Below are 40,457 nucleotides of genomic sequence, written 5' to 3'. Positions count from 1 at the left end.
AAACCTTACCCGTGGTTAAAGGTTCCGCGTGCCATCGCTCGTCGGAAAATCAAGAAACATGGCCACGACTGGAAGCCAAAGTAAGTGCCATTCCACCATGCCCTTCTTGATCAGACTGGCGCGCACCGGGCCAAGGGTGTTGATTTTGGCGTTCAACTTGTCGGCAATATCGCCTGTGCGATGCGGACCCGAGCCCAGTTCTGCCATGGCACGCAAGAATTTTTTCTCGCGCGGTGTCAACCGGTCAAACCGCACCCGGAAAAAATTCTCGTCCAACCGGTGAGATACGGTGGCACTGCTTTCCATCACGGTCTCCAGGCTGATGGGAGAGCGGATCGCGTGGTTCCAAGCCTGATAGCCCCATTCCTGCAAAAAGTAGGGGTAGCCACGTGTCATCCGAAAAATCTCGTGCAGCGCCTCGGGATCAAATGCCTCGCCGGCCACCTGTACTGGCTCTTGCAACGCGCGGGTGGCATCGACCTCGGGCAGCGGCCCCACATCAGGGAAGCTGAACAGCCGTTCTGCGTAAGACTTCGACTCGCCCGCCAATCCCGGCAGGATGGGCAAGCCCGCGCCAACCAGTACCAAAGGAAGTTGGCGCTGTTGCATCTTGTGCATGGCCATGATCAGCGCACTCAACTCTGCCGACTTGAAATACTGAATCTCGTCAATCAGGAGGGCCACGGCCGTCCCGCGCTCCTGCGCCGCTTCGCCCACAGCGGTGAACAGGGTCGGCAGGTCCACCTCTAGGTCCCCACTGTCGGCAGCGCCTTTTTCAGGCTCAATATCGAGCCCGATGTCCAGTTCGCCGACCTTGATCATGACGGCACCGATGAAGCTCTTCAAAACTGAAATTCCACGGCGCACCTTGTTGCCCGCGCCTGCCAGGCGGTCAAGGTCAAACAGCAAACGACGCAGGTGTGGCGCCAGCAAGACGGCAAGGGGCTTGCCCTCATGGGCCTCCACCAAAATCGTGCGGTAGCCGTCACGCTGGGCAATACGCTCGATCTCGTTGAGCAATACGGTTTTGCCTACACCACGCAAGCCGGTCAACAGCAGACTTTTTTCAGGACGACCGGCCTTCACCCGGCCCAATAGCACCCGCGCCTGCTCCAGAATGCCATCGCGACCGGCCAGCTCAGGGGGCGGTGAGCCCGCGCCGGGTGAAAAAGGATTTTTGATTTTGTCCATACGCCCTCGATATCTAATGTTTATACCTATTTATACGACATTGATCGTATAAACGTGAATTATTTTATATAAATATGCCGGACCAGCACGCGGCGCCAGTGCCGCCGAGCATTGGCAGAGCGTCAGCCTCGGCACGCGGCTGACGGGTCTATACCAGCCGAAATCTGAAGAAGGACGCACAGGATTGGGCACGTCGCGTCGAAGATGAAATGGTCCATGGGCTATTCGTGCACAGAGGGCCTTCAGAACGTTTCACATTTGAGAACGCCATCGAGTGCTACTTGGCCGATGTCACACCGACAAGGCTTCCAGAAACCCAGTTTCGTGCAACCATGCGTGCCCCCCCCGCTCGTCAAGTTTTTTTGGCAAACATTCTCTGGCTGGCATCACGCCCGGCTTGGCAGCTCAGTTCCGGGACCTTCGACTTTCCGGTCACAACCGCAAGAGCGCGGACGGCGATCCTGTGACACGGGCTGCGAATAAGCAACAGCCAGAACCGCCTGGCAACGGTCGGCCCCGCAACGTTGCGCGGACATCAGAGAAAATTTATCCACCATCGGACTGGCGCCGCACCATGTCTCAGTAACGCGAATCCGCCGGCTTTTTATCCTTGGGCCAATCCTTCACCTTGTTCGGGAAATCCGGGCGTGGTTGGTGCGTGAAATACTCCGCGACATCGACGGACTCCTGATCCGAAAGCCCCCCTTGTCCCAACGGGAATTTCTCATGGAACCCGATCGGCATGTTGCGCTTGACAAAAGCCGCCGCGGTATAGGTACGCGCCATGCCGGCGCCGATGTTGAATGACTCATCGCCCCAAAGCGGCGGGTAGATGAAGCTGCCGTCAGCCTGCTTCAGGCCTTCGCCGTCCTTGCCGTGGCACACCGCGCACTGCGTCGCGTACACCTGCTTGCCATTTTCCAGGTTGGGCTTGATCGCCATATCCACCTTGCCGACGCCGCGCCCGGCGACCTTGTCCTGCGGTTTCGTTTCCTTCTTCATCCAGTCAAAATAGGCCACCATGGCTTTCATGTCCGCCGAATCGGAAGGCAGCGGTTTGCCGTTCATCGAGCGCAGGAAGCAGCCGTTGATGCGGTCTTCGAGCGTGATGACCCGGCCTGCGCGCGGCGCATAACTGGGGAAGAAGGCCGATATGCCGACAAAGGGCGAACCATCAGCCACCGTGCCGGCGTTCAGATGACAGCTGGTGCAATTCAAGGCATTGCCGACGTTCTGCGGCAACAGGGCCTTGGTCTCAAGATGCAGACGCATGCCGCGAACAAGCTGCACGGCAGTGGGGCTGGCAAGCATGTCCGCCAGACGCGGCGTTTCAAAACTGGACGAATCCGTGGTCTTGGGATCGAGTTGCGCACGCATCTTTTTTACCTGAGACGCGGCAACCGGTTCGGCGCTATTGCCCCAACTGCCGCGCACAAAACTCAGGATTTCGGCGAGTTCCTGATCTGACAGCCGGGCAAAGGCCGGCATGGTGTAGATGCGTGGATGCGCGGCGGTCTCGGCCGTTTTCCAGCCGGTCAGAGCGATATGCATTAGCGTGGCCGGGTCGGCGGCCGTGATGGAGGGGTTGCGCTGCATCGCTGGGAATATCCCCTTGACCCCGGCACCATCCTGGCGATGGCAATCGACACAGAATTGCACATAGCCCAATCCGCCGCGCGTGGTGAACAGATTGGCGGGGACCGTCGCTGCCGCAGCGCGCACCGGCGCCGCAGGCATAGGCAGATCGTCCTCGCCCGGCGGCAGCGACTTCAAGTAGGTGGCGATGGCCGTCAGGTCGGCATCCGTGAAGTGCTGGGTGCTGTTATGAATCACCTCCGCCATATTGCCGGAAACCGTGGCAAAACTATTCTGTCCCGTTTTCAGCAGCAGGGCGGTGTCCTCTACCGTCCACAAATTGCGCAGGCTGAGCGCGCGCCACGATTCAACCGTTTCGCCCGCGAGATAGTGCTTGCCATCGGAACCGGCATCACTCATGGCCTTCTCCTGGAAAGCAATGCCGCGCGGCGTATGGCAGGAACCACAATGTCCCAAGCCTTGTACCAGATAGGCGCCCCGGTTCCAGACGGCATCCTTGCTCGCATCCGGCTTGAAGGGCGCATCCTCCAGAAACGCCCAGTTCCAGAACGACAAGCCCCAACGCATGCTGAAAGGCCAGCGCATCTCTGCCGGCTTGTTAGCCTGACTGACCGGCGCCAAGCCTTTCATCAGAAAAGTGTACAAGGCGCGCATGTCGTCTTCGCTCATCTTGGCGTAGGAGGGATAGGGCATGGCCGGGTACAAGTTGTGCCCGTCCGCGGCCACGCCTTTGCGCATGGCGCGGTCAAATTGCGCAAACGAATAATTGCCGATGCCGCTCGTGGCGTCCGGCGTGATATTGGTCGAATAAATTGTGCCCATTGGCGTCTTGAGTTCAAGGCCGCCGGCCATTGCTGGCCCTTTGGTTGCCGTGTGGCAGGCTACGCAATCGCCCAAGTGCGCCACATACTTGCCGCGCTCAATCAATGCTGCCTCGTTGTCGGGGGGCTTGGGTGCTTGCGCTGCGCCATTTACTGGGGCCGGCGCCGGGTCAGCGGCATTCGCGGCATGTCCAAAAATCAAACACGCACCAAGAACGGCCAGAAGTGATCGGGAGATATTCATTGCACAAATCCTTGAAAAAAAATATTGATGTGGGCTTTCAGTGCGATCCGGTCGGCAGAAAAGGAAAGCGATTCTTGCTAGTTCGCGTCAAGCTGCTTCTTTCTTGGCAGCGTCAATTTTGCCTCCAGCCCGCCCTCGGGTCGCTGCAGCAGCTCGAACGAGCCGCCGAAGCGCTCGGCAATGGCTGCAACGATGGACAAGCCCAGTCCGCTGCCTCGACCCGAACCGCGCCGCCAGAAACGTTGCTTGGCCAGCACCAGCGCCTCGTCACTGAGCCCCGGTCCTCGATCACAGACGCTGAAACGAACCGTGTCCGGCCTGCGGCGGACCTCAAGCCTGATGCTGTTGTTTGCGGGGGAATGACGCAAGGCGTTTTCCAACAAATTACGTAGTGCGGTAACAGCCAGCGCTTGGGGCAGTGCCAGTTCGGCACCACTGGCGTCGCTGTCGAGCTCGATGCGCTCCGGCGCCTCGGGCGCCGCATCGCGCATGGCAAGGAGGGCGACTTCGTTGGCCTCTGCGATGCGCCCATCCTCCCAGGAAACAGTGCCTTCCACTTGTGACAGCGTCAACAACTGTGAGAGCGAGTGCTGCAGCCGCGCCACGCCCTCTTCGGCGTAGTCCATGGCCACTTCGGCCTCCTTGCCGTGCGTGATGCGGGCGACCTGAAGATGGATCTTGATGGCGGTGAGTGGTGTGCGCAACTCATGGGCCGCATCGCTGGTAAAGCGCCGCTCGCGGCTGAATGTCTCGCTCACCCGCGCCAACAGATGATTCAGGGTGTTGACCAAAGGCTGCAAGTCGCGCGCCATGGGCGCGTTTTCAATCGGGGTCAAGGAATCTGGCGTACGGCGGGCCAGGACCTGGCGCAGGCGTTCCAGTGGCCGCAACCCACTGCCAACACCGAACCACAGCACCATCAGACTGCCCAGCAGGGCGACGACAAAGGGCACGACAGCGGCCACCATGACATTGCGCAGCAGGGTGCTGCGCTCGCTCAGACGATCGGACGTGGTGACGCGCAAACCCAGTTTATCCAGGGTGTAGCTGCGCCAGTGTTCACCCCTGATTTCGCGATTGACAAACCCGGGGCCGACGTGATCAATGGCCTGCGGTGCCGCGCCCGGGGTGCTGGCAATCACCTCGCCGCGCAGCGAGACCTGACACGCCAGGCCTTTCACCGTGTCCGGCATGCTCAAGGTGGAAACGCCGGCTTTGCCGCTGCGACCGTTCCACGCAGCCGGGTTCTGCGACATCAGTCCGGCCACCATATGGGCTGACATTTCAAGGCGCTGATCCAGGGTGCGCTGCATTTCCTGCTCCAGGCCGTGCAGCATCCAGATCGCGACCCCACCCCAAAGCAGCAGCATCGAGACGCCGATCATCAGCAGCAAGCGCAGTCGCAGCGTCATGCGCTCGCCCCGCTGAACCGGTAGCCTACGCCACGGACCGTCTCGATGATGTCGGCCCCCAGTTTGCGGCGCAGATGGTGGATATGCACACTGAGTGCATTGCTTTCGATTTCCTCACTGAAATCGTAGAGACTGTCTTTGAGCTGGTCCGGGCTCAGAATGCGGCCACGCGCCTGCAGCAGGGCAATCAGCAGCGCCAGTTCGCGTCGTGACAAATCGATGGCCCGTCCGTGCAGAAAGACTTCACCCCTTGCCGGATCAACGCGCAACGGGCCGTGCTCGATGAGATCCACGCTGCGGCCCGCGGCGCGGCGCAGCAAGGCATGCAGTCGGGCCACCAGTTCGTCCAGATCGAAGGGCTTGAGAAGATAGTCATCGGCGCCGGCACGCAACCCGGCCACGCGGTCTTGCACGGCGTCGCGCGCGGTCAACACCAGCACGGGTAGTGCCATGCCGCCAGCCCGCAAGCGCCGCAGCAAGCTCATGCCATCCTCGTCGGGCAACCCCAGATCGAGTATCACCACATCACAATGCACGGCTGACAACGTGGCCTGCGCCTGCGCCGCCGTAGTCACACCATCGACGGTCAGGCCGTGCGCGCGCAATCCGACCAGGATGCCGTGAGCAATCAGTTCATCGTCTTCAATCAGTAAAACACGCATAGTCGGTCTTGAAGTTCCCGCATCATGTGCAGACGAGGCTCACCGAACGGTACGCGAAGTTGCGCACGAACAAACGCATCAAATAATGCGGCGGGGCAGTGCGCAATGCGCAATGGCCAACGCAACCATTGGGTCGCGCTGGACTAAATAAGTTCCAGCTAATGTCTAAATCTCCAGAAAGTATCGAGATCAGGGCTTTCCTGTGTGTGATCGCACAAGGGACGATCGTATGTGTATGGCGGCAACGGTGCTACAGACCAAGCCGCAGCTGGAGGTGATCATTGCATTTGAATGTCCGCAGTCGGATCAGCCGCTTGCGGGGCCACCGGGCAGCCTCAGCGCGGACCCATGATTTTGACCAGCATCTCTGCCGGTGGCGCGCCCTGCATCTTTTGCAGATTGCCGCTGGCATCCTTGTAGAAGATCGTGGGAGTGGCCGAGGCGCCGAGTTGCTGCATCAACTTGTGGTTGGCGTCGAGTTGGGCACGTACTTTTTCCGACACCTGGCTCAGGGGCTTGACGCCACCACTGGCGTGCTGTTGTTCGTGCTGGGTCAGGGCGGATTGCGCATCCGGTGCCGAGAGCAGAGCCGCCGCCTTGCCCGCGCTGGTGTCCCTCAGGATGGCCACGATGACGTGGCGCAACTGCACTTTGCCCGCACTGACCCAGGGCCGGGCATCATTCCAGAACTTGTTGCAGTAAGGGCAATTCGGGTCGGTGAAAGTGTAGATGACGCGCGGGGCATTCTTGCTGCCATCGGCAATCCAGGTGCTGCTCTCAAGCTGCTTCCAGATCTTCCCGGTCATGGGTTTGCTGACCAGTTTGTCCAACGGTTCCTGGCTCAGGTTGGCCCCTTTGGCGTCCATCATCGGGCCGACTATGGCCTGTTTGCCGTCGGCGGTGAGATAGATGGACAGCGGCTGTTGGTCGACGATGCCTGCATAGCCGGTCAGTCCGCCTGGCGCGGCAAAAGTCCCGATCACCTCAACGCCCTGCGCTTCGAGCGCCTTGATCGGTGCGGGCCACTCTTTCGCCTGCGCCGCCAGGGTGAGGCCGAGCCATGTAAACAAGACTGCAGACACAGCGAGTGATTTCTTAAGCATGGGTGATTTACTCCTAATTTGATAGATTTGAGGGCGAACGGAACTGGTCTAATTTGCTAGCCAGCGAGGCGGCCGATAGGGGGCCCAGATGGGTATCAACCAGCCGTCCGCTGGCGTCGTAGAAAAGGGTGGTTGGCAACGCCCCGGAGCCAACTTCGCGGCCAAGGGCGGTGCCGGGGTCGATCACCACGTTGGCGAGATCAAGTCCGGCGCCAGTGAGATAGCGCTGGACCTTCGCTGCATCCTCGCCCTGGTTGACAAAGACAAAGCGCACGCCGGTTTCCTGCTTTTGCGCGGCGGCGAGCACCGGCATTTCACGCCGGCAAGGGGGGCACCAACTGGCCCACAAATTGACAACCATGGGCTTGCCCTGCGCCAACGCGGCAAGGTTCGTCGGATCACCGCCAAGCGTCGTCACAGATGCTTGGGGCACAGTCGTATTTTCCATCATGCGTATCGCACCAAACAGCCCGCCCCAGGCGACCGCCCCAGCCGCCAGGCCGAAGGCCAGTGGTCGGCGCAACGCCGGGCGGCGCCAGGCCCGCCAGAACGCCACCAGCAGAGCCGCCATCATCCCGGCCCAGGGTGTAAACCCGCCGTCACGGATATCGAGCATGGACCAGGGTGCGTTGCGGTAAGTGTCAAACCAGATGGAAACAAAAGCGATGCGCGCCACCAGCACAGCGGCGACCAGCATATCGATTGCGATATTGCCGACGCTGGTGCGCTGACTGCCTCCGACCAGGCGGCCTACGCCCGCCGCAACCAGCAAAGCCACCAGCATCAGAAAAAGGGTGATCGGCAATGCCAGCGGGCCGATATTCAATGTCAGCATGTTTAACCTTTCTATCTCGCACGCGCCAGGCGGGCGAGAAATTCGTCCGCACTGAGTTCGCCGATGATGCGCTCGGAACGGCGCTCTTTCCCATCGGGGCCGATCAGCAGCATGGTGGGCGGGCCGAGAATCTGGTGGGTGCGCATCAGGGCCTGGTCATCGGCATTGTTGGCCGTGACGTCCGGGCGCAGCAACTGCATGTCGCGCAAGGCTTGCTGCACGCGCGGGTCGCCAAACACCTCGCGTTCGATCACAGCGCACGACACGCACCAGTCGGCGTAGAAATCCACCAGCGTCCACTGGCCGCGCTGGCCCGCCTCGGCAACCAGCACTTCAAGCGCTTGCGCTGTCTTGACCGGTCCGAAGCGGCTCATGAAACTATTCTTGACGGAGGGCGACGCGAGCGGGCTGGCACTGGCGCCAATGTTCAGCGGCTGCAGGGGGTCATGGGCGCCGCCGGCTGCACCAATCACCATGGAGCCACCCCACAGGCCCAGCAGCAAGGCCAGAAAGCGCGAGACCAAGCGCCCCCTGTCGGTGCCGAGCTTGTGCACCAATGACAGCAAACTGAGCGCGATGGCCAGCAACCAGGCGCCCCACAGGCCCAGCGTCAATGCCGCAGGCAAGACACGCGCCACAAAAAAGATGCCGGTTCCCAGCAGGATAAATCCGAACAATGCCTTGACCCGGTTCATCCAGTCGCCAGGGCGCGGCAGCAGCCGGGCCCCGAGGGTTCCGACCAACAACAGGGGCACCCCCATGCCGAGCCCCATGGCGAAAAGGACCAGGGCGCCGGTCAACACATCACCGGTATTGCCGATGTAAAGCAGGGCGCCGGCCAGTGGCGCGGTCATGCAGGGGCCGACCAGCAGCGCCGACAGCACGCCCATCGTCGCGGCGCCTGTCATGGTGCCGCCGCGCTGGCCCTGGCTGGCGTCGTTCACACGGTTGCGCAGCACGGCCGGCAGTTGCAGCTCATAAAAACCAAACATGGACAGTGCCAGTACGACAAATAGCAGACCGAAGCTGCCGAGCACCCAGGGGTTCTGCAACACGGCTTGCAGATTGGCGCCCGCCAGCGCCGCCGCTGCGCCGACTCCGGCATAAACAAGCGCCATCGGCAGCACGAAGGCCAACGACAGCACAAAGCCGCGCTTGGCACTCGCGCCGCTACCCGCGACCAGGCTGGAGAGAATCGGCACCATCGGCAAGACACAGGGTGTGAACGTCATCAGCAAGCCCAGTCCGAAGAACACCAGCAGCATCCAGCCCAGGTTCAGGCGTGACAGACGGTCGGCCAGGTCCTGATCCGCGCCGAGTGCGCCCGACGCCGTCCGACTCACGCTGGCAGCCGCCACGGCCGGGCTGGCGGACTGCGCTGCGGCGACATCGGCCAAATTCACGCGCCGGGTTTGCGGCGGGTAGCAAAGACCCGCATCGGCACAACCCTGCCAGCCAATCGTCAGTGCCTGGGCATCAGGCGCCGTGAGGAGTACCGTGACCTTGTCGTGGTAGACCTCGCTTTCGCCGTAGGTCTCATCGGTCTTGCGGGTGCCAGCTGGCCATTCCACCTTGAGCGCACTGCCGACGGGGTCCACTTCGACCTTCATCTGCTGGCGATAGAGGTAATAGCCTGGGCTGATGTCCCAGTTCAGGCGCAGCTGACCATCGGCTTGCTTGCTGACGCTCAGACGAAAAGCCTGTTCTGGCTGCAAAAAATCTTGTTGGGCGTGCGCCGGCAGTGCCCACGACATTGCTAACAACACGACCGACCACAACAAACGCAGCATTAGTGCTCCTATATCAAATGGAGCACGCATCATTGCGTGGCTAGATTAAGGCTACGTTAACGTTGAGAAAATTTAAACCACGAGTCGGCCTTCTGCATCTAGCGTGGCCTATGACCCCGCCACAATTCCAATATGCCAACACTCAGGCACCGACTCCGAGCTAACCGGTTAAGCGAGCTGACAGCGTCGATTTTTTGTTAACCTCCCCCCATGACCCTGACCCGAAACAAACGCACCAACAATCAATCCAACAAGGACTTGCCCCGGGTTAACCTCGCGCTCCAGGGCGGCGGATCGCATGGCGCCTTCACCTGGGGCGTGCTCGACGCGCTGCTCGAAGATGGCCGCATTGCCCTGGAAGGCATCAGCGGCACCAGCGCTGGCGCGATGAACGCAGTGGCGCTGGCGCATGGCTTTGCCCAGGCCAATGGCAACGTGAAGGCCGACCCACGCGAGGCGGCGCGCGAGGCACTGGCCAGTTTCTGGAACGGCATTGTTCAAATGGGCGCGCTGTCGGAGGCGCAGCGGGCGCCCTTTGACCTGTTGTTTGGCCGGATGGGTGGCGACAACTCGTCCGCGGCCGTGTGGGCCAATGCCATGACCAGCTTCTGGTCCAACGCCATGTCGCCCTACCAGAACAACCCCTTTGACCTCAACCCTTTGCGCAAGTTTTTGCAGAGCCAGATTGATTTTGACGGCCTGGCCCGCCTGCAAACGCTCAAGGTCTTTGTGGTCGCCACGCGCGTCTCAACCGGCAAGGCCGAGGTGTTCTCGGGCAAGCGCTTGAGCGCCGACGCGGTCATGGCCTCGGCTTGCCTGCCGATGGCGTTCAAGGCCGTTGAAATTGACGGTGACCACTTTTGGGATGGCGGCTACTCGGGCAACCCGGCCATGCATCCCCTGATCTATGAGTGCAGCAGCCGCGATATCGTGCTGGTGCAGATCAATCCGATCAAGCGCGACAAGTTACCCACCAGCAGTGCCCAAATCCTGGACCGCGTGAACGAGATCACTTTTAACGCCGGACTGATCGCCGAGATGCGCGCCATAGATTTCGTCAAGCGCTTGCTGGCCGAAGGCAAACTCGATCCGACGCATTACAAAGACGTGTTGATGCACCGCATCGACGGCGGCGAAGCGCTGGAGGAGTTTTCGGCTTCCACCAAAACATCGACCAGTGCGAGCCTGATCCACTCGTTGCGCGACCTGGGCCAAGCCAATGCGCGCGCTTGGCTGACCCAGCACTACACGTCGCTGGGCACGAAGTGCACGGTGAACATTCAGCAGGATTATCTGGACGACATGCGCGTGCCCGTGACGCCCAGGGCAGCAACCTAGCCACCCTGCGCGAGACCCTGATGCCGCGCTTGATGGTCAAGCGCATCCTGCGCAAGTACAAGTACCCGCCGGATTTGCAGGACCCGGCGGTGGAGCTGGTGTTGCAGCAGGCGCAGGTGATGGGGGAAAGTTGGACCGCAGCGTAGGCGCTGCCAAGCAAGAGGCCATGGCCGAGCCGAAGGCTCAGAACACTTCGGTCTCGGCGTCCCTGTTGCCTTGGGCGTTGTAGCGGCTGCCGGCCACGGTGCTTTGATTGATCAAGGCATCGAGTCTCTTCAATGTCGCAGCGCTCAAGCTGACAGTCACCGCACCCAGGTTGTCTGCCAGATGTTCAAGCCGGGTGGTACCAGGAATGGGAATGATGTACTCGCCCTGGTGCAAGAGCCAGGCCAGTGCCAATTGGGCCGGGGAGCAACCCACCTCAGCGGCGATGGCGTGGTAGGCGGGCAGCAGTGACAGGTTGGCCGACCAGTTGGCGGGCTCAAAGCGCGGCATGCTGCGGCGAAAGTCATTGGCGTCAAACGTGGCCGGGCTCAAAGGCTCACCCCCCAGAGAACCGCGACCCACCGGACTAAAGGCCACAAAACTCACGCCCAGTTCCCGGCAGGCCTGCAGCACGGCGATCTCGGGGTTGCGCGTCCACAATGAGTATTCGGTTTGCATGGCGGCAATCGGGTGCACGGCATGGGCACGGCGCAAGGTGGCCGCCGACATTTCGGACAGGCCAATGGCGCGGATATGCCCCCGGCGCACCAGATCGCTCAAGGCGCCCACGCTGTCCTCAATCGGCACGCCTGGGTCCAGCCGGTGCAGGTAATACAGGTCAATCACATCGGTTTGCAGGCGGCGCAGGCTGTCTTCACAGGTTTGGCGCAGGGTCTCGGGGCGGCCGTCGATCACACGCACCAGCTTGCCGTCGCCGTGCTGGTCAATCCCCAGCAGGCCACATTTGCTGGCCAGCGTGAATTTCTGACGGTGGCCTTTGAGCGCTTGTCCCAACAGGGTTTCGTTGGCACCAAAGCCATACAGGGCCGCGGTGTCAAACAGGGTGACGCCCGCATCGAGCGCCGCTAGCAGCACCCGCTCACCCTGCTGCGCCGAGATGGGCGCGCCATAACCCTGGCTGAGGTTCATGCAGCCCAAGCCAATGGCTGAGACAGTGAACGGGCCTAGTTTTCGTGTGTGCATGGGTGAAGTCAGAAGTGGGCTGTCGATCCCATTGTGCCGCCTCAAGATTTCAGCTGCTGCTCCAGTTCATGCAACACCTGGTAGCACGGCAGCACGCTGGCGATACTGCTATTGGGCTGCCGACCTTCGCGAATAGCCGTAAAAAACTCCCGGTCTTGCAGCTCGATGCCGTTCATGCTGACGGCCACGTTGGACACGTCAATCTTTTCCTCTTTGCCGTTGAACAGGTCGTCGTAGCGGGCAATGTAGGTGGCGCTGTCGCCGATGTACCTGAAAAAGGTGCCCAGCGGGCCATCGTTGTTGAAGCTCAGACTCAGCGTGCAAATCGCGCCATTGGCGGCCTTGAGCTGGATGCTCATGTCCATGGCGATGCCCAACGTGCGGTGAATCGGGCCCTGAATGGCGTTGGCTTTCACGATGGGGCTACCGCACTGGTAGGCAAACAAATCCACCGTGTGCGCGGCATGGTGCCACAGCAGGTGGTCGGTCCAAGAGCGCGGCTGGCCCAGCGCGTTCATGTTGCTGCGGCGGAAAAAGTAGGTCTGCACATCCATCTGCTGGATGTTGAACCGGCCCGCCGCAATTTGCTGGTGCACATACTGGTGGCTGGGGTTGAAGCGCCGGGTGTGGCCGCACATGGCCACCAGGCCGGTCTGCTCCTGCGTGGCCGCCACTTCCAGGGCACCGCGCAAGGTGTCGGCCAGTGGAATCTCCACTTGCACGTGCTTGCCGGCGTTCATGCAGGCAATGCTTTGCGCCGCGTGCATTTGGGTCGGGGTGCACAGAATGACAGCGTCCACTTCGGGCAATGCCAGACTGTCAGCCAGCTCGGTGCTGACGTGCCTGATGCCATAGTGGGCGGCGACTTCTTTTGTCTTCTCCAGATCGCGGCTGACCAGCGAGACGACTTCAACGCCCTCAATATGCTTGATGCCGTCCAGGTGTTTGATGCCAAAAGCACCGGCGCCCGCCAGGGCGACTTTGATGGTTTTCGTCATTTATGAGTTCTCCAAGATAAGGTGTCCCACCGCCGTGTTGGATGCGGGTACATGATAAAAACGGTGTCTGACCCGCACGCTGCTTGCTTTGTCGGCTATGTCTTTCATAGCGCCTCGGGCGATCAGCCACATCACCAGCTCAATGCCTTCGCTGCCCGCCTCGCGCACATAGTCAATGTGCGGTACTTTGGCACACGCCACCGGATCGGCAATCATCTGATCGAGCCAGGCGTTGTCCCAGGCACGGTTGATCAAACCGGCGCGTGGCCCCTGCAGCTGATGGCTCATGCCGCCGGTGCCCCAGATGTGCACGTTCAGGTCGTCGTCGTAACTCTCGACCGCACGGCGAATGGCCTGCCCCAACTGGAAGCAACGCTGCCCTGACGGCACCGGGTACTGCACCACGTTGACGGCAAACGGAATCACCGGGCAGGGCCAGTGAAACGCATCGACGGGCGGTTGACCGCACATCAGCGAGAGCGGCACGCTCAAGCCATGGTCCACCGGCATCTTGTTGACGATGGTCAGGTCAAAGTCCTGCTGAATGACCGACTGCGCAATGTGCGCGGCCAGCTCCGGGTGGCCCACCACCGGCGGCACCGGGCGCGGGCCCCAGCCTTCATCGGCAATCGGAAAACTCGCCGCCGTGCCAATGGCAAACGTCGGGATCATGTCCAGGCTAAAGGCCGTGGCGTGGTCGTTGTAGACCAGAAAGATCACGTCGGGCTTGTTGTCTTTCATCCACTGCTTGGAAAAGTCGTAACCGGCGAAGACCGGCTGCCAGTAGGGCTCCTTGTCTTTGCCCAAATCCAGCGCCGCGCCAATGGCGGGCACATGCGAGGTGTAAACGGATGCGGTGATACGTGCCATCTCAGGCCTGCACTTTCTGGCCAGCGCGGCCTTGAGGTTGATGCTGGGCTTGGGCGTCGCCGTCTTCGCCAGTAAAGCGGTTGCCTTCAATCGAGCGGCCACCTTGGATCATCATGTCGCGGTACTCGGACTCCGACATGCCGGTCATGGAACCGGCCATTTGCTGAAAGCTCAGCCCGTCGGTGGCACCGATGCGGGCCAAGAAGTAGATGTTGCCGCCCAGCGCCATGCAGCGGTTCAGGTCGCGTGCCAGCACCGCCAGCTTCTGGTCTTCGGTCATCGGCCATTCGTCCAGGTAGGCGCGCTCGTCGCGCTTGAAGCGTTCGCGGTTGGCGGCTTGCATCAGCGAGACGCAAAACTGGTTCAGGTGGTAGCCCTTGCGGCTTTGCTCGGCATCAAAAATGAGGGTGCCGGGGACGTCAAGGTAGGGTTTCTCAAGTGCCATGGTGGCTCCATTCAGCGTAGGGTTCAGGTTAAGAAATATATAAGAAATCAGGCTCTAGCCCTTATCCAATAAGCGTGAGACGCTATGAATTCCAGTACAAACGATTCGGGTTGTCGACCAGCAGCTGGCGCTGCAGCTCGGGTGTGGGCGCAATGTGCGGGATGAAATCGACCAGCAGGCCGTCGTCGGGCATGTGGTCCTTCAGGTTCGGGTGCGGCCAGTCGGTGCCCCACAGCACGCGATCTGGGAACTCTTCGACGATCGCGCGGGCAAACGGAATTACGTCGCGGTAGGCGCCACCTTCCAAGTCCTTCTCGCCGCGCAAGGCCTTCGGACCGGCGACGCTCAGGCGCTCCGGGCAGCTCACCTTGCTCCAGACGTTGGGGTGCTGGCGCATGAACTTCTGGAACAGCGCAAACTGCGGCCCGTCCACCGGCAGCGACACGTCCGGGCGGCCCATGTGGTCCACCACCACGGTGGTCGGCAAGGCCGTGAAAAAGTCCCATAGCTCGGGCAAATCCACGGCTTCAAAATAGATCACCACATGCCAGCCCAGCGGCTTGATGCGCGCGGCGATTTCCATCAGCTCGTCCTTGGGCGTGAAGTCCACCAGGCGTTTGACAAAGTTGAAGCGCACGCCGCGCACACCGGCATCACTCATGGCTTGCAGCTCCTGGTCAGTGACGCCGCGTTTCACCGTCGCCACACCGCGGGCCTTGCCCTTGGAATGAAGCAGCGCATCGACCAGCGCGCGGTTGTCGGCGCCGTGGCAGGTGGCTTGCACGATCACGTTCTTCTCAAAGCCCAGGTGGTCGCGCAGCGCAAACAACTGGGCTTTGGACGCATCGCACGGCGTGTATTTGCGCTCGGGGGCAAAGGGGAACTCAAGCCCTGGGCCGAACACGTGGCAATGCGCATCCACCGCGCCTGCAGGCAGTTTGAAGCTGGGTTTGGACGGGCCGGCGTACCAGTCCAGCCAGCCGGGGGTTTTGGTGAAGGCTTCGCTTGGGGTGAAGTCGCCCGTTGCGGGCTTGTTCATGGGTATGTCCATGGAGCTGCTCACTGTTTAGTCTTTCTTGCTGACCTGGGCCAGCATGCGGTCGGCTTCGATGCGCCAGTCGGCGCTGCGGGCAAATTCGGGGCTTCTCTTTTCACCAAACCAGCCAGCATCGGCGCCGTCGGCGACCCAGGCTTGCCTCTCGGCGGTGCCGGATGTGCTCCAGGGCGTCAGTCCCGCATCACGCACGGTCTCGGTCACTTCACGCACTTCTTCACTGCGGCGGCGGCCGTGTTCGATCACGCGCTGGAAGAAGTAGGCGGCCTGCTTTTCCCAGTCAATGCCCGGAAAGGTCTCGTACAGACTGGCGACCACCGCGTCTTCCACGCCGTAATGGCGGGCCGTTGTGAAGCTCTCGATCACCATGGCCTCCAGCCCCTTGATCATCACACTGCGGCACATCTTGGTGGCCGATGCCACACCCAACTTGTGGCTCGCCACTTTGGCCGCAAAACCCAGGCTGTTGATGAGCGGCGCCAGCTCAAGCGCAAACGCGCCGCCCAGCAGCAGCGGCACCTTGATGCGGTACGGCGGCACGCTGGTCATGACCGCGCCTTCCACATAGCGGCCCCCGGCACTGTCGATCAGGCTGGCTGCGCGCTGCTTGGCGCCGGGTGAGGCCGAGTTGACGTCCAGAAAGAACGCGCCTTTTTGAATGGCTGGCGCACAGGCTTGCGCCACCGGCACCGTCTGGCTGGCGGTGACCGCGCTGACGATGAAGTCAGCGCCCGCGGCCAGTTCGGCGCTGGATGCGGCCAATTGCACGCCGTGCTGCGCCGCATGCGCCTGCAGCGGGCCGGCAGTGGCGGCACTGTCCAGCTTGAGGTCATAGGCACTCACGACCACGCCTTGCGCACGCAGGTCTTCGGCCAGGATGCGGCCGACTTCGCCGTAGCCGACCAGGCCCACTTTCCAGGTTCTTGGGTTATTCATGATGATTGGGTGCTCCAGCCCTTGTGCGGATTGCGCTGCGTGCTTCAATCTATGTAGCGAAGTCCGGCTTTCTCCAGGCCCTCACGCATCTTGTAATAGTCCAGGCCGAGCACGCCCGAGGCAAAAATGGCGCGTTTGGCGCCTTCATTGGCTTCGCGTGCTTCTGCGGCATCGGCCACCTTCTGGGCAACGGCGGCAGGCACCACCACGACACCGTCGATGTCGGCAATCACCACATCACCGGGGTTGACCTGGGCGCCCGCACACACCACCGGGATATTCACCGAACCCAGCGTGGCCTTGATGGTGCCTTTGGCGTGGATGGCTTTGCTGAAGACGGGAAAGTTCATCTCGGTGAGGTCCTTCACGTCGCGCACACCGCCGTCAATGACCAGGCCGACCGCGCCGCGCGCCTTGAACGACGTGGCCAGCAGATCACCAAAAAAACCGTCGGCATTGTCGGTGGTGCAGGCCGCCACCACCACGTCACCGGGCTGCAACTGCTCGGCGGCCACGTGCATCATCCAGTTGTCGCCGGGCTGCAGCAACACGGTGACCACCGTGCCGCACATCCTGGCCTCGTTATAGATCGGTCGCAGGTAGGGCTTCATGAGGCCGACGCGGCCCATGGCCTCGTGGATGGTGGCCACGCCGAAGCGTGAGAGTTTTTCTACCGCCGCCTTGTCGGCGCGGCTGATGTTTCTTTTCACAATGCCCAGGTTGTTCATGGTGCGTCTCCAGTTCAGGGGGTCGATTCAGTGATGCAGAGGCGGGTCAAGTCGGCGACGCTGCCACCGACACATGCCGCATGTGCAGGCTCAGGCCCAGCGCCGCCATGTGGTTGCTGTTGCGGCTCAGGATGGTTTCGCACAAGGGCAAGAACTCGGCTTCTTCAAAAGCCGCGTGGGCGCGGTAGTCACGCACCAGCAGTTCAATCGCGGCGGCGTCCAGCGCGCAGGCCTGGCCCTTCGCCATCTTCTTCAACTGAGGCTCCAGCTTGGCAAACTGGGCTTCGACTTGCCGGTGCTCCCGCGTGAGCCGGGCCGTGATGGCCGTGACGCGCGCCAATTCATCGCCGGGCGTGGCGCTGGCCAGCACGGCTTCAAACAGTGCGCGTTCTTCTTCCTGGTGGTGCTCGTAAACCACCTCGCGAAAGAAGCTGCGGGTGCTCTCCGCCCAAGTTCTGGCGCGCTCGGCGGCTAAGGCCAAGGCGGGCAGTTCGCCCATCTTGCTCAACTGACTCAGAATGCCTTCGTGGCAATGTGAGAAGTTGGTGATCGGTGCGTTGCTGGATTCGTCAGAAGTTGAATTGCGGGTGATGACCATGGATGCCTACCTGAAAATTTTGAGAAATGCGGCCAGACGGGAGCCACCCCACTAGCTGGCTGCCCTGCTTTTCAACAGGGCGTCCAGCCGCGGAAACACGCGCCGGGCGTTGCCCTCGTAAATCTGCTGACGGTCTGCCGCACTGAGGATCTTTGAGGCTTCGATGTAGAGCTTGGTGTCGTCAAAATAGTGGCCGGTCTCGGGGTCGATGCCACGCACGGCACCGATCATTTCACTGGCAAACAGCACGTTCTTGACGGGAATCACGGTGTTGAGCAGGTCAATACCGGGCTGGTGGTAGACGCAGGTGTCAAAGAAAATGTTGTTCAGCAGATGGTCTTGCAGCAGCGGCTTCTTTAATTCTTGCGCCAAGCCACGGAATCGCCCCCAGTGATACGGAACGGCGCCGCCACCGTGCGGAATCAGGAACTTGAGCGTCGGGAATTCCTTGAACAAATCGCTGGTCAGGCACTGCATGAAGGCGGTGGTGTCGGCGTTCAGGTAATGCGCGCCGGTGGTGTGAAAGCAGCTGTTGCAGCTGGTTGACACGTGGATCATGGCGGGCAAGTCGTATTCCACCATCTTCTCGTAAATCGGGAACCAGGCCTTGTCGCTCAGCGGTGGCGAGGTCCAGTGGCCGCCGCTCGGGTCCGGGTTCAGGTTGATGCCGACCGCGCCGTATTCCTTGACGCATTTTTCCAGCTCGGGGAGGCAGGTCGCCGGATCGACACCCGGGCTTTGCGGCAGCATCGCCACCGGCACAAAGTGCTCGGGGAACAGCTGGCTGACGCGGTAGCAGAGTTCATTGCAGATGGCCGCCCAGGTGCTGGACACCTGGAAGTCGCCAATGTGGTGCGCCATGAAGCTGGCGCGCGGGCTGAACAGCGTGAGGTCCAGGCCACGCTCTTTCATCAGACGCAGCTGGTTGCTCTCGATGCTTTCCTTCAATTCGTCGTCGCTGATCTTCAGGTCAGATACTTTGGGCATCACGGCGGGGTCTTTGATGCCGGCTATTTGCTGGTTGCGCCAGGTTTCCAGCGCCTTGGGGGCCGTGGTGTAGTGGCCGTGGCAGTCGATGATCATGGGTCACTTTCTATATAAGAAATAAGGCTCTAGCCCTTATGTAATATGCGTGAGTAGCTATCAAATAAATATCAGCCAATGGCAGCGCAAAAGCTCACTGCGCGGGCTCGGCAAAGTCCAGCGGCAGGCCCACATAGTTTTCGGCAATCGACAGGGAACCCGCGTGGGAATTGAGCAAGTAATCGAGCTCGGCTTCCTGGAAGCGGCTGGTGATGGGGCCGTCGTCCGGAAAGCGGTGCATCAGCGAAGTCATCCACCAGGAAAAGCGCTCGGCCTTCCAGATGCGGCGCAGGCAGCGCGCCGAGTAGCCGTCAATGCCCGCCTCGGAATGCGCCTGGTAATAGTCCACCAGCGCATTGCACAAGTATTTGACATCGGTGGCGGCCAGGTTCAGCCCCTTGGCGCCGGTGGGCGGCACGATGTGCGCGGCATCGCCCGCCAGAAACAGGCGGCCAAAACGCATCGGCTCGGTGACAAAACTGCGCAGCGGCGCAATGCTTTTCTCGATGGAGGGCCCGGTGATCAGCTTGGCGTTGGCCTCCTCGTCGAGGCGCAGGCGCAACTCCTGCCAGAAGGCGGCGTCGGTCCAGTCTTCAATGCGGTCGGTGAGGGGCACCTGCAGGTAGTAGCGGCTGCGGGTCTTGCTGCGCTGGCTGCACAGGGCAAAACCACGCGGGCTGTTCACGTAGATCAGCTCGTCGTGCACCGGTGGTGTGTCTGACAGAAGCCCAAGCCAGCCAAAGGGGTAGACCTTTTCAAACTCTTCAATCGACTGGCGCGGCACACTGGCCCGGCACACGCCGTGAAAGCCGTCGCACCCGGCGATGAAGTCGCACTGCAATTCGTATGACTGGCCTGCGTGCGTGAAGCTGACGCGCGGCCGCTGGGTGTCAAAGTCCAGCACCTGCACGTCGCTGGCCTCGTAGTAGGTCGGCAAGCCCGCGGCGGTGCGCGCGTCCATCAGGTCGTGCGTGACTTCGGTCTGGCCGTAGACCATCACGTTCTTGCCGCCCGTGAGCGTGTTCATGTCAATTCGGTGGCGGCGGCCGGCGTACAGCATGCCAAAGCCGCCATGCACCAGCCCCTCGCGGTGCATGCGCGCGCCGACACCGGCTTCATCGAGCAAATCAATCGCCACCTGCTCCAGCACACCGGCACGGATGCGTGAGAGTACATGCGCGCCCGAGACCCGCTCCACGATCACCGCGTCAATGCCGGCCTTGTGCAGCAACTGGCTCAGCAGCAAACCGCTGGGTCCCGCGCCAATGATGGCCACCTGGGTACGAATGGACGTTGTCATGACAATCACCCGTGAAAGGTATGCACCAGCACCAGTGCGATGGAGGGGAAAAATAGCAGCACGCCAATGCGAATGAAGTCAGACAGCAAAAACGGCATCACCCCCTTGAAGGTCTCCACCAAGGGCACGTCCCGCGCCAGCCGGTTGATGATGAACACGTTCATGCCCACGGGCGGATGCACCAGGCCAATCTCCACCACCATCAGCGCCAGAATGCCGAACCAGATGCTCTTGTCGCTGTCGGTCATGCCGAAAAAGTCCAGGCCCATCACCACCGGGTAGAAAATCGGAATGGTCAGCAGGATCATCGCCAAGCTGTCCATGACGCAACCCAAAAAGATGTAAATCAGCAAAATCGCGACCATCACCACCATCGGGCTGAGCTGGCTGGCCTGCACCCAGGCCGCGAGTTCCACCGGCATTTGCGACAGGGCCAGGGCGGTGTTGAGCATGTCAGCCCCCAGCAGCACCAGAAAGATCATGGCCGTGGCCTGCGCCGTGCCCAAGGCGCTGTCGATCAAGCCGCGCGTGCGCATGCCGCCCGACACCACCGCCAGCACCCCGCAGGCGGCAGCGCCAATGGCGGCGGCTTCGGTCGGATTCGCCCAGCCACCATAAATGCCGACGATCACCACCACAAACACCAGCAGCACCGGGGCCACCTGCAGCAGGGCTTTCAGGCGCTTGGCCCAGCTGGATCGCGGGCCGGCCGGACCGGCAGCGGGGTTGAGCGTGACGATGATCTTGATGACCAGCATGTAGCCCAGCATGGCAATGATGCCGGGCAGCACCGCGGCCATGAACAGCTTGCCGATCGACTCCTGCGTCAGGATGGCATAAATCACCAGCGGCACCGAGGGCGGAATCATGATGCCCAGCGTGCCGCCGGCCGCCAGTGCGCCCGTGGCCAGAGAGCCCGAGTAGCCGAAGCGCTTGAGCTCGGGCAAAGCCACCTGGCCCATGGTGGCTGCGGTGGCCAGCGATGAGCCGCAAATGGCGCCAAAGCCGGCGCAGGCGCCGATGGACGCCATGGCCACGCCGCCCTTGAGGTGGCCCATGAAAGCCTCGACAAAACGAAACAGTGCCGCGCTCAAGCCGCCGTGGGTGGCAAACTGCCCCATCAGCAAGAACAGGGGAATGACCACGATGTCGTAGTTGGACAAGCGGGCGTAGGCCAGGTTTTTCAGGTAATTCAGGATCGGCAGCGCTTCGCCGCCGGTCAGGTAGTAGTACCCCGCTGCGCCCATGGTGAACATGGCGATGCCAATCGGCACCCGCAGCACCAGCAACCCCATCAGGCAGGCAAAAATAAGGCCGCCAGCTGCAATACCACTCATGCTGTCACTCCGTTGTGGCTTTGGCTCAGGCGCCAGTGCAGGCCGACCATGTAAAAGCCGGCCAGTGCCATCAGCAAGAAGCCGGGCAACATGAGCATCTGGGCGATCCAGATCGGCCAGCCCAGGATCATGCTGGTCTCTCCGGCTGCCCGGATGGCCCAGGCACCAACGCCGGCGCGCCAGGTGATCAGCGCGCCAAACAGTCCCACCAGCAGGGAACCCAATGCATCGAGCCGATGCACCGTGGCCGCACTGGCCTTGGCGGTGAAGAAGTCAACCTTGACATCACCGCCGTTGAGGTGGCAATAGGCAAAGAAACTGGCTGACGCAAACGCCGCGGCCATTTGCAGCATTTCCACGTCGCCTGGCACCGGGGCGGCCCAGAGCTTGCGCCCCACGATGCTGACAATGCTCATGACCACGATGGCAACAAACACCAGACCACCCACGATGGCTGACACTTTGGAGATCTTGAACAACGCCTGCCCGACTGGGCCAAAGGCCAGTGACATGGCGCCTGGCGCGGCGCCTGGAATGGGCTCTTGCATGAAGACTCCTACTTCGATGCAGCCACTCGAGGGCGCATCAAACCATTGAACTATTTTTTGGGGCTCGACCGGTGTGGCGTGAGCCGCACGGGTCGAGCGATGAGACTGCTTACTTGACGGCGTACTTGGCGATCAAGGCGCGCGCGTTCTCCAGCAGCAGCTTGCCGTTGGCGCCTTTGGCCGTGACGTCAGCCACCCAGTCATTGGTGATTTGCTCGCCGGCTTTTTTCCAGCTTTGCAGCTCGGACGCAGGAATCACGTTGTGGGTGTTTTTCTCGGTCAGTTTCTTGCCAATGCCATCAGCCTCCCAAAAAACCTTGCCAATATGGCCTGACAAGGCCTGGCCGCTGTTGGCGTCAATGACTTTTTTCAGATCGGGCGGCAGGCTCTCGTACTTGGCCTTGTTCATGGCAAAGATGAAGGTGGAGGTGTAGATCGCGGGCTCGGCCGGGTCGGTCTCGGAATGGAACTTGACCAGTTCCTGAATCTTCACCGACGGCACCACTTCATACGGCACCAGGGCACCGTCAATCACCGACTTGGCCAGCGCCTCACTCACCGCAGGCACCGGCATCGCCACCGGCGTGGCACCCAGCGCCGCCAGCAGCTTGTTGGTCTGGCGCGTCGGGGCACGCACTTTCAGGCCCTTCAGGTCGGCCATGGTTTTGATCGGCTTGTTGGTCATGTGAAAGACGCCGTCGCCATGCACATGCAGCGCCAGCAGCTTGACATCCTTGAACTCGGCCGCGTCATACTTCTCGACGTATTCCCACAGGGCTTTGCTGGTGCCTTCCGGGCTTTGCATCATGAAAGGCAACTCAAAGACTTCGACCAGAGGAAAGCGCCCGGCCATGTAACCGGGCAGCACCCAGGTCACGTCCACCACGCCGTCCTTGACCTGATCAAATAGCTGCGGCGGCGTACCACCCAACTGCATCGACGGGTAAATCTGGCACTTCATCTTGTCGCCCGACTCCAGCGCAATCTTGTCGCACCAGGGTTTAATGAACATGGTCTGTGCGGCTGAGCCCGCCGGCAAAAAGTGATGCACCTTGAGGGTCACAGTCTGTGCCGATGTTGCCAGCGCAGCGCAGGCCAGCGTTGAGAGTACTGCCAAAGATTTCATTGAACTTTTCATGTTGTCTCCTGTTGTAAAAATAGATGTCATCGCTTCCAAACGGAATCGTGGCGGGTGAATCAGCCTCTGGACGCTGCCGTGGGCCCAGACCAGATCGCAGCGGGCACCATGACCTCACCGCGCATGATCAGACGGGCCGTGCGCAGCAAGGCCGCTTTCGTCACCTTCTGCGCATCCTGTGCATCGAGCCCCAGGGTCACGCTGAATTCCCCCGTCGGGTGCTCCACCGACACCGTGGGCTCCTGGCCCGCCGGCATGACCGCCACGCCGTCGCAGACCGAGCCTTTGAGCACACAGGCCGAGCCCACCGTGACGGCAGCGAGCACGCCAATGGCGTCGTGACAGACATGGGGTATGAAGCTGCGCGTGCACAGGCTGCCACCCGCGCGCGGTGGCGCGATCAGGGTCATCTTGGGGTAGTTCTTCTGGCTGACATCGCCCAAGCCCATCTTGAGCGAAATCTGCAGGCGCAGGGCTTCCAGGCGGCGCTTCAGGTCGTCGTCCGCGTTGAGTTCGGCCACACTTTCATAGCCGATGCGACCGACGTCGGAGGCTTTGAACAGCACCAGCGGCATGCCGTTGTCAATGCAAGTGACATCCAGCGCAAAGGCTTCAAAATCCTCGCCGGTCACGGTGATGCGGTCGCGCACCTGGCCCGTGGGCAACAAGCCCGAGCACACCGAACCAGCGGTGTCCAGAAAGTTGATGGTGACTGGCGCAGCCGTGCCTGGCACGCCATCAATGCGTGCGTCGCCGGTGTAGTTCACTTGGCCACCGCGCGTGACCACCGTGATATCGCACTGCATGCCGGTGTTGAGCGTGAGCACCCGCGCCGTGGTGGTGTCGCCTTGCACCGCGACCAGGCCGCGCTCGATGGCAAAGGGCAGCACGGCGGCCAGCATGTTGCCGCAATTGGGCGTGGTGTCCACGGTGTCCTTTTCCGGCTGGAGCTGGGCAAACAAAAAATCCAGTGCCACGCCGGGTGTCCGGCTCTGGCTGACGATGCCAACCTTGCTGGTGAGCGGGTGCGCACCACCCAAACCGTCGATTTGCCGACGATCAGGCGAACCCATCACCGCCAGCAGAACGCGGTCACGCGTGGGCAAGTTAATGGGCAAATCTGAGGCCAGAAAGAAAGGCCCGCGCGAGGTGCCGCCGCGCATGAAGTAACAGGGAATCGCTGTTTGCATGGCGGGATTTTGTGCTGGCGCCTGCCTTGGGAGAAGGCTATTCAAGCACTATCAGATATAATAACTTGGCATAATTGAGCATTGGTTATGGTTAACCCTTACTATCTAGCGCCATCATCCAAGCTGAAGCCGGGTGATCGTGGTGTGCTTAACAATCGCGCTTGAATACTGCTGATGGACCTCAAACAACTGGAATACTTTGTGCGCGTGGCGGAGCTGGGCAGTTTCACCCGCGCCGCGCTCGCGCTCAACATCGCCCAGCCCGCCTTGAGCCGACAGGTGCGCTTGCTTGAGGTTGAGCTGCGGCAAAACCTGTTGATCCGCAATGGCCGCGGGGCGCTACCCACCGAAGCGGGCAAGCTGCTGCTGGCCCATGGGCGCGGCATCCTGCACCAAGTCGAACGCGCCCGCGAGGAACTCGGACGGGTGCGCGGCTCGCTCGCCGGACGGGTCGCCGTCGGACTGCCGACCAGCCTGGCACGGGCACTGACGGTGCCCTTGACGCGGGCTTTTCGGGCCGAGCTGCCCGATGCCACCATCTCCATCAGCGAGGGGCTGTCCGTGGCGATGCAGGAATCCCTGGTGGCCGGGCGTCTGGACATTGCGGTGCTGTACAACGCCCAGCCATCCGCCGAAACCGAAATTACCCCCTGGTTTGAGGAAGACCTGTTGCTGGTGCAGCGCCGACCACCCGGTCTGGCAGAAGATCCACCACCGGGTCCCATTGCCCTGAAAGATGTGGCGCAGTTGCCGCTTGTCATTCCGAGTCGCCCCAACGCCATCCGCATGCATGTGGAGTCCGAAATGGCCAACATTGGTTCGCGCCTGAAGATTGCGCTCGAAATTGACGGTGTTTCCGCCATCCTTGACCTGGTGGCTGATGGCGCGGGCTGCGCCGTGCTGTCGCGCAATGCGGTGTCCAGCTCTATTCGCCCTTCGGCGTTTTCCGTGCGCACCATCACGGCACCGGTGTTGCGCACCAAAGTCAGCATCGCCACCAGTTCCTTGCGTCCGGCCACCCTCACCCAGCAAACCACGCTCGCGCTGATCCGTCAGACCCTGGAGCGGACTACCCGGGCGACTTGACGGCGGTCAAGGCCTCACTTCTTGGAAACGTGACCACGTGGTCCACCTGGGCCCGAATGCCGATCCACTCGCCGACCTTGTGGTCGTGATGGCTGGGCACCAGGGCCATCACGGTGTCACCGCTGGCCAGGCGCAGGGTGTACAAGAAGTCGGCGCCGCGAAACGACTTGCGCAAGATCTCTGCCTGCACCGGCGCATCGTCGTCATGCACGATGTCATCGGCGCGCAGCAGCACATCGCAGTCACCATCTGCAAAAGCACTCGGCAGCGGACAGCCCGCCCTATCGGTCAGATCGCCCAGCGCGGTGTGAACGACGACTTGCTGGTTCACCTCGCGCAGCGTGGCCGGCGTGAACACCCCGTGGCCGATGAATTCGGCCACAAAGCGGGACGCTGGACGGTGGTACAGCGTGTAGGCGTCGTCCCACTGGTGCAAATGGCCCTCGTGCATGACGCCGATGCTGTCGCCAATGGCGAAAGCCTCCAGTTGGTCGTGCGTCACAAACAGTGCCGTGGTGTTGGCCGTCTTCAGGATGCTGCGCACCTCATGCGCCAGGCGCTCGCGCAAGTCCACATCCAGATTGGAGAAAGGTTCATCGAGCAGCAGCAGGCGCGGCTTCGGTGCCAGCGCCCGCGCCAGTGCCACCCGCTGCTGCTGGCCACCCGAGAGCTCATGCGCAAAGCGCGCCTCGAAGCCCGCCAGGCCGACAAGTTGCAGCACTTCGTCCACGCGCTCTGCACGCACCTTGGGCGGCAGATGGCGGATGCCAAAGTCAACATTGCGACCGATATTCAAATGCGGGAACAAGGCATAGTCCTGAAAGACCATGCCCACTTCGCGCTGCTGCGGCGCCACATTGACACTGGCGCTGCTCACCACGCGGCTGGCCAGCTTGATGCTGCCCGCTGCCACCGGTTCCAGCCCGGCCACCGCCCGCAACAAGGTGGTTTTGCCACAGCCGGATGGCCCGATCAGCACACCGATGTCGCCGGCATGCAGGCCAAAAGACACCTCCCGCACCGCAGGCTCGCTGGCGCCCGCATAAGCGACGCAAAGTTGTGAAATTTCCAGAAACATGGCAGCCATTCTAAATGCATACAATTCTCATTTGCACAACACCCATTGACCACCTCCATGCTGATTCCACGCCTGCGCCAACTGCTGCTGCTGACCCTGACGCTGGCGTTCATGCTGCCGGTGCTGACGGTCTTGGCCTCCTGGTTGCCATGGGGCGACTCGGGCCTGGCGGCCGCGCAAATTCTGCGCGAGATGAGCGGCACGGTGCTCCCCAACTACGTTTGGACCACCGTGCGTCTGTGTGTCATGGTGGGCGTCGGCGTGATTCTGGTGGGTTTGTCTACCGCCGTGGCTGTCACGCTGTTTGATTTCCCGGGTCGCCGGGTTTTTGAATGGGCCCTGCTGCTGCCCCTGGCCATGCCGGCCTACGTCGTGGCCTATGCCTACACCGACTTTTTGCAGTACAGCGGCCCCCTGCAAACCTTTCTGCGCAGCAGCCTGGGTCTGCAAGGACGGGTACTGCCCGAGATTCGCAGTCTGGGCGGCGCGGCCTGGGTGTTTATTTTTTCACTGTACCCGTATGTTTACTTGCTGGCGCGTAGCGCCTTGGGCGAAAGCGCCACGCATCTGATGGAAGCCGCGCGCCTGTTGGGCGCACCGATGCGCCGACGCATCCTGGAAGTGGCCTTGCCCCTGGCCCGCCCGGCTGTCGCCGCTGGCGCGGCGCTGGCCTTGATGGAAACGCTGGCGGACTTTGGCGTTTCGAGCTACTTCGGCATCCAGACCTTTACCGCCGGCATTTACAAGGCCTGGCTGTCCATGGACAACCGCATTGCCGCAGCGCAATTAGCCACCATGTTGCTGGCGCTGGTGGCCCTGCTTTTGTGGCTGGAGCACCGGTCGCAAAAGCGCCTGCGCTTTGTGACCACCCGAGGCGCCCGCGCCAACGCCCTGGACGCGCGAGCGCTGCAGTTGCGGGGGCGCCAGAATTGGCTGGCCTGGGGCTTGTGCAGTGTGCCGGTACTGCTCGGCTTTGTCTTGCCGGTGTTGTTCATGCTGCGCCCGCTGGTGGCCGACTGGCAAGTCCTGTCCTGGCCACTGTTCGTCGGCTGGGCCCTGAACAGCCTGCGGCTCGGTGCCATCAGCGCAGTGCTGGCCGTCGGCCTCGCCCTGTTCCTGGCCTTTAACCTGCGCCGCCGGCCCGATGTACCCGCGCGTCTGGCGGTGCAACTGGCAGGCCTGGGCTACGCGGTGCCCGGCGCGGTGCTGGTGGTGGGGCTGCTGCTACCGGTAGGCTGGCTGCAGGCGCTGGCGCCACAAAGCAGCGTGGGCTATGTTTTAACGGCGACGTCAGTCGGATTGATCTGGGCCTATCTGGTGCGTTTTTGCGCCGTGGCACTGCAGTCAGTGCAAAGCGGCTACGCCAGAATCCCCAGCAGTTTTGACGACTCGGCCCGCATCCTGGGCACGGGTGACCTGGGCCTGCTGCGCCTGGTGCATTGGCCGCTGCTCAAGCGCTCCACGGCTGCGGCTGCCCTGCTGGTGTTTGTGGACGTGATGAAAGAGCTGCCCGCCACCTTGGTTCTGCGCCCTTTCAACAGCGACACGCTGGCCGTGGTGGCGTACCAACTGGCGCGCGACGAGCGCCTGGGCGAAGCCGCACTGCCATCACTGGCGCTGGTGCTGGTGGGATTGATCCCGGTAATGCTGCTGAGTCGGACGCTGCGCGCGCCTTCCGGTTGAGTCAGTGCGGCCCACTCAACGCAAGAAATTGCCCGTTCCAAACAGCCCGACCAAACCGACCATGATCAGATAGATGGCCACGATCGTCGACAGCAGTCGCGGCATGATGAGAATCAGGATGCCAGCGATGAGCGACACGATGGGAATCAGGTGGAGGGTGATGTTCATAGCGAGCCTTTTTTTGTGATGAATGTTTAGGGCGATTGCATCGCGCAGGTCAATCCAGCGATGCCGGTTTGCAGCTTACAAGAACGGCTTGCTTTCCTCTGTGTGTTGACGCACAGAGGTCAAGTTTTTGCCGACATCCGGAGTTCCCGTTCCGTGCGGTGCGCGCTCACTGCGCAAAGGCATAGCGGCAGCTGCTTTTCTTCGCGCGATACATGGCCTTGTCCGCGCCCTGAATCAAGGCTTCCGCGGTGTCACCGTCTTTCGGGAAGATTGAAATTCCCAGACTGGCGCTGATGCTTTGATTGACAGTGCGATCACCAACCTGGAACTGACACGGTGCCTGAATGGATGCAATGATTTTTTCTGCGACCACCGAGAGGTCTTGCTCGTTTGTGACCGCCGTGAGCAGGTACAAGAATTCATCGCCCCCATGGCGACTCACTGTGTCATCGTCGCGCACTGTTTCCGTGAGTCGTGTCGCAATTGTTTTCAAGACGCTGTCACCGGCGTCGTGGCCATAGGAGTCGTTGATCTTCTTGAAATCATCCAAGTCGATGAACATCACGGCCAAGTTCCAGCCGTGCCGTTTCGCCTGCGCCAGACCGTGTTCCAGCCGGTCATTGAACAACACCCGGTTTGGCAGGCCAGTCAAGGAATCATGAACGGCAGCGTGGCGAGAGGCTTCTTCTCGTTCCGTGACGGCCTCCAGCTTACTCTCAAGCACATGTCGCTCATGGACCTCGGCCTTCAGCGCCGCATTGACGATCGACAGCTTGTCGGCCGCCTCCTGCACTTTGTCTTCAACGGTTTCGCTCTTTTCAAGCGCCTTTTCGATACCGGGCGGTCGGCTCCGCGCCTCCAGCCCCTGCTTCAAATCCGAGTTGACCGAAGACAGATCCTGCGCGGCCTCATCCACCAGGACCTTGACTTTCTTGGTGTCACCCAGCACTTTGGTCAAAGCCTTGACCGGCTTGCTGCGCTCCGGCACATTCGCGTTTGGATTGGTTTTCATGGACGGGCACTGCCGAAGAGTGTTGGTGGGTCATGTTATCCGGTGACACCGTTTGAGGCCACAGAAAAACCCGCCACGGTGAACAATGTGCGGCGCTTGGTGCCTCCGACGGGAATCGAACCCATATTTGAGACTTAGGAGGTCCCCGTTCTATCCATTGAACTACGGCGGCTAGGCGCGCCATTGTAAGGGGCGGCGGCCCGCAAGCTTCAGTCATAGCGGAGGGTGAAGATCAGGTCCACGGCGCTTTGCTCGCCGGCCTGCGCACGCAGGGTGAAGCGGCGCGACAGGTCATAAAAGATATAAAGCGTGCCCAACGTGCCCGCCAGGCTGCGCTCGTAGGCGACGTAGAAATCCTGTGACAGGCGCTTGCCCAGCGTCACCGTGGCACCCCCTGTGCTGCCATTGGTGCTGGCGCCGCCGCTGATCGATAGTTCGTCCAACCCCAGGGCCTGCGCCAAGCCGCTGGAGATGCCTTTCTCATTGCCGCCAAGCAGCGCCAGTGCGGCCTGCTGCAGCATCGCCGTCTCGGCGCCACCGCTGGCGCCCGAGCGCCCGAGCACCAGCCAAGCCAGTTTTTCGGACTCGGGCAGGTCGGGTTCGGCATACAGGCGCACCACCGGGGACAGCGCGGTACCGCTGATCTGCACGCCCACGCGCTGCTGCAAGTTGGGCCGAATGGCCAGAATGTCGAGCGCCGGGTTGTCATAGGGACCGAAGAAGCGCAGCACACCTTGCTCAATGGCAAGCTGCTGGCCATAGGCCCGGTAAGTGCCACGTACCGTGCGCAGCGCGCCGCTAAGGCTTGGCGTCAGGTCGCGCCCGGCGCTTCGCAGTTCCAGACTGCCCGCCAGCCGGGTGGCCAGGCCACGCCCGCGCACCTGAAAGTCGGGGCCGAGGTCAAGCGTGATCGCCACGTCGGGCGCCAGGCGCTGGTCTGCCGTGGCCGTTGATGTGGTTGCGGCCGCGGTTGGTGCCGGCGTGCCTGCCTGCACTTTCGCAGGCTCTCGCACCAGCACATCGCTGCCCAGCTTCGGCACTGTGTCTTCCGGCAGGATAAACAGGGCCGAGTCGGCTTTGAGGTTGCCGCGAATCGCCAGCTTGGCATCCAGCAGGCGGGCGGACAACTGGCCCGATACCACCAAACGCCGATCAGCGCGTGCGCTGACACGCAAGGCCGCCAGCGTGGCCTCGAGTTCCATGCGCAGGCGAGCGACGGCCTTGGCATCCGGGCCGGCCGCTGGCAACCACCGTACTGAGCCTTTGATGGAGAGCAGGCCACCGCTGGCGCCGCCCGCCCCCTGCAGGGTGAATTCATCAATGTTCAGTTGTTGACCCTCCAGGCTGGCGCGCAGCCGCCCGTGGCTGAAATCAATGCCATCGACCACCGAGCGTACCGCCAGGTCTTGCGCCGACAAGTTGCCGCGCCAAAGCGGCGCACCACGCGTGCCCGACAGCATCGCGTCAGCCTCCAACGTGCCACGTAGTCGCCAACCCGGCGGCGCCAGCAGCGACCAGGCACCCACCGGCGGCAGTTGAACCTTGAGGCTGCCGGCCAGCGCGGCATCCGAGGGCCAGGTCCAGCTGCCGTCCTGGCGTTGCAGGCGCGTGCTGAACTCGGCGCGGGCCTGACCGGCGCGCTCGCTGTCCCAGTTCAGGCTGGCGGCAAGCCGATCGCCCTCGGTCGTGACCAGCAGCCGTGCGGCCCGCACCCCCGCATGCACGGTGCTGCTGGCGGCGCCATCGGTCTGCAACAGCAGGTCACCACTGGTGCGCTCCAGCGTGGCGCGCACGCGCAGCGTCTCGGCACTGGTGGCATCCCACTGGCCGCCAAACAGCAGATCGCCGCGCAGGCCGAGATTGGACATCTGGCTTTGACCGAGCAGGTCCAGCCAGGCCAGCGGCAGGTCTGTGATGCGACCCTGGGTGCGCCATTCGGTGCGCGCGGTCGTACCGGTCGTTTGCTGCGACCAGCGAAGCGGTTGCCAATTCAGCGTGGCCGTGCCGGGCACCGGGCCCGTCAAGCGTGCCGCGCCGGCCGTGGTGTCCAGCGTTCGGGTGGTGCCACTTTGCTTCCAATTGACGCTGACGCTGTCGCTCAACTGCACGGTCCAAACGCCGGGTTTGCGCGTGTCCCGCGCGCTCAGTTGGGCGGCGTCCAGGCGCGCCTGCCAGAGACCCTCGTTGATCCGTCCGCCACTCGCTTGCGCCTGCAGTTGCAGGCGCTGCGTGCCGGTCTCGACCTGGCCTCGCGTTGACAGGCTCAGGGCGCGCAGCGTGCCTGACAGGTCCGCCTGCCAGTCGCGCAAATGCAGGGCCTGCTCCTTGGGTTGGCCCGCAGCCTGCAGATCGAGTTTGGGCGCACGCAGGCTGGCCTCTATCTGCAAGCCTTGCCCTTGCTGTTGCCAGCCGCCTTGCCAGCGACCGGTGAGATCAAGCGCGCCCTGCACAGATGACTGACTCAAGAATAAGGGGGTGCCTGGCAGGCGGGCCAGCCAGCGCGCCGCGAGTGCCGCATCCAGGATGCGCGCGCTCAACTCGCCTTGGCCGCGATCGCTGGCCATGTGCCCGGCCAACGCCGCTTGGACGCCCGGCGCACTCAGGGTGAGCCGGCCCTCGGCCGCCCGGCTGACAGTCTGGAATGTCAGCTTGCCTTGTAGCTGCGCGTCATCGGTCTGCACCGACAGCGTGCTCAGCGTCAACGTCGGCGCGGCCCACACGCCTTGGGCATGGATGGTCTGCAGCCGCAGGCCGTCCAGCGTGCGCTTGAGGGTGGCATTGTTCTCGGCCAAAGCCCTCTTGGGGACAGCAGTCCTGGTGTCGGCGCGCTTGTCTTTGGCGGGTTGCAGGCGCGCCTCGAAGGCGATGCCCGATGGCGCCTGCTGCGCGCTCAAATGGCCGTCCAGCGTGGTGGCTGCCAACCGTGAGTCCAGTGCCGCGGTATTGATGCCATGCAGGGTCGCGCTGCCCTGCCACTGGGCTGAACTGGCGGTGCTTGTGGCAGCGGTGAACGCCCCTTGGCCTTCAAGGCGACCACCGGCGCCGTTCGCCTGCAGCGACTTGACCGCCCACTGCCCGTGCAGGAACTCGACCTTCGCATCAAGCTGCTGCAGCGGTAGGCGCTGCAGATCCCACGGGCCGCTGAGCGTGTTAGTGACTTGCAGGCCGGCGTGCCAGCCAGGGCCTGCCGGGGTGACGCTGGCGCTGCCGCCGAGTCGCGTCTGCGGTGCTTGCGGCCACAGCGCAGCCAGGTCCAGCGCCTGCCAGCGCGCCTCCAGGCTGGCGACCGGTTGCGGCTGCCAGGGCTGGATGCTTGCTTTGATGTTGGCTTGCATCGTCTGCGCACTCCCGCCGGGCGGTGACGTCAAGGACGGCACCAGCTCGGCTTGCAGTGCCAGCGCCGCCTCAGGCCCGGCCAGCGCCCCCGTGAGGGTGGCATGAGCCTGCACCATGACCGGCTGCTCGCGCGATGGCACGTGGCTTGCCACGCTGCCGTCCACCTGAACCGACAAGGCCATCGGCGCCTCGGCCTGCACCTTGGCGCTGATCTGGTAGTTTCCAGATGAAATATGCACCTGGCCCGCGTCCAGTCTGTGCGAGTAGCTATCAAAAATATAATGCCCTGTGAACCCGGTGGCGGCAAGCGCCAAGCCGCCCGAGCCGGAGAATTCCACCGTATCCACGCTGAACGGCACATCCACTTTCAAAGGCAGGCGCAGGTTGTTCGGCGGTGTGCCGGCAACCGGCGCCGCGGCGGGGCGGCGGTCTTCAATGCGCAGGCGCCGGGCCGCCACCTGGCCCAGGCGCAACTCACCGCCCAAGAGCGGACGCAGCGACCAGGCAATCGTCACGTCAACCAGTTCGACGCTGAGCTCACCCCGCTGCCAGCGCAGCCAGCCGATGCTGCCGCCGCCGCGCAATGAACCGCTGACATCCTTGGCCTGCAGCTTTTGCCCGGCGGGCAGGTAGCGCGCCAACTGCCCCAGCGAGCTCGCCAGCGAGCTGCCGGTACCGCTCCACACCCACAACGCACCCGCGAGAGTCAGCGCCCCCAAGAGCGTGGCGGCGAGCAGATAGAGGCTGATGCGCAGGGCCTTCATCAGAAGCTGAACCCCACGTTCAGGTGCAGGCGAAAGCGCTTGACCGCCACGCCGTAAGCCAGATCAATCTGCAGCGGCCCGACCGGGCTCCTCCAGCGCGCCCCAACCCCGACACCGACCTTCGCGCGCAGCTCGGCCGGCTTGTCGGCCACGGCGCCGGCGTCGATGAAAACGGTGCTTTCCCATTCGCTCAAACGGCCGTCGCGTGCCATCGGGCGCTGCCACTCCACGCTGCCCACCGCCAGGTAGCGGCCCGGGGTGATTTGTCCATCGGGCAGCGTAACGCCGAGGTCTCGGTAGCCATAGCCGCGCACCGTGTTGTCGCCGCCGGTCAGGAACAGTTGGGTGCTCGGCAGGTTGACGCCGTCCTTGGCGAGTACCGCACCGGCCTGCGCGCGCAGCGCCAGGCGGCCGGCGCGCACGGCGCTCGTGTCCCCATCGGCGCTGCGCCCCAATGGCCAATAGCCCAGAGCGCGCGTCAACACGCGGCCAAACAGGTCCCGCTGAGCGCCCAGCGTGCTGCCGCCGCCGACCTCCGCGCCCCATCCCCAGCCGCTGTTGGGAAAGGGCAGACTGTCAAAGTTGCGCAAGGTAAAGGCGTAATTCGCGCTCAGCGCTGATGCCGTGGCCGGTGCCGTGGCCTCGCTGGTGGCGGTGTCAGCCCGGTCATATTGCAGGTAGTAGTTGCGGTCTATCCGGTCGCCCATCTGGCTGCGGCCAGCGCGCAGACTTTGGCTGTTGATGTCAAAGCTGCCCAGATTTTGATTCTGCAGCTGGGCAGCCGTGACCCAGCGCCAGTTGTCCGCGTCGGGTCGCGAGGTCAGCTCCGTGCCGATCGAACGTGTCTCGCGATCGAGCATCAGCTTGCTGACAGCGCGCCAGCCGATGCCCGGCACTTTGTGGTGCGTGTGTTCGACCGACAGGCGGGCGCCGCCGTCGGTGCTGGCGCCAATGCCCAGCACCAGCTTTTGCAGACGTGCCTCGCGTAGCTGCACCAACACCGGTGTGCTAGAGGGGTCGCCCGAGGTGTCGAGCGTGAGAAAGGCCGAGTCGAAGTAACCGCTGTCGGCCAGGCGCTGCTGCGCGGCCACGAGTTGCGCCTGGTCGTAGCTGGCGTTAGCGGGCAGGCGCGCCAGCCGCGTCACCAGTTCGGCGTCATAACGCTCCAGTCCGCTGATCACCAGGCCACCGAGCTGGTAAGACGGCCCCGAGTCCAGCGTGACCTTCAAACGTGCGCTGCGCGCGACCGGATCAATGTCGGCCAAGGTGGCGCCGAGTTGTCCGGTGGCGTAGCGTTGGCTGGTGAGTTGGCGTAGCGCCTGCTGCTTGGCGGCGGCCCAGCGGGATTGGCTGAAGCGCATGCCAGGTCGCAATGACCAGTTGTCTTCAATCTGCTGGCGTTGCTGGTGGGCCGCCGGTTCGGTCGCGATCGGCCCCTTGAACTCGACCTCGACTTCACCCACGACGGTCGGCTCGCCGGGCACAACGTTCAAGGTCAACAAACGCGTCGCGCGGTCGCTCTCGGCTGCTTTTTGCCTGAACTCGATCTCTGGCGAGAAGTAGCCCAGCGTGGCGACCAGTTCCCGGACATTTTTTTCGGCATCTAGCAGCAAGCGCGTCAGTTCGCTGTCGCTCAGGTCCGTTAATTCCCGGTAACGCAAGAGTTCAAGGTGGCGCCCGAGCAGCGCGCGAATTTCATCGGGCCCCTCAATGGTGAGTTCAAACGCCGGCTGCGCCGGTGCAGCTGGCACGTCGGGCGTTGACGCCGCAACGGTTGGACTGGCTTCCAGCGCTTGCGCCCACAGCAACGCGGGGATGCCCGTGAGCATCATGGTCGCAAGCAGACTGAGCAGCGCCCGCTTCATTTGGTCAACAGTCGCATGGTGTCTTCCAGGCCCTTGAGGGTGAGTGGGAACATGCGCTGGTTCATGAGTTGCTGCACGACGCTGATGCTCTGGCGGTACTGCCACACGCCTTGCGGCTCGGGGTTGATCCAGGCAAATTTGGGAAAGGCGCTGGTCAGCCGCCCCAGCCATTCCACCCCGGCCTCCTGGTTGTTGTATTCCACGCTACCGCCGGGCTGCAGAATTTCATAGGGGCTCATGGTGGCGTCGCCAACGAAAATCAGCTTGTAGTCCTTGTTGTACTTGCGGATGATGTCCCAGGTCTCAAACTTTTCGCTGAAGCGGCGCCGGTTGTTCTTCCACATGAAATCATAGACACAGTTGTGAAAGTAGTAAAACTCCAGGTGCTTGAATTCGGTCTTGCTGGCGCTGAACAGCTCTTCCACCCGGGCAATGTGCTCGTCCATGGTGCCACCGACGTCCATCAGCAACAGCACTTTGACGTTGTTGTGGCGCTCGGGCACCATCTTGATATCCAGGTAGCCCGCGTTGGCGGCCGTCGACTTGATGGTGTTGTCCAGGTCCAGCTCTTCTTCGTGGCCTTCGCGGGCAAACTTGCGCAGGCGGCGCAGCGCCACCTTGATGTTGCGCGTGCCCAGCTCTTGCGTATCGTCGTAGTCCTTGTAGGCGCGCTGCTCCCAGACCTTGACCGCGCTCTTGTTTTTGCCAGCGCCCCCAATGCGGATGCCTTGCGGGTTGTAGCCCCCATGACCAAACGGGCTGGTACCGCCGGTGCCGATCCACTTGCTGCCGCCTTCGTGGCGCTCCTTCTGTTCTTCAAAGCGCTTCTTCAAGGTCTCCATCAACTCGTCCCAGCCCATCTTTTCAATGGCGGCCTTTTCTTCGGGACTCAGGTTGAGTTCCAGCATCTGGCGCAGCCAGTCGAGCGGCACTTCTTTGGTGAAGTCGGCAATGCTCTCGACACCTTTGAAGTAGGCGGCAAAGGCGCGATCAAACTTGTCGTAGTGCTTTTCGTCCTTGACCAGCGTGGCGCGGCTCAGGTAGTAGAAATCCTCAATCTTGTAGCCGCTGGCCTGGGCGTCAGCCTCAGGCTCGGGCGCGTTGGGGCCGACGACACCCTCTTTAAGCGCTTCGAGCAGGGTGAGGAATTCCTTCACGGAGACCGGCAGTTTGGCCGCGCGCAGGGTGTAAAAAAAGTCAATCAGCATGGTGTTGTTCAGAGCCAGTTTTCAAGTCGGAGGCTGGGCACCCGTTCAAACTCGCGGGTATTGTTGGTCACCAGTATCAGGTCTTGGGAGAGCGCATGGGCGGCGATCCAGAGGTCATTGCCGCCGATGGGCGTGCCTGCAGCTTCAAGCTGTGATCTTGCGGTGCCGTAGTGCTGGGCTGCGTCAGGGGGCAGGGCCAGTACGGCCACTGCCGTCAGCAGCGCATCAAGCTGGTGGGTCAGCTGGGCGGCACGGCGCGATGGGTGCAAGCGGCTCAGTCCGTAACGCAATTCACCGGCGCTGATGATGGAGATCGCCAGCACTTCTGGCGCACTGTCCAAAATGCGCTGATTCAGGGCGGGGGAGGCGCCCCGCAAGAAGTAGCTGATGATGTTGGTGTCAAGCAAGTACATCATTTGCTGAGCGTCTTTTTGCGCGTGCTCCGTGTTGCTGCTGGTTTAACTGTCACGGGTTCAGGTTGCGCTGGTCCCAGCAGTGCATCCCAATCGCGCTCCTGTGGCTGAGGGTCATCGATGAGAGCTTCAACGCGGCTCCACTCTTCGCACTCTTTGGTACTCGGCTGCGGCAAGTGTTTGAGGATGTCTCCGACAGTTTGCCGCTTAGCCCGCAGGATGACTTCATCACCGCGCCGCTCAATTTCTACGACCTTGGCGTCAAAGCGAAATGCTTTTGGCAAACGCACCGCCTGGCTGTTGCCAGAGGTAAATACGGTGGTGGTCTGCCTGGATGACGCCGACTGGGATTGGGGTGTTGAGTTGCGCATGATGGCCTCACTTTGTATATCTTTTGAGTATATACATTTCAGGCGAATTTGTCCGATTCAATTCAGCGCGGCTTGTCCAGCAAATACAGCAATTGCGCCTTGGCCTCCGGCCATTCGCCGGCGCGCATGCTGTACATCACCGTGTCGCGAATCGTGCCGTCGCGCCGCAAGGCATGGCCGCGCAGCACGCCGTCCTTTTTGGCCCCCAGGCGCTCGATGGCGGCTTGCGAGGCGAAGTTGAAGTTGTCGGTGCGCCAGCCCACCACGTTGCAGCCCAAAGTCTCAAAGGCGTGCGTCAGCAGGACCAACTTGGCAGTAGTATTGACGTGGCTGCGCTGGCTGCTTTTGGCGTACCAGGTCCAGCCAATCTCGACGCGCCCAATAGCCGGCACGATGTCGTGGTAGCGGGTACTACCCAGCACCTTGCCAGTGGCGCTGTCCAGCACACAGAAGGCAAAATGATTACCCGCCTCACGCATCGCCAACGCATTCTCAATGTAGGACAGCGTTTGCCCCGGCTCGGGCACGGAGGTGACGCGAATTTTCCATAGTTCACCATCGGCGGCGGCGGCGCGCAAACCGTCCGCGTGATGCAATGCCAGTGGCACCAATGCAATGCCGCGTGCCGCCAGGGTGACAGGTTCAACGAAGGCCATGGTCAATTTCCGGGTTTTGAATCTGCGCTTCAGCGGTTATGCCGCTGCATGAACACCAATTTTTCAAACAAGCTCACGTCTTGCTCGTTCTTCAGCAATGCGCCGACCAGCGGCGGCACTGCCACCTTGTCCGCCGGGGTTTGCAGCACGTCAAGCGGAATGTCTTCGGCCAGCAGCAGCTTGAGCCAGTCCAGCAACTCGCTGGTGGAGGGTTTCTTTTTGAGGCCCGGCAGGCTGCGCACGTCATAAAACGTTTTCATGGCTGCGCTCAGCAGTTCTTTTTTCAGGCCGGGAAAGTGCACGTCAACAATGCTGCGCATGGTGTCGGCATCGGGAAACTTGATGTAGTGAAAGAAGCAACGGCGCAAGAAGGCGTCTGGCAGTTCTTTTTCGTTGTTCGAGGTGATGAACACCAGCGGCCGGTTTTTGGCTTTGATCAGCTCACGGGTTTCGTAGCAATAGAACTCCATGCGGTCGATCTCGCGCAGCAAGTCGTTCGGAAACTCGATGTCGGCCTTGTCGATTTCATCAATCAGCAGGGCCACCGGCTCGTCAGCGGTAAAGGCCTGCCACAGCACGCCCTTGAGGATGTAGTTGTGAATGTCTTTGACGCGCTCGCCGCCGTCTATGCTGGACAGCTGCGAATCGCGCAGGCGGCTGACCGCGTCATATTCATACAGGCCCTGTTGCGCCTTGGTGGTCGATTTGATGTGCCACTGCAGCAGCGGCATGTTCAAGGCGCCTGCCACCTCCTCGGCCAGCATGGTTTTGCCGGTGCCGGGCTCGCCCTTGACCAGCAGTGGCCGCTTGAGCGTGATGGCGGCATTGACCGACAGCATCAGATCCGGGGTGGCGACGTAATTTTGGGTTCCGTGAAATTTCATGGTGGTGACTTGATTGGGGGAAGCAGCAGTGTCGTAGAAGAAAGTTGACCGATATAATAATTCTCTGATCTATCTCAAACTTTGGTTGATTGTCCCAGCAAAATGAATAAATTCCTGTCGCCACTGTCTGCCGTGCTGCTCGCTTGTGTCACGGCTTCTGCTGCCAACGCACAGGACCTCACCGGTGACGCCAAAGCGGGTGAAAAGAAAATCGCCATGTGCATCGGCTGCCACGGCATCAAGGGCTACCAGGCCAGCTTTCCCGAGGTGTACAAGGTGCCCATGATCTCAGGCCAGGGCGCCAAGTACATGGTCTCAGCGCTGAGTGCCTACAAAAAGGGCGACCGCAAGCACCCCACCATGCGCGGCATTGCGGCTGGCCTGAGCGATCAGGACATTGCCGATGTCGCGGCCTATTATGAAGCGAATGACAAGGCGCCAGCGACGCCGGCACCAGGCCCCGCTGCCGCAGGCTCGGCCCAGGTCACAGCGCTGTTGCAAAAAGGCGCCTGCGTGTCTTGCCATGGCGACAACTTCAGCAAGCCGATTGACCCCAGCTACCCCAAAATTGCCGGCCAGCCGGCCGACTACCTGTTTGTGGCGCTCAAGTCTTACAAAGCCGAAGGCAAGGCGCTGTGGGGCCGCAGCAACCCCATCATGGGCGGCGTGGCCAAGCAATTCTCCAATGCAGAACTCAAAGACCTGGCAGGCTACGTCAGTTCGCTGCCGGGTGTGCTCAAGACCTTGCCGCAAGCCAAGTTCAAATAAGACGACACGGCGCGTCACAAAAAGCCGCTTGAGTCCAAGCGGCTTTTTTTCGTCCCCCTATCAGTCGCGCGTGGCGCGCTCTTGCACGCAGGCGATGTAGGACGCGCCATCGGGCGGACACCCCGCACGCTGACTCTCCCAGATCATCTGGCCCAGGCACTCCATCACCTCATGGTGCGCCAGGTGCAAGGAATCGAGCCGGTGCGTGAGCAGCTCCACCGCCTGGCGAATGCCGCGTGGCTGGTCAATGCTGCACTGCTCGCTGATGGACAGGTGCATCGACAAATGCAGGAACGGATTGGTCTGGCCGTCCTCAGTCGTCTGCATGCCAGCCAGGGCAGCGTCTACATCAGCGAACTCGGCGTGGTACTCGGGGTGCTCATCCATCCACAAGCTCGCCAGTGTTTCGATCGCCTCCATCGGCTGACCGGCCTGGGCTTTGGCATAGATTGAACAAAGAAATCGGCGGACATCCGCTTGTGAGGGTGAAAACATAATGAAACGTATTGTCGCGCCCTGTCGAATGCTTTGCGTCAGCCTGCAACGGTATCGCGTAAAAATCCAGGTCATTGCCCAGCACTGCTGCGATCCTGGAACAGGTTTAGTTGATAATTATTTCGATAGCTAACTGTGTATATTCGACGCGGGCCAGAGGCCGTTTTGTTGCGCGGGTTCAAGTACGAAGTGCACCGTTTGAAAAACGGTTGGGCCAAGAGCAAATAGGATGAGCTCTTTGTGACCAGCCAGTCTCGACGAGCAC

Annotated in this window: 36 protein-coding genes, 1 tRNA gene and 1 pseudogene; 5 read left to right on the top strand and 33 right to left on the bottom strand. The window is 61.9% G+C overall.

Annotated elements, in window-relative coordinates; genetic code table 11:
* Positions 1 to 582 precede the first annotated feature (582 nt).
* From GZ093_RS08755 to dsbD, 7 genes and pseudogenes are all read right to left on the bottom strand, one after another.
* Positions 583 to 1,191 (bottom strand): annotated as a pseudogene (locus GZ093_RS08755) (ATP-binding protein); the annotation flags it as partial.
* A gap of 579 nt (positions 1,192 to 1,770) precedes the next feature.
* Positions 1,771 to 3,852 (bottom strand): c-type cytochrome, encoded by a 2,082-nt coding sequence (locus GZ093_RS08750; protein WP_296484950.1) that lies wholly within the window; start codon positions 3,850 to 3,852, stop codon positions 1,771 to 1,773.
* Positions 3,853 to 3,929: 77 nt separating this feature from the next.
* Positions 3,930 to 5,264, bottom strand: coding sequence for an ATP-binding protein (locus tag GZ093_RS08745; RefSeq protein ID WP_296484947.1), 1,335 nt, complete (start codon positions 5,262 to 5,264; stop codon positions 3,930 to 3,932).
* Positions 5,261 to 5,926 carry a response regulator gene (locus GZ093_RS08740; RefSeq protein ID WP_296484945.1) on the bottom strand — a complete coding sequence of 222 codons (666 nt, stop codon included), beginning with the start codon at positions 5,924 to 5,926 and terminating at the stop codon, positions 5,261 to 5,263. Before GZ093_RS08740 ends, GZ093_RS08745 begins: the two co-directional genes overlap by 4 nt.
* A 335-nt stretch (positions 5,927 to 6,261) precedes the next feature.
* A complete protein-coding gene (gene dsbG / locus GZ093_RS08735) occupies positions 6,262 to 7,029 on the bottom strand; it encodes a thiol:disulfide interchange protein DsbG (protein ID WP_296484943.1) in 768 nt (255 codons plus the stop codon).
* Positions 7,030 to 7,042: 13 nt separating this feature from the next.
* Positions 7,043 to 7,864 (bottom strand): TlpA disulfide reductase family protein, encoded by an 822-nt coding sequence (locus tag GZ093_RS08730; protein WP_296484940.1) that lies wholly within the window; start codon positions 7,862 to 7,864, stop codon positions 7,043 to 7,045.
* A gap of 11 nt (positions 7,865 to 7,875) precedes the next feature.
* On the bottom strand, positions 7,876 to 9,654 hold the full coding sequence (dsbD, locus tag GZ093_RS08725) for a protein-disulfide reductase DsbD (protein ID WP_296484938.1): 1,779 nt from the start codon (positions 9,652 to 9,654) through the stop codon (positions 7,876 to 7,878).
* Positions 9,655 to 9,864: 210 nt separating this feature from the next.
* Here dsbD and GZ093_RS08720 point away from each other — a divergent pair, with 210 nt between their 5' ends.
* Both GZ093_RS08720 and GZ093_RS08715 read left to right on the top strand, forming a co-directional pair.
* On the top strand, positions 9,865 to 10,992 hold the full coding sequence (locus GZ093_RS08720; RefSeq protein ID WP_296484936.1) for a patatin-like phospholipase family protein: 1,128 nt from the start codon (positions 9,865 to 9,867) through the stop codon (positions 10,990 to 10,992).
* A gap of 20 nt (positions 10,993 to 11,012) precedes the next feature.
* Positions 11,013 to 11,138 carry a type I restriction enzyme endonuclease domain-containing protein gene (locus GZ093_RS08715; RefSeq protein ID WP_296484933.1) on the top strand — a complete coding sequence of 42 codons (126 nt, stop codon included), beginning with the start codon at positions 11,013 to 11,015 and terminating at the stop codon, positions 11,136 to 11,138.
* 37 nt (positions 11,139 to 11,175) lie between these two features.
* Here GZ093_RS08715 and GZ093_RS08710 read toward each other — a convergent pair whose 3' ends face one another.
* From GZ093_RS08710 to GZ093_RS08645, 14 genes are all read right to left on the bottom strand, one after another.
* Positions 11,176 to 12,180, bottom strand: a complete 1,005-nt coding sequence (locus GZ093_RS08710) for an aldo/keto reductase (protein WP_296484930.1) — start codon at positions 12,178 to 12,180, stop codon at positions 11,176 to 11,178.
* Positions 12,181 to 12,221: 41 nt separating this feature from the next.
* The gene (locus GZ093_RS08705) at positions 12,222 to 13,178 is read right to left on the bottom strand and encodes a Gfo/Idh/MocA family oxidoreductase (protein ID WP_296484926.1); all 957 of its coding nucleotides are present in this window, start codon (positions 13,176 to 13,178) and stop codon (positions 12,222 to 12,224) included.
* On the bottom strand, positions 13,179 to 14,048 hold the full coding sequence (locus tag GZ093_RS08700) for a class III extradiol dioxygenase subunit beta (RefSeq protein WP_296484924.1): 870 nt from the start codon (positions 14,046 to 14,048) through the stop codon (positions 13,179 to 13,181).
* Between the two features lies 1 nt (position 14,049).
* Positions 14,050 to 14,493 carry a protocatechuate 4,5-dioxygenase subunit alpha gene (gene ligA, locus GZ093_RS08695; RefSeq protein WP_296484921.1) on the bottom strand — a complete coding sequence of 148 codons (444 nt, stop codon included), beginning with the start codon at positions 14,491 to 14,493 and terminating at the stop codon, positions 14,050 to 14,052.
* 82 nt (positions 14,494 to 14,575) lie between these two features.
* Positions 14,576 to 15,532, bottom strand: coding sequence for an amidohydrolase family protein (locus GZ093_RS08690; RefSeq protein ID WP_296484918.1), 957 nt, complete (start codon positions 15,530 to 15,532; stop codon positions 14,576 to 14,578).
* Between the two features lie 27 nt (positions 15,533 to 15,559).
* A complete protein-coding gene (locus tag GZ093_RS08685; protein ID WP_296484955.1) occupies positions 15,560 to 16,486 on the bottom strand; it encodes an NAD(P)-dependent oxidoreductase in 927 nt (308 codons plus the stop codon).
* 41 nt (positions 16,487 to 16,527) lie between these two features.
* The gene (gene ligK, locus GZ093_RS08680) at positions 16,528 to 17,211 is read right to left on the bottom strand and encodes a 4-carboxy-4-hydroxy-2-oxoadipate aldolase/oxaloacetate decarboxylase (RefSeq protein ID WP_296484914.1); all 684 of its coding nucleotides are present in this window, start codon (positions 17,209 to 17,211) and stop codon (positions 16,528 to 16,530) included.
* Between the two features lie 46 nt (positions 17,212 to 17,257).
* Positions 17,258 to 17,809 carry a hemerythrin domain-containing protein gene (locus GZ093_RS08675; protein WP_296484911.1) on the bottom strand — a complete coding sequence of 184 codons (552 nt, stop codon included), beginning with the start codon at positions 17,807 to 17,809 and terminating at the stop codon, positions 17,258 to 17,260.
* Between the two features lie 51 nt (positions 17,810 to 17,860).
* Positions 17,861 to 18,892: an amidohydrolase family protein gene (locus tag GZ093_RS08670; protein WP_296484908.1), complete on the bottom strand. Its 1,032-nt coding sequence runs from the start codon at positions 18,890 to 18,892 to the stop codon at positions 17,861 to 17,863.
* A gap of 94 nt (positions 18,893 to 18,986) precedes the next feature.
* The gene (pobA, locus tag GZ093_RS08665) at positions 18,987 to 20,180 is read right to left on the bottom strand and encodes a 4-hydroxybenzoate 3-monooxygenase (RefSeq protein ID WP_296484953.1); all 1,194 of its coding nucleotides are present in this window, start codon (positions 20,178 to 20,180) and stop codon (positions 18,987 to 18,989) included.
* Positions 20,181 to 20,197: 17 nt separating this feature from the next.
* Positions 20,198 to 21,529 carry a TRAP transporter large permease gene (locus GZ093_RS08660; RefSeq protein WP_296484905.1) on the bottom strand — a complete coding sequence of 444 codons (1,332 nt, stop codon included), beginning with the start codon at positions 21,527 to 21,529 and terminating at the stop codon, positions 20,198 to 20,200.
* Positions 21,526 to 22,077 carry a TRAP transporter small permease gene (locus tag GZ093_RS08655; RefSeq protein ID WP_296484902.1) on the bottom strand — a complete coding sequence of 184 codons (552 nt, stop codon included), beginning with the start codon at positions 22,075 to 22,077 and terminating at the stop codon, positions 21,526 to 21,528. The genes GZ093_RS08660 and GZ093_RS08655 overlap by 4 nt, the downstream gene beginning before the upstream one ends.
* A gap of 109 nt (positions 22,078 to 22,186) precedes the next feature.
* Positions 22,187 to 23,203 carry a TRAP transporter substrate-binding protein gene (locus GZ093_RS08650; protein WP_296484900.1) on the bottom strand — a complete coding sequence of 339 codons (1,017 nt, stop codon included), beginning with the start codon at positions 23,201 to 23,203 and terminating at the stop codon, positions 22,187 to 22,189.
* Between the two features lie 71 nt (positions 23,204 to 23,274).
* The gene (locus GZ093_RS08645; RefSeq protein ID WP_296484898.1) at positions 23,275 to 24,405 is read right to left on the bottom strand and encodes a 4-oxalomesaconate tautomerase; all 1,131 of its coding nucleotides are present in this window, start codon (positions 24,403 to 24,405) and stop codon (positions 23,275 to 23,277) included.
* A gap of 174 nt (positions 24,406 to 24,579) precedes the next feature.
* Between GZ093_RS08645 and GZ093_RS08640 the strand changes: the two genes are divergently transcribed.
* Entirely contained in the window at positions 24,580 to 25,491 is a 912-nt protein-coding gene (locus GZ093_RS08640) for a LysR substrate-binding domain-containing protein (RefSeq protein WP_296484896.1), read from the top strand.
* Here GZ093_RS08640 and GZ093_RS08635 read toward each other — a convergent pair.
* Complete coding sequence (locus GZ093_RS08635) at positions 25,475 to 26,569, bottom strand: ABC transporter ATP-binding protein (protein ID WP_296484893.1); 1,095 nt, start codon at positions 26,567 to 26,569, stop codon at positions 25,475 to 25,477. The genes GZ093_RS08640 and GZ093_RS08635 overlap by 17 nt on opposite strands.
* 57 nt (positions 26,570 to 26,626) lie before the next feature.
* Between GZ093_RS08635 and GZ093_RS08630 the strand changes: the two genes are divergently transcribed.
* Positions 26,627 to 28,252 (top strand): iron ABC transporter permease, encoded by a 1,626-nt coding sequence (locus tag GZ093_RS08630; protein WP_296484891.1) that lies wholly within the window; start codon positions 26,627 to 26,629, stop codon positions 28,250 to 28,252.
* A gap of 15 nt (positions 28,253 to 28,267) precedes the next feature.
* On the opposite strand, the gene GZ093_RS08625 is transcribed toward GZ093_RS08630, so the two are convergent.
* From GZ093_RS08625 to GZ093_RS08580, 10 genes are all read right to left on the bottom strand, one after another.
* Complete coding sequence (locus GZ093_RS08625; protein WP_296484888.1) at positions 28,268 to 28,420, bottom strand: DUF3096 domain-containing protein; 153 nt, start codon at positions 28,418 to 28,420, stop codon at positions 28,268 to 28,270.
* Positions 28,421 to 28,586: 166 nt separating this feature from the next.
* Positions 28,587 to 29,432, bottom strand: coding sequence for a GGDEF domain-containing protein (locus GZ093_RS08620; protein WP_296484886.1), 846 nt, complete (start codon positions 29,430 to 29,432; stop codon positions 28,587 to 28,589).
* A gap of 97 nt (positions 29,433 to 29,529) precedes the next feature.
* A tRNA-Arg gene (locus tag GZ093_RS08615) sits at positions 29,530 to 29,604 on the bottom strand.
* Between the two features lie 37 nt (positions 29,605 to 29,641).
* A complete protein-coding gene (locus tag GZ093_RS08610; protein ID WP_296484884.1) occupies positions 29,642 to 33,532 on the bottom strand; it encodes a translocation/assembly module TamB domain-containing protein in 3,891 nt (1,296 codons plus the stop codon).
* Entirely contained in the window at positions 33,532 to 35,397 is a 1,866-nt protein-coding gene (locus GZ093_RS08605; RefSeq protein WP_296484881.1) for a BamA/TamA family outer membrane protein, read from the bottom strand. Before GZ093_RS08605 ends, GZ093_RS08610 begins: the two co-directional genes overlap by 1 nt.
* Positions 35,394 to 36,605 carry a hypothetical protein gene (locus GZ093_RS08600; protein ID WP_296484878.1) on the bottom strand — a complete coding sequence of 404 codons (1,212 nt, stop codon included), beginning with the start codon at positions 36,603 to 36,605 and terminating at the stop codon, positions 35,394 to 35,396. The genes GZ093_RS08605 and GZ093_RS08600 overlap by 4 nt, the downstream gene beginning before the upstream one ends.
* An 8-nt stretch (positions 36,606 to 36,613) precedes the next feature.
* On the bottom strand, positions 36,614 to 37,021 hold the full coding sequence (locus GZ093_RS08595) for a type II toxin-antitoxin system VapC family toxin (protein ID WP_296484874.1): 408 nt from the start codon (positions 37,019 to 37,021) through the stop codon (positions 36,614 to 36,616).
* Complete coding sequence (locus tag GZ093_RS08590; RefSeq protein ID WP_296484873.1) at positions 37,018 to 37,389, bottom strand: AbrB/MazE/SpoVT family DNA-binding domain-containing protein; 372 nt, start codon at positions 37,387 to 37,389, stop codon at positions 37,018 to 37,020. Before GZ093_RS08590 ends, GZ093_RS08595 begins: the two co-directional genes overlap by 4 nt.
* Positions 37,390 to 37,451: 62 nt before the next feature.
* On the bottom strand, positions 37,452 to 38,045 hold the full coding sequence (locus GZ093_RS08585) for a GNAT family protein (protein ID WP_296484871.1): 594 nt from the start codon (positions 38,043 to 38,045) through the stop codon (positions 37,452 to 37,454).
* A 29-nt stretch (positions 38,046 to 38,074) separates the two neighbouring features.
* Positions 38,075 to 38,929: a MoxR family ATPase gene (locus GZ093_RS08580; RefSeq protein ID WP_296484868.1), complete on the bottom strand. Its 855-nt coding sequence runs from the start codon at positions 38,927 to 38,929 to the stop codon at positions 38,075 to 38,077.
* Between the two features lie 102 nt (positions 38,930 to 39,031).
* On the opposite strand from GZ093_RS08580, the gene GZ093_RS08575 reads away from it, so the two are divergent.
* Entirely contained in the window at positions 39,032 to 39,697 is a 666-nt protein-coding gene (locus GZ093_RS08575) for a c-type cytochrome (RefSeq protein WP_296484866.1), read from the top strand.
* Positions 39,698 to 39,757: 60 nt separating this feature from the next.
* Here GZ093_RS08575 and GZ093_RS08570 read toward each other — a convergent pair whose 3' ends face one another.
* Complete coding sequence (locus GZ093_RS08570) at positions 39,758 to 40,192, bottom strand: DUF1841 family protein (protein WP_296484863.1); 435 nt, start codon at positions 40,190 to 40,192, stop codon at positions 39,758 to 39,760.
* Between the last annotated feature and the right edge of the window lie 265 nt (positions 40,193 to 40,457).

The sequence above is a fragment of the Rhodoferax sp. genome, assembly GCF_010365055.1.
In the GTDB taxonomy this organism is placed as follows: domain Bacteria; phylum Pseudomonadota; class Gammaproteobacteria; order Burkholderiales; family Burkholderiaceae_C; genus Rhodoferax.
This window is presented reverse-complemented; position numbering and strand designations above follow the sequence as displayed.

Excerpts from the sequence above, each read along its gene's own strand:
- GZ093_RS08750 (WP_296484950.1), bottom strand. The coding sequence starts at position 3,852 with ATGAATATCTCCCGATCACTTCTGGCCGTTCTTGGTGCGTGTTTGATT.
- GZ093_RS08745 (WP_296484947.1), bottom strand. The coding sequence starts at position 5,264 with ATGACGCTGCGACTGCGCTTGCTGCTGATGATCGGCGTCTCGATGCTG.
- GZ093_RS08740 (WP_296484945.1), bottom strand. The coding sequence starts at position 5,926 with ATGCGTGTTTTACTGATTGAAGACGATGAACTGATTGCTCACGGCATC.
- dsbG (WP_296484943.1), bottom strand. The coding sequence starts at position 7,029 with ATGCTTAAGAAATCACTCGCTGTGTCTGCAGTCTTGTTTACATGGCTC.
- GZ093_RS08730 (WP_296484940.1), bottom strand. The coding sequence starts at position 7,864 with ATGCTGACATTGAATATCGGCCCGCTGGCATTGCCGATCACCCTTTTT.
- dsbD (WP_296484938.1), bottom strand. The coding sequence starts at position 9,654 with ATGCTGCGTTTGTTGTGGTCGGTCGTGTTGTTAGCAATGTCGTGGGCA.
- GZ093_RS08720 (WP_296484936.1), top strand. The coding sequence starts at position 9,865 with ATGACCCTGACCCGAAACAAACGCACCAACAATCAATCCAACAAGGAC.
- GZ093_RS08715 (WP_296484933.1), top strand. The coding sequence starts at position 11,013 with ATGCCGCGCTTGATGGTCAAGCGCATCCTGCGCAAGTACAAGTACCCG.
- GZ093_RS08710 (WP_296484930.1), bottom strand. The coding sequence starts at position 12,180 with ATGCACACACGAAAACTAGGCCCGTTCACTGTCTCAGCCATTGGCTTG.
- GZ093_RS08705 (WP_296484926.1), bottom strand. The coding sequence starts at position 13,178 with ATGACGAAAACCATCAAAGTCGCCCTGGCGGGCGCCGGTGCTTTTGGC.
- GZ093_RS08700 (WP_296484924.1), bottom strand. The coding sequence starts at position 14,048 with ATGGCACGTATCACCGCATCCGTTTACACCTCGCATGTGCCCGCCATT.
- ligA (WP_296484921.1), bottom strand. The coding sequence starts at position 14,493 with ATGGCACTTGAGAAACCCTACCTTGACGTCCCCGGCACCCTCATTTTT.
- GZ093_RS08690 (WP_296484918.1), bottom strand. The coding sequence starts at position 15,532 with ATGAACAAGCCCGCAACGGGCGACTTCACCCCAAGCGAAGCCTTCACC.
- ligK (WP_296484914.1), bottom strand. The coding sequence starts at position 17,211 with ATGAACAACCTGGGCATTGTGAAAAGAAACATCAGCCGCGCCGACAAG.
- GZ093_RS08675 (WP_296484911.1), bottom strand. The coding sequence starts at position 17,809 with ATGGTCATCACCCGCAATTCAACTTCTGACGAATCCAGCAACGCACCG.
- GZ093_RS08670 (WP_296484908.1), bottom strand. The coding sequence starts at position 18,892 with ATGATCATCGACTGCCACGGCCACTACACCACGGCCCCCAAGGCGCTG.
- GZ093_RS08660 (WP_296484905.1), bottom strand. The coding sequence starts at position 21,529 with ATGAGTGGTATTGCAGCTGGCGGCCTTATTTTTGCCTGCCTGATGGGG.
- GZ093_RS08655 (WP_296484902.1), bottom strand. The coding sequence starts at position 22,077 with ATGCAAGAGCCCATTCCAGGCGCCGCGCCAGGCGCCATGTCACTGGCC.
- GZ093_RS08650 (WP_296484900.1), bottom strand. The coding sequence starts at position 23,203 with ATGAAATCTTTGGCAGTACTCTCAACGCTGGCCTGCGCTGCGCTGGCA.
- GZ093_RS08645 (WP_296484898.1), bottom strand. The coding sequence starts at position 24,405 with ATGCAAACAGCGATTCCCTGTTACTTCATGCGCGGCGGCACCTCGCGC.
- GZ093_RS08640 (WP_296484896.1), top strand. The coding sequence starts at position 24,580 with ATGGACCTCAAACAACTGGAATACTTTGTGCGCGTGGCGGAGCTGGGC.
- GZ093_RS08635 (WP_296484893.1), bottom strand. The coding sequence starts at position 26,569 with ATGTTTCTGGAAATTTCACAACTTTGCGTCGCTTATGCGGGCGCCAGC.
- GZ093_RS08630 (WP_296484891.1), top strand. The coding sequence starts at position 26,627 with ATGCTGATTCCACGCCTGCGCCAACTGCTGCTGCTGACCCTGACGCTG.
- GZ093_RS08625 (WP_296484888.1), bottom strand. The coding sequence starts at position 28,420 with ATGAACATCACCCTCCACCTGATTCCCATCGTGTCGCTCATCGCTGGC.
- GZ093_RS08620 (WP_296484886.1), bottom strand. The coding sequence starts at position 29,432 with ATGAAAACCAATCCAAACGCGAATGTGCCGGAGCGCAGCAAGCCGGTC.
- GZ093_RS08610 (WP_296484884.1), bottom strand. The coding sequence starts at position 33,532 with ATGAAGGCCCTGCGCATCAGCCTCTATCTGCTCGCCGCCACGCTCTTG.
- GZ093_RS08605 (WP_296484881.1), bottom strand. The coding sequence starts at position 35,397 with ATGAAGCGGGCGCTGCTCAGTCTGCTTGCGACCATGATGCTCACGGGC.
- GZ093_RS08600 (WP_296484878.1), bottom strand. The coding sequence starts at position 36,605 with ATGCTGATTGACTTTTTTTACACCCTGCGCGCGGCCAAACTGCCGGTC.
- GZ093_RS08595 (WP_296484874.1), bottom strand. The coding sequence starts at position 37,021 with ATGATGTACTTGCTTGACACCAACATCATCAGCTACTTCTTGCGGGGC.
- GZ093_RS08590 (WP_296484873.1), bottom strand. The coding sequence starts at position 37,389 with ATGCGCAACTCAACACCCCAATCCCAGTCGGCGTCATCCAGGCAGACC.
- GZ093_RS08585 (WP_296484871.1), bottom strand. The coding sequence starts at position 38,045 with ATGGCCTTCGTTGAACCTGTCACCCTGGCGGCACGCGGCATTGCATTG.
- GZ093_RS08580 (WP_296484868.1), bottom strand. The coding sequence starts at position 38,929 with ATGAAATTTCACGGAACCCAAAATTACGTCGCCACCCCGGATCTGATG.
- GZ093_RS08575 (WP_296484866.1), top strand. The coding sequence starts at position 39,032 with ATGAATAAATTCCTGTCGCCACTGTCTGCCGTGCTGCTCGCTTGTGTC.
- GZ093_RS08570 (WP_296484863.1), bottom strand. The coding sequence starts at position 40,192 with ATGTTTTCACCCTCACAAGCGGATGTCCGCCGATTTCTTTGTTCAATC.